The sequence below is a fragment of the Mesorhizobium sp. WSM4832 genome (assembly GCF_055811115.1).
The window spans coordinates 1-55,740 of record NZ_JBVVQH010000026.1 but is presented as its reverse complement, the minus strand read 5'-3'; the positions used below and the strand labels follow the sequence as shown (position 1 = coordinate 55,740).

49 protein-coding genes and 9 pseudogenes are annotated in these 55,740 nt (G+C 59.1%); 27 read left to right on the top strand and 31 right to left on the bottom strand.

Annotated features, from left to right (window positions below; all coding sequences use genetic code 11):
* Window positions 1-908: 908 nt before the first annotated feature.
* Together AC0L2L_RS29060 and AC0L2L_RS29055 are read left to right on the top strand one after the other, a co-directional pair.
* Window positions 909-1,049 (top strand): hypothetical protein, encoded by a 141-nt coding sequence (locus AC0L2L_RS29060; protein WP_473583306.1) that lies wholly within the window; start codon window positions 909-911, stop codon window positions 1,047-1,049.
* Window positions 1,050-1,999: 950 nt separating this feature from the next.
* Window positions 2,000-3,061: pseudogene (locus AC0L2L_RS29055) on the top strand (IS3 family transposase); the annotation flags it as partial.
* Window positions 3,062-3,678: 617 nt separating this feature from the next.
* Here AC0L2L_RS29055 and AC0L2L_RS29050 read toward each other — a convergent pair.
* Entirely contained in the window at window positions 3,679-3,897 is a 219-nt protein-coding gene (locus AC0L2L_RS29050; protein WP_027168652.1) for a hypothetical protein, read from the bottom strand.
* A 39-nt stretch (window positions 3,898-3,936) separates the two neighbouring features.
* Window positions 3,937-4,374 (bottom strand): annotated as a pseudogene (locus AC0L2L_RS29045) (IS1 family transposase); the annotation flags it as partial.
* Here AC0L2L_RS29045 and AC0L2L_RS29040 point away from each other — a divergent pair.
* Window positions 4,373-4,561: pseudogene (locus AC0L2L_RS29040) on the top strand (IS1 family transposase); the annotation flags it as partial. The pseudogenes AC0L2L_RS29045 and AC0L2L_RS29040 sit on opposite strands and share 2 nt — an antisense overlap.
* A 41-nt stretch (window positions 4,562-4,602) precedes the next feature.
* Window positions 4,603-4,866 carry an ATP-binding protein gene (locus tag AC0L2L_RS29035; RefSeq protein WP_473583348.1) on the top strand — a complete coding sequence of 88 codons (264 nt, stop codon included), beginning with the start codon at window positions 4,603-4,605 and terminating at the stop codon, window positions 4,864-4,866.
* A gap of 445 nt (window positions 4,867-5,311) precedes the next feature.
* On the opposite strand, the gene AC0L2L_RS29030 is transcribed toward AC0L2L_RS29035, so the two are convergent.
* Together AC0L2L_RS29030 and AC0L2L_RS29025 are read right to left on the bottom strand one after the other, a co-directional pair.
* Entirely contained in the window at window positions 5,312-5,506 is a 195-nt protein-coding gene (locus AC0L2L_RS29030; protein ID WP_027168653.1) for a hypothetical protein, read from the bottom strand.
* Window positions 5,507-6,382: 876 nt separating this feature from the next.
* Window positions 6,383-6,475: a hypothetical protein gene (locus tag AC0L2L_RS29025; RefSeq protein ID WP_473583347.1), complete on the bottom strand. Its 93-nt coding sequence runs from the start codon at window positions 6,473-6,475 to the stop codon at window positions 6,383-6,385.
* A gap of 254 nt (window positions 6,476-6,729) precedes the next feature.
* Here AC0L2L_RS29025 and AC0L2L_RS29020 point away from each other — a divergent pair, with 254 nt between their 5' ends.
* The 6 genes from AC0L2L_RS29020 to AC0L2L_RS28995 all read left to right on the top strand — a co-directional run bounded on the left by AC0L2L_RS29020 (window position 6,730) and on the right by AC0L2L_RS28995 (window position 11,962).
* On the top strand, window positions 6,730-6,918 hold the full coding sequence (locus AC0L2L_RS29020; RefSeq protein ID WP_473583305.1) for a DUF3606 domain-containing protein: 189 nt from the start codon (window positions 6,730-6,732) through the stop codon (window positions 6,916-6,918).
* A 1,962-nt stretch (window positions 6,919-8,880) separates the two neighbouring features.
* Window positions 8,881-9,033 carry a hypothetical protein gene (locus AC0L2L_RS29015; RefSeq protein WP_473583304.1) on the top strand — a complete coding sequence of 51 codons (153 nt, stop codon included), beginning with the start codon at window positions 8,881-8,883 and terminating at the stop codon, window positions 9,031-9,033.
* Between the two features lie 116 nt (window positions 9,034-9,149).
* Window positions 9,150-9,449, top strand: a complete 300-nt coding sequence (locus AC0L2L_RS29010) for a DUF1236 domain-containing protein (RefSeq protein ID WP_473583303.1) — start codon at window positions 9,150-9,152, stop codon at window positions 9,447-9,449.
* Window positions 9,450-9,515: 66 nt separating this feature from the next.
* Window positions 9,516-9,872 (top strand): hypothetical protein, encoded by a 357-nt coding sequence (locus tag AC0L2L_RS29005; RefSeq protein WP_473583302.1) that lies wholly within the window; start codon window positions 9,516-9,518, stop codon window positions 9,870-9,872.
* A 1,258-nt stretch (window positions 9,873-11,130) separates the two neighbouring features.
* Entirely contained in the window at window positions 11,131-11,289 is a 159-nt protein-coding gene (locus AC0L2L_RS29000) for a hypothetical protein (protein WP_473583301.1), read from the top strand.
* Window positions 11,290-11,824: 535 nt separating this feature from the next.
* Window positions 11,825-11,962 carry a DUF3606 domain-containing protein gene (locus AC0L2L_RS28995; RefSeq protein ID WP_473583300.1) on the top strand — a complete coding sequence of 46 codons (138 nt, stop codon included), beginning with the start codon at window positions 11,825-11,827 and terminating at the stop codon, window positions 11,960-11,962.
* Between the two features lie 1,216 nt (window positions 11,963-13,178).
* On the opposite strand, the gene AC0L2L_RS28990 is transcribed toward AC0L2L_RS28995, so the two are convergent.
* Window positions 13,179-13,628, bottom strand: a complete 450-nt coding sequence (locus tag AC0L2L_RS28990) for a GFA family protein (RefSeq protein ID WP_473583299.1) — start codon at window positions 13,626-13,628, stop codon at window positions 13,179-13,181.
* Window positions 13,629-14,333: 705 nt separating this feature from the next.
* Between AC0L2L_RS28990 and AC0L2L_RS28985 the strand changes: the two genes are divergently transcribed.
* A complete protein-coding gene (locus tag AC0L2L_RS28985) occupies window positions 14,334-14,552 on the top strand; it encodes a hypothetical protein (protein WP_473583298.1) in 219 nt (72 codons plus the stop codon).
* 1,084 nt (window positions 14,553-15,636) lie between these two features.
* Complete coding sequence (locus AC0L2L_RS28980; protein ID WP_473583297.1) at window positions 15,637-16,011, top strand: response regulator; 375 nt, start codon at window positions 15,637-15,639, stop codon at window positions 16,009-16,011.
* A gap of 44 nt (window positions 16,012-16,055) precedes the next feature.
* Here AC0L2L_RS28980 and AC0L2L_RS28975 read toward each other — a convergent pair.
* The 5 genes and pseudogenes from AC0L2L_RS28975 to AC0L2L_RS28955 all read right to left on the bottom strand — a co-directional run.
* Window positions 16,056-16,157, bottom strand: a pseudogene (locus AC0L2L_RS28975) (diguanylate cyclase domain-containing protein); the annotation flags it as partial.
* A 242-nt stretch (window positions 16,158-16,399) separates the two neighbouring features.
* A complete protein-coding gene (locus AC0L2L_RS28970; protein ID WP_473583296.1) occupies window positions 16,400-16,909 on the bottom strand; it encodes a ferritin-like domain-containing protein in 510 nt (169 codons plus the stop codon).
* Window positions 16,910-16,983: 74 nt separating this feature from the next.
* Window positions 16,984-17,823, bottom strand: coding sequence for a hypothetical protein (locus AC0L2L_RS28965; RefSeq protein ID WP_473583295.1), 840 nt, complete (start codon window positions 17,821-17,823; stop codon window positions 16,984-16,986).
* The gene (locus AC0L2L_RS28960; RefSeq protein WP_473583294.1) at window positions 17,820-18,212 is read right to left on the bottom strand and encodes a phage holin family protein; all 393 of its coding nucleotides are present in this window, start codon (window positions 18,210-18,212) and stop codon (window positions 17,820-17,822) included. Before AC0L2L_RS28960 ends, AC0L2L_RS28965 begins: the two co-directional genes overlap by 4 nt.
* Window positions 18,209-18,823 carry a hypothetical protein gene (locus tag AC0L2L_RS28955; protein ID WP_473583293.1) on the bottom strand — a complete coding sequence of 205 codons (615 nt, stop codon included), beginning with the start codon at window positions 18,821-18,823 and terminating at the stop codon, window positions 18,209-18,211. The genes AC0L2L_RS28960 and AC0L2L_RS28955 overlap by 4 nt, the downstream gene beginning before the upstream one ends.
* A gap of 459 nt (window positions 18,824-19,282) precedes the next feature.
* On the opposite strand from AC0L2L_RS28955, the gene AC0L2L_RS28950 reads away from it, so the two are divergent.
* Window positions 19,283-19,816 carry a DUF4142 domain-containing protein gene (locus tag AC0L2L_RS28950; RefSeq protein WP_473583346.1) on the top strand — a complete coding sequence of 178 codons (534 nt, stop codon included), beginning with the start codon at window positions 19,283-19,285 and terminating at the stop codon, window positions 19,814-19,816.
* Window positions 19,817-20,277: 461 nt separating this feature from the next.
* On the opposite strand, the gene AC0L2L_RS28945 is transcribed toward AC0L2L_RS28950, so the two are convergent.
* The 4 genes from AC0L2L_RS28945 to AC0L2L_RS28930 all read right to left on the bottom strand — a co-directional run bounded on the left by AC0L2L_RS28945 (window position 20,278) and on the right by AC0L2L_RS28930 (window position 25,452).
* Window positions 20,278-21,105: an SIR2 family NAD-dependent protein deacylase gene (locus AC0L2L_RS28945; protein WP_473583292.1), complete on the bottom strand. Its 828-nt coding sequence runs from the start codon at window positions 21,103-21,105 to the stop codon at window positions 20,278-20,280.
* Window positions 21,106-22,434: 1,329 nt separating this feature from the next.
* Window positions 22,435-22,635 carry a hypothetical protein gene (locus AC0L2L_RS28940; RefSeq protein ID WP_473583291.1) on the bottom strand — a complete coding sequence of 67 codons (201 nt, stop codon included), beginning with the start codon at window positions 22,633-22,635 and terminating at the stop codon, window positions 22,435-22,437.
* 328 nt (window positions 22,636-22,963) lie between these two features.
* Complete coding sequence (locus AC0L2L_RS28935; protein ID WP_245273727.1) at window positions 22,964-23,992, bottom strand: sensor histidine kinase; 1,029 nt, start codon at window positions 23,990-23,992, stop codon at window positions 22,964-22,966.
* Window positions 23,993-24,012: 20 nt separating this feature from the next.
* Window positions 24,013-25,452: a DUF7125 family protein gene (locus AC0L2L_RS28930; protein WP_027170078.1), complete on the bottom strand. Its 1,440-nt coding sequence runs from the start codon at window positions 25,450-25,452 to the stop codon at window positions 24,013-24,015.
* Window positions 25,453-25,713: 261 nt separating this feature from the next.
* Between AC0L2L_RS28930 and AC0L2L_RS28925 the strand changes: the two genes are divergently transcribed.
* Complete coding sequence (locus tag AC0L2L_RS28925; RefSeq protein WP_473583290.1) at window positions 25,714-27,660, top strand: hybrid sensor histidine kinase/response regulator; 1,947 nt, start codon at window positions 25,714-25,716, stop codon at window positions 27,658-27,660.
* 280 nt (window positions 27,661-27,940) lie between these two features.
* On the opposite strand, the gene AC0L2L_RS28920 is transcribed toward AC0L2L_RS28925, so the two are convergent.
* The 6 genes and pseudogenes from AC0L2L_RS28920 to AC0L2L_RS28895 all read right to left on the bottom strand — a co-directional run bounded on the left by AC0L2L_RS28920 (window position 27,941) and on the right by AC0L2L_RS28895 (window position 32,201).
* Complete coding sequence (locus AC0L2L_RS28920; RefSeq protein ID WP_036260054.1) at window positions 27,941-28,144, bottom strand: hypothetical protein; 204 nt, start codon at window positions 28,142-28,144, stop codon at window positions 27,941-27,943.
* A 12-nt stretch (window positions 28,145-28,156) separates the two neighbouring features.
* Window positions 28,157-28,360, bottom strand: a complete 204-nt coding sequence (locus AC0L2L_RS28915) for a hypothetical protein (RefSeq protein ID WP_027170079.1) — start codon at window positions 28,358-28,360, stop codon at window positions 28,157-28,159.
* Window positions 28,361-28,739: 379 nt separating this feature from the next.
* Window positions 28,740-28,932 (bottom strand): annotated as a pseudogene (locus tag AC0L2L_RS28910) (glycosyltransferase family 4 protein); the annotation flags it as partial.
* A gap of 205 nt (window positions 28,933-29,137) precedes the next feature.
* The gene (locus AC0L2L_RS28905) at window positions 29,138-30,532 is read right to left on the bottom strand and encodes a Do family serine endopeptidase (RefSeq protein WP_473583289.1); all 1,395 of its coding nucleotides are present in this window, start codon (window positions 30,530-30,532) and stop codon (window positions 29,138-29,140) included.
* Between the two features lie 444 nt (window positions 30,533-30,976).
* Complete coding sequence (locus AC0L2L_RS28900; protein WP_473583288.1) at window positions 30,977-31,300, bottom strand: hypothetical protein; 324 nt, start codon at window positions 31,298-31,300, stop codon at window positions 30,977-30,979.
* Window positions 31,301-31,907: 607 nt separating this feature from the next.
* On the bottom strand, window positions 31,908-32,201 hold the full coding sequence (locus tag AC0L2L_RS28895; RefSeq protein WP_473583287.1) for a hypothetical protein: 294 nt from the start codon (window positions 32,199-32,201) through the stop codon (window positions 31,908-31,910).
* Between the two features lie 132 nt (window positions 32,202-32,333).
* Between AC0L2L_RS28895 and AC0L2L_RS28890 the strand changes: the two genes are divergently transcribed.
* Complete coding sequence (locus AC0L2L_RS28890) at window positions 32,334-32,525, top strand: DUF3606 domain-containing protein (RefSeq protein WP_027170157.1); 192 nt, start codon at window positions 32,334-32,336, stop codon at window positions 32,523-32,525.
* Window positions 32,526-32,539: 14 nt separating this feature from the next.
* Here the strand turns inward: AC0L2L_RS28890 and ligD are convergent, their stop codons facing one another.
* Window positions 32,540-34,309, bottom strand: coding sequence for a DNA ligase D (ligD, locus tag AC0L2L_RS28885; RefSeq protein ID WP_473583286.1), 1,770 nt, complete (start codon window positions 34,307-34,309; stop codon window positions 32,540-32,542).
* 1,089 nt (window positions 34,310-35,398) lie between these two features.
* Here ligD and AC0L2L_RS28880 point away from each other — a divergent pair.
* The 5 genes and pseudogenes from AC0L2L_RS28880 to AC0L2L_RS28860 all read left to right on the top strand — a co-directional run bounded on the left by AC0L2L_RS28880 (window position 35,399) and on the right by AC0L2L_RS28860 (window position 39,446).
* The gene (locus AC0L2L_RS28880) at window positions 35,399-35,758 is read left to right on the top strand and encodes a hypothetical protein (RefSeq protein WP_473583285.1); all 360 of its coding nucleotides are present in this window, start codon (window positions 35,399-35,401) and stop codon (window positions 35,756-35,758) included.
* Between the two features lie 968 nt (window positions 35,759-36,726).
* Window positions 36,727-38,037 (top strand): NRAMP family divalent metal transporter, encoded by a 1,311-nt coding sequence (locus AC0L2L_RS28875; RefSeq protein WP_473583284.1) that lies wholly within the window; start codon window positions 36,727-36,729, stop codon window positions 38,035-38,037.
* A gap of 134 nt (window positions 38,038-38,171) precedes the next feature.
* Window positions 38,172-38,281 (top strand): annotated as a pseudogene (locus tag AC0L2L_RS28870) (DUF892 family protein); the annotation flags it as partial.
* Between the two features lie 21 nt (window positions 38,282-38,302).
* Window positions 38,303-38,488, top strand: a pseudogene (locus tag AC0L2L_RS28865) (hypothetical protein); the annotation flags it as partial.
* A 658-nt stretch (window positions 38,489-39,146) separates the two neighbouring features.
* The gene (locus tag AC0L2L_RS28860) at window positions 39,147-39,446 is read left to right on the top strand and encodes a DUF982 domain-containing protein (protein ID WP_027170164.1); all 300 of its coding nucleotides are present in this window, start codon (window positions 39,147-39,149) and stop codon (window positions 39,444-39,446) included.
* A gap of 62 nt (window positions 39,447-39,508) precedes the next feature.
* Here AC0L2L_RS28860 and AC0L2L_RS28855 read toward each other — a convergent pair whose 3' ends face one another.
* Window positions 39,509-40,228 carry a Crp/Fnr family transcriptional regulator gene (locus AC0L2L_RS28855; RefSeq protein WP_473583283.1) on the bottom strand — a complete coding sequence of 240 codons (720 nt, stop codon included), beginning with the start codon at window positions 40,226-40,228 and terminating at the stop codon, window positions 39,509-39,511.
* A 162-nt stretch (window positions 40,229-40,390) separates the two neighbouring features.
* Between AC0L2L_RS28855 and AC0L2L_RS28850 the strand changes: the two genes are divergently transcribed.
* Window positions 40,391-40,624 (top strand): DUF6894 family protein, encoded by a 234-nt coding sequence (locus AC0L2L_RS28850; RefSeq protein WP_473583282.1) that lies wholly within the window; start codon window positions 40,391-40,393, stop codon window positions 40,622-40,624.
* 302 nt (window positions 40,625-40,926) lie between these two features.
* Here the strand turns inward: AC0L2L_RS28850 and AC0L2L_RS28845 are convergent, their stop codons facing one another.
* From AC0L2L_RS28845 to AC0L2L_RS28835, 3 genes are all read right to left on the bottom strand, one after another.
* Complete coding sequence (locus tag AC0L2L_RS28845; RefSeq protein ID WP_473583281.1) at window positions 40,927-41,286, bottom strand: hypothetical protein; 360 nt, start codon at window positions 41,284-41,286, stop codon at window positions 40,927-40,929.
* A 1,642-nt stretch (window positions 41,287-42,928) separates the two neighbouring features.
* On the bottom strand, window positions 42,929-44,128 hold the full coding sequence (locus AC0L2L_RS28840) for an IS256 family transposase (RefSeq protein WP_473583280.1): 1,200 nt from the start codon (window positions 44,126-44,128) through the stop codon (window positions 42,929-42,931).
* A gap of 802 nt (window positions 44,129-44,930) precedes the next feature.
* A complete protein-coding gene (locus AC0L2L_RS28835) occupies window positions 44,931-45,134 on the bottom strand; it encodes a KTSC domain-containing protein (RefSeq protein ID WP_473583279.1) in 204 nt (67 codons plus the stop codon).
* 77 nt (window positions 45,135-45,211) lie between these two features.
* Here AC0L2L_RS28835 and AC0L2L_RS28830 point away from each other — a divergent pair, with 77 nt between their 5' ends.
* The 3 genes and pseudogenes from AC0L2L_RS28830 to AC0L2L_RS28820 form a co-directional block, all read left to right on the top strand.
* Window positions 45,212-45,421, top strand: a complete 210-nt coding sequence (locus AC0L2L_RS28830) for a hypothetical protein (RefSeq protein WP_473583278.1) — start codon at window positions 45,212-45,214, stop codon at window positions 45,419-45,421.
* Between the two features lie 99 nt (window positions 45,422-45,520).
* Complete coding sequence (locus AC0L2L_RS28825; RefSeq protein ID WP_473583277.1) at window positions 45,521-45,733, top strand: hypothetical protein; 213 nt, start codon at window positions 45,521-45,523, stop codon at window positions 45,731-45,733.
* Window positions 45,734-47,017: 1,284 nt separating this feature from the next.
* Window positions 47,018-47,222: pseudogene (locus AC0L2L_RS28820) on the top strand (MucR family transcriptional regulator); the annotation flags it as partial.
* A gap of 21 nt (window positions 47,223-47,243) precedes the next feature.
* Here the strand turns inward: AC0L2L_RS28820 and AC0L2L_RS28815 are convergent.
* On the bottom strand, window positions 47,244-47,609 hold the full coding sequence (locus tag AC0L2L_RS28815) for a YybH family protein (RefSeq protein WP_473583276.1): 366 nt from the start codon (window positions 47,607-47,609) through the stop codon (window positions 47,244-47,246).
* A 276-nt stretch (window positions 47,610-47,885) separates the two neighbouring features.
* Here AC0L2L_RS28815 and AC0L2L_RS28810 point away from each other — a divergent pair, with 276 nt between their 5' ends.
* Window positions 47,886-48,101, top strand: a complete 216-nt coding sequence (locus AC0L2L_RS28810; RefSeq protein WP_473583275.1) for a hypothetical protein — start codon at window positions 47,886-47,888, stop codon at window positions 48,099-48,101.
* 15 nt (window positions 48,102-48,116) lie between these two features.
* Here the strand turns inward: AC0L2L_RS28810 and ku are convergent, their stop codons facing one another.
* The 3 genes from ku to AC0L2L_RS28795 all read right to left on the bottom strand — a co-directional run bounded on the left by ku (window position 48,117) and on the right by AC0L2L_RS28795 (window position 49,766).
* A complete protein-coding gene (ku, locus tag AC0L2L_RS28805; RefSeq protein ID WP_473583274.1) occupies window positions 48,117-48,941 on the bottom strand; it encodes a non-homologous end joining protein Ku in 825 nt (274 codons plus the stop codon).
* Window positions 48,942-49,153: 212 nt separating this feature from the next.
* Complete coding sequence (locus AC0L2L_RS28800; RefSeq protein WP_473583273.1) at window positions 49,154-49,432, bottom strand: hypothetical protein; 279 nt, start codon at window positions 49,430-49,432, stop codon at window positions 49,154-49,156.
* 214 nt (window positions 49,433-49,646) lie between these two features.
* Complete coding sequence (locus AC0L2L_RS28795; RefSeq protein WP_473583345.1) at window positions 49,647-49,766, bottom strand: hypothetical protein; 120 nt, start codon at window positions 49,764-49,766, stop codon at window positions 49,647-49,649.
* A 2,867-nt stretch (window positions 49,767-52,633) separates the two neighbouring features.
* Between AC0L2L_RS28795 and AC0L2L_RS28790 the strand changes: the two genes are divergently transcribed.
* A complete protein-coding gene (locus AC0L2L_RS28790; RefSeq protein WP_473583272.1) occupies window positions 52,634-53,209 on the top strand; it encodes an EF-hand domain-containing protein in 576 nt (191 codons plus the stop codon).
* A gap of 57 nt (window positions 53,210-53,266) precedes the next feature.
* On the opposite strand, the gene AC0L2L_RS28785 is transcribed toward AC0L2L_RS28790, so the two are convergent.
* On the bottom strand, window positions 53,267-53,899 hold the full coding sequence (locus AC0L2L_RS28785) for a hypothetical protein (protein WP_473583344.1): 633 nt from the start codon (window positions 53,897-53,899) through the stop codon (window positions 53,267-53,269).
* Window positions 53,900-54,314: 415 nt separating this feature from the next.
* Here AC0L2L_RS28785 and xth point away from each other — a divergent pair, with 415 nt between their 5' ends.
* On the top strand, window positions 54,315-55,088 hold the full coding sequence (gene xth, locus AC0L2L_RS28780; protein ID WP_473583271.1) for an exodeoxyribonuclease III: 774 nt from the start codon (window positions 54,315-54,317) through the stop codon (window positions 55,086-55,088).
* Window positions 55,089-55,276: 188 nt separating this feature from the next.
* Here xth and AC0L2L_RS28775 read toward each other — a convergent pair.
* Window positions 55,277-55,687: pseudogene (locus tag AC0L2L_RS28775) on the bottom strand (plasmid partitioning protein RepB C-terminal domain-containing protein); the annotation flags it as partial.
* Between the last annotated feature and the right edge of the window lie 53 nt (window positions 55,688-55,740).

The window sequence follows — 55,740 nt, the reverse complement described above, 5'->3', positions numbered from 1 at the left end:
GAGCGCAGAGCTTCGCCTAGTTGGAGGTGGTCGCCAGCGAGCTATGGAACCAGCTTCCGCCTTCCGGATGAGAGCAAAGGCTCGGAAAATCTAAAATCATCTGCTGTACGAACGCATGGACCCAGGCGGCGCTCGGTTCACTGGCGCGCCAGAGGATTCAGGCATTGGTTCCCGGCCGATCAAAAAATTGCCAAAAAAGTTAACAAGCACCGGCAGCAAGCGGCTACTCGTCCATCTCCAGCGGCTCATGCTTAGGCTGGCGATGCCATACAAGCTGCCGAATATCTTTCATATCGACCGCCTGATGGCATATCGGGCAGATATAGCTGGTTACGCAATAGCGCGGTTTGGGCCTGTCCTGTTTGCCGGAAATCGACGTTCCAAGATCGGACAATTTTGTCATCAAGTTGAAACATTCAACTCAGCTAAAATGTTCCGAGAACCGAGCAGGAACCTGCACGGGTGCGGGACCTGGATTGAGCGCACCGCAACAACGAATCTGTTATCCAAGCGCCAGCTAATATGATATCTTTCATGACAGCCCGCGCGGTGACGATCTGCAAGTCCGCTCTAGTCCCCAGATCGCGCGGCGAGTGGGACCAGTCATCTTACGCCGGTGGCTGGTCCCTTCCTTTTGGCGAAGATGCCGTTATCGTTCGCCATATGCACTGGTTCTCCCCTCCCCTTCCCGTCGCCGTCAAGACCGATAAGCCCGCCAGACGTGCAACTTTTCAAATGTCGAGGGCGCGGCTGCCGAACTGCTGAAATGAGCAAGCGCGGTCCGCATTGGGAATGGGCAGTGCGCGTCTGCATGGCGTGTCTCGAAGATCAAGCGACCCTCTGGGAGGTCCAATGGCTGTTCCGCCTCGCGGCCGAGGAGGAAGGCCCATTGCGGGAGGGAGACTGAGATGAAGAGCCAAGACATTGTCATCGGCTTCTTCGTCTGGCCGATCTGGTACGCATGGAAGAGAGTGCAGGAAAGCAATCGCAACGTATCCGAAGGCGCTGGCGCTAGTCAAAACGATCCACTGCACGGACGAGGATGGTGACTCCGAAGCGATCGTTGGAAGCGTGAATATAGGACCTTGCTAGACTGGTATATTACCAGGATCCCGAGCGCGGCGTCAGGGAATACGCGCCGATGTGACGGGAGATTAACGCGAAATCATATAGCGACTGAGCCTCTTCCATTTGCCCGAGACGCCGCTATCGTAATCACTGCCCGTCGCCACCTGTGCCCTCCGTGGAGGTGGCGGGCTAGAGGGCTGGTGTTGGGTACATCAGCCCTCGTTTCTGTTGGCCGATCCAACAGTTGACGCCATAGGACGATGTTGCCGTCTGTGGCCTTCCAATGTTCGCCTATGAACAACTTCCGTGCGCCCTGGCAAATAGAACATCCAAATCTTCGAAAGCCTGCCATCCAACCCATCCCCGATTTAGACTTCAGTGCAAGCTGAATCGCGTATCAAGGCCGGCGCACGTTGTATCAAATCGGGAATTTATCAATGGCGCAGAATTTGCATGTTCACGGGATAGCTAAGGGGGCGGCCGCACCCTCTCCCCGGCTATGTCCCTACGACCATAGGGGCGCCCGCCGCTGCCGCGAATGGGGCGGCGGGCTATTACGTCGTTTCGCTTAGCTCTATGTTCCCTTCACGGTTCTTGGCCTAGTCGGTTTGCGGGATTGAGCCGCGCCTTCGAGAGCGGGGCCCAACCGCTTCTCATCTTCAATGGCGCGATCGACTGCCTCAATTTCCTCTTGGAGCGCCTTCAGCTGGCACCGTAGCTGGAGCCTTCGCTATCCCCGATCTGAAAGCCGCTAGCCCGCATAGCGTCGCGTGTATGGTGCACGTTACGGACCCCTTCGCGTCGAGTTGCGACCAGGATTCCCTGAACTCTCCAAGACGTTCAATGTGTCGTGACCTGCCACTGACCTGCCACGGGTAATTTCCTCCATCTGAGATTAGAGTCCGGCCTCGATTGAAGGACGGACTGATGAAGAGAAAAGCGGTTTACGGAAGAGCAGATCATCGCGGTTCTGCGTGAGCATGAGGCGGGAGCAACGGCGGGCGACCTGGCGCGCAAGCATGGGATCTCCGAGGCGACGCTGTATAACTGGAAGGCGAAATATGGCGGGATGGACGTCTCCGATGCCAGACGGCTGAAAGCCTCGGAAGACGAGAACGCAAAGCTGAAGAAGCTGCTCGCCGACCAGATGCTCGAAGCGTCGGCACTGCGCGAGCTTCTTTCAAAAAATGGTAGGGCCCGCCGCCAAGCGCGAAGCCGTCGCGCATCTGCAGGCCGTCTGGGCGTGTCGGAGCGTCGGGCCTGTTCCTTCGTCGGTGCCGATCGCAAGATGGTCCGCTATCGGTTCCGGCGTCCGCCGGAGACGGAGCTGCGCGCAAGGTTACGCGACCTCGCCAACGAGCGCCGCCGCTTCGCCTATCGATGCCTGTTCATTCTGCTCCAGCGAGAGGGCGAGCCATCAGGGGTCAATCGCATCTACCGGCTCTACCGCGAGGAGGGCCCGACGCTGCGCAAGCGCCGGGCACGGCGACGAGCGGTCGGCACGCGGGCGCCGATTCTGGTTGAGGCGAAGCCGAACGCGCGCTGGTCGCTGGACTTCGTCCATGACCAGTTCGCCTGCGGGCGGCGGTTCCGGGTGCTGAACATCGTCGATGACGGGACGCGCGAATGCCTTGCCGCGATCCCGGACACGTCGATCTCCGGTCGGCGCGTTGCTCGGGAACTGACTGACCTGATCGCCTGGCGCGGCAAGCCGGACATGATCGTTTCTGACCACGGCACCGAGTTCACCTCGAACGCCATCCTCGCCTGGTCGAAGGATCATCGCCACGAATGGCACTACATCGCCCCGGGCAACCCGATGCAAAATGGCTACGTCGAATCCTTCAACGGCCGAATGCGCGACGAGCTGTTGAACGAGAGCCTGTTCTTCGGCCTCGACCACGCCCGCAGTGCCATTGCCGAATGGAGGCTGGACTTCAACACCGCGAGGCCCCATTCCTCGCTCGGCTACCAGACCCCGGCGGCCTTCGCCGGAACCCTCGCCGCAACCGGCTCCGACGCTGCGCTCAATGAAGGCTTCGCGTCTCCGCCGGTTGCTCAAACCGCGCCATACGGCATAACAGAAACGGCCGAGGCTCTAATCGCCACTGGACGAAAGTTCAGTGGCAGGTCAGCCTCGCCCGCGGGTGGACCGATATCGGCCCTGGTCCTCGCTTCGACGACACCCCCTAGCCCCTGCCTCGTTCGTGGCGGAAAGTGGCACTGACCGCAAGTGTTAGTTGGGGAGAAGCTCTCCTCTTTTGCTGCCGGCACGGAAGTACCTTCGGGCCTTCTGTGCGAACGCTGAACGCGCGCGCGCAAATAATTTCGCGGTCATGGAACCATGATCAGGCTCACGCATTTTTAGATCGACGGGTCACCCCCCGTAGTCCCTCAAAACCCCTCGACCCGTCCGACGGAAAGCCGACCTGTAAAAAGGTCGGCTTTCTTTTTGGGGAGTGGACCATCAAGCAGGCACCCGGGCCGGCCTCACGGGCACCGAAAGGGCTAAACCAACGGAGAGGCATCAAGGTTTTCGCAAAGTCGAAAGCGAAAGCCCGCGTTCTGCGGCCAACTCTATGATCACCTGGTAGTGGGTCAGTTTGAAATTCAATCGAGCTTCTGGATGCGCCCTTTGTCGAGGCGGAACACGCCGTTGGCTCCGCCTTGGCGCTCGAAGTCGGTCTGTATTTCATCCCATGTGCTGAGATATCGGCCGCAATCGTCGCACTTAATCGGCGTCGACGGTTCTGCGTTCTTTGGAATCCTGAGGCGGATAGTGCCGCAATAGGGACACTCTAAAAGGTGGTCTAGATACTCGTCGGCCATGGTCACTTTCAGCCCAACCCCAACCGGAACTATATGGCATTATAGCACTACGCGCTTCTTATAGGGACCACGCACGGCCGAATTTTCGGCTTGCTTGGCTTCGATAAGCGCAACGATGTCCGCGATCTCCCAAAGCTTGTCTATTACGCCAGCGGCCATGGCGGGCGTGACGCGAAGCGTCTTATGGATTTCGCACGAAGTTGTAGTACATGAAGTGGAGCGTGACCGCATTGGCGTAGGCTTCGACCTTCTTTGAGAAGCCGTTCGTCAGGCGCATGTGCATCCGCATCGTAAGGTTCTGACGCTCGGCGAATGACGTGTTGACGTGCTGGGGATTGGGATTGCCTTCGATAGTCTCTTTCCGTGCGCCAGTGCATTCGACGGGGCTGTAGCGGCCCTTGGCGCTGTCCGGCGACGTGCCGTAAATCTTGACCAGCATGGCGTAATCACGTCGCCACCGAACGCGCCTTCAACCGCTGCACCGGAAGGCGCTGGCGACACGTGGACTTGGACGGCAATCGATGCCGACACCACGCTTGTAATGTCGTGGCTGGTCGGTGGTCGTGACAGCGATTACGCGATGGCTTTCATCGACGATCTTTCCCGCCGCCTCGCCAATCGCGTCCAGCTTACCAGCGACGGCCACAGGGCCTACCTTGAAGCGGGATCGAGATCGAGAGTATTCGCGGGTGGGTGGGGTAAAGAATCCCCTTTAACTTCCCGATCGTTGCGATCGTGGGTGAAAATGGCTCAGGGAAAAGCACAATCCTCCAGTGCGCCGCATCGACCCACCAACCACCAGCCAATGCGCGGCGTTCAGACGATTCCAAAAACAGCAAAGGATGGTTTGCTTCCGACTTCCTTCCTAAGACCATCTGGGAAGACGTGAGGGCGGGAGAGATCAAGTTTTCGCTTTGCGAGGGCGACCGCTCCCGGATCGGAACGGCCCGCCAGCCGGGTGATCGCTGACGTGGCAATCCAGAGCGTCCAGTTAGAAGCGTGAACTATATCGACCTTCGTCGCCTACAGCCGATTGTTGCACGAACTGGCTGTTCGAAATTGGCCAAGGACGCGACGATGGAAATGTCAGCCGCAGCTTTTGACAAGGTAAAACTGGCGAGACTCACGCCGACGAAAAGCGCATTGTCCCCGTCTTCCAAGACAAAGATCAAACCTACTCTGGCTACCATGCGGGCGCTGGACAGATCGCGGAATTTCTGCGGGTCGAACCGGAGCAACATAGTTTGCTTCTGATCGATGAAATCGAGACCTCACTTCACCCCGCGAGCGCAGCGCCGTCTGATCCGTGACCTCGCCGAGATGTGTCGCGAGCGCGACATGAACCTCAAGGCGGCATTCTGTGGCGCACCGTCTGAAAAATCAACGTTCGGAAACGTTAAGAGACGGTCGGTCCTTAGGCGATGTCCCCTCGGGTGATCCTTCGCTTCAGATCAACAATGTTGAGGAGGTCGACCAGATCGTCGGCATACTCCATGTCGAGGCCTACCGCTGGAGCGCCCCAGTCGTCGGCCGGCTGCCCGGTGAACACGTCGAAGACCGTCCAGGTCCCGTCAGGCTCCTTCCTAAGGTCGTACCGCTGCTGTGCCATAAGGTCTTAATTTAGGTCGCTTGGCAGCGCGCGCCTGCTCCTGCCGTTCAAGCTTTTCCAGCAGCCGAACGTGGATCGGTGGCAGAACTGGATCTACCTTCAGATATTGGCGGTAGTGTAAACGCCTTCGACTGGATTCCGAACGGATCAGCCCTCGGAAGGCTCGCTCTGATAATTGAGCCATAAGGATTTCCCTAACCTCTGGCACCAATCCGCGAGGAACGAAAGGGTTCCCTGAGGGGGATCGCAATGTTAGGGCGCGGCCGTCCTCTGGGAGTATTTTGCCATTTCGCTAGACCCGAGCGCTTGAAGTTTCTCGCCTTGGCTTCGTCTTCGTCGGCAAAAATGCTGATCTCGCGCCCTTCGTTGAGGCCTCGCATGTCGCGAGGTATGGTCGGGAACAAAGTTCAGCTTCGAGAGTTAATGGAGCCGTTTCAGCGGGCGATTAACCCAGATGCTTCTTGCGGTGAACGATGCGATCTCGTCAGCCGTTCTGGCTGGCAGGAGTGGGAATGCCGAAGTTTTCGGAGTGATCGACCTCACCAATAGAATTGAGGTCAGAATCGGCGCCACCAGCTTGGGAATGGCCATTCAGTTCGTCGCCAACGCCTCGGTGCTTGGATACGACGTTCGTAGGGCGATGGTCTTCTATGGTGAGCCGGGCACTCCGAGCTTGAGGGCGAGAGAGTGCGAACGGTTGTGGGCACAATTTGGCGGCGTTCTCCTTCAACGGTAGCCGTGCATTTTTAGCGGGCACGGAAAGCGATATGCTTCCCACAGCAGTGAGTCCCAATCCATCCCTCGACAAGTTTTTGAACTTGTTGGGCGCTAAATCCGCCTCACTCACTGGGCCCGCAACCGAAAAGCCCGTCGCAGCTAGCTGCCCGCCTTCACGAGATCGCAGTATTTGGCTGTCCAATCGAGCCCTCGGCGGGTGAAGATGCGCACGTCATCTTTGTCGCGGACGATTTGAGAGCGGTAGCCGTCGAATTTAACCTCGTGAATCCACCCGTCGCCCTCTGGTGTGGCTTGTCGACCAGTGTCGGCAGTAGCGGAGCAATGACGGATAACCGGACGCCGCCGGCACGCTTACGCATGGAACGTCCCAACAATGGGAATTTGATTCATTATGGCGTGATTGGTTCGGTTCCGTTAGGACCGCTAATGAGCCTTGGAACATTCCTGCTCTGTCCGCCTTTCTTTTGGCGAAGGAGGAATCCCAAATGGCTGACGACAAGAGCAAACGCGACTTTCGGGACCGTAATAGGGTTTCTGGCGACGAGGAATATGAGGTCGGATATTTAGCCAGCAAATTCGGGCTCTCTATCCCACAGGTCAGGGAACTTATCGAAATGCACGGTAACGACCGGGAGACGCTAGAGCGCGAGGCAAAAGCTCTTGGAGTCCGGTGACCTGTTGACAATCCCGATAGAAGATCTCAACGAGGCACTTTGCCTTATCAGAATGGGATCAAGGAAACTTGCCCGGCAGGCGTGCTACCGAGCGAAGCAGCGGTTTTAGGTCTGGACCGATCCACGAAGCCGAAGCGCTCGCCACAGTGGAGAAGCTCAACGAATAACCAAGCGGCCATTCGCCTCTACGGCTCGCTAGAGCCAAACGATGATCTGGTCAATCATGCTCTGGTCTGGCTCGCGCACGGCCATCTCTTGCAATAGCCGCTTGGCGTGTTCCGGCCATTGGCCTTCAGGCATGTTTGTGTCCATGACGGATTTCCTGACGGCTTCGCCGATGATGTCAAAGGCGAAGGCTGAAATTGTCCGTCATTATTGTCCATTGTCTAGATCCCCAACAGGCCGGGAGCTTTACGAATTCAAGCGCCCGCACCTGCAACCACGCCAGCGACGATAGCGACTCTTGCTCTCTTGGATCAACGGATTCGCGCGTGCAATTTCTCCAGAACGAAAGCGTGCCGGCCTATCCTGCTTATTCTGCGCACAGGCCTGCGGCTGGAGAGTGTCCGGGGCAGGCCCGTCTCGGAGCCGGAAGGGAACGCACTCCTATGGCGACCGGTGAGAGATGCCGAGTTAACCGTGCCGCCCGACGCGAACCGACTGGGCGGTCGATTGTTCCATCAGCTTCGCTTGAGGACCACCCCGCCTGTTCGGAGTTAAATCCGCATCGGAAAGGGCAGCATCAACGTCGGCGATGAGGTCGCAATCCGCCAAGGTGTGCAGGCGGGTCACGGAGGATCGGGTGAGCGTGTCGTTCCCGTCCTATGGACAACCCACTATGCGCAAGCCCTCAGGGAGTTTTGTACGAAACCGTACAGTTTTTTTGGTTGAAGGCTGCAGTGGTGCGGCGCATGTTTCTTGCCGCGCCGGCTCGTCCCTCAAATCCGGTGTATGGCCCGGTCTGCGGAATCCTGTGTCACAACTTGATTTAGACAGACCGGGCTGTCCAATTACCCGTCCGCCGGCTGCACTCCTCCGGATCAGGGCGTGGTTGGCAAACTGCAGATTCCTCTAAGGCAGCGTCCCGCTTGCATGTGAGGCAGTTCACCGAGAGGCCTGTGCCGGCCTGCAGCTTCTTGCCGAAGCGCCGGCAACGCTATCGTCGCGACGGTCGACAAAACTGACCTTGCTGGCACGCGAGAGCCGCCTGCAAGCAGCATCAGATCGTAGGGAGAGATTGCCGTATTCGATTAATGCTGCTGTCCTACCAGCGCGCCAACGCACGCTCTTCGCAATCCTGGCCTACGTCGCCATGGCAGCTTACTCGCCCGGCTTCCCCAAGCCGCTCACCTTGGAGGAGCACCTGCTTGCGTGGCCTTCAGGGTTGCGCGATGCTTTCCCCGCAAGGAGGGGGCGGCTATGACCAATGCGCAAATTCTGAGCCAGCAGGAATTTACCTATGAAGGGCGTGTAGGCGCTTTCCTTTTATCCGCGGACCGATCGCCACCGGGCTTGGTTATGCGTGGCTGATGAATGAACGCAATGCGATCACTACCGATCGATGCAGGACGCCGGCTACGGCGTTACCGCGGGCCAGAGCATGAAAGCCAACAGCGCTACGAAAACCACCAGGGCGATGGCAGTGCCCCACATCATCACACGTCGAGTGCCACGTTGCTCCTCGCGACGAGAGATATTATTGGGCATGGCCATATCCTTGTGATTTCCGCTCGACGAGCAACGCGTGCCTCGGGCGCAAGTTCCAGGGCCGCCGAGAAGCGAAACAGGCCTGCCCCGGGGTCCACTCGGGCAGGCCTCTTTCGGAGCAACGGAGCGAACTCCGATAGCGGCCGGTGAGAAAGTGCCGAACAACCATGCGGCGCGACCCAAACCGATTGGCCGGCCGATTGTTCCATTAGCAATTGCTTGCGAACCAACTCGGCTGTTCGGGGTTAAATCCGCATGGCAAAGGGCAGCATCAACACTGGCGACGAGGTCGCCATCACGGCGAATGTGCGCAGGCGGATCACAGAGGACCGGGTGAGCGTGTCGATCCCGTCTCTGGACTTTGGTCTGATGCTGACGCGCATTGGTCCCAATCGATCTTCCCAGTGAAACATCAAAGCCGGAACACCATTGCTTAGACGGGTCGCCGAGAACGCGCCCCCTATCGGCGGTTCTGCTGGTCTCGTGCCGGCGTTGGGCAAGGGGCATTGATGGAGAATATCGAAATGAAGACGATGATCACCAATTCTGTCGCCGGCCTGTTGCTCTTGTCGGGCGTTAGCGTCGCAATCGCGGACACGGTAGTTCTGGCACCTGAACAGGAAACGACCATCCGCGAATATGTGAAGAAGGAACCTCTTGCATCGATCAAGTTGCCGGGCGTCGAGTTGAAGGTCGGGAGCACGGTACCGGAAAAGGTCGAGCTCCATAAAGTACCCAACGTGAAGTATGAATATACGGTGATCGACAACCGGACCGTAGTCGTCGACCCCGAAACCCATACTATTGTCAAAGTGCTCGACTGACGGTCGCCTCGCGGCGGGAGCGCGATTCGGCGCCCCCGCCGCCTGCTCGGCCGGAGGGCGTACCCGATGATGCAATCGCCGGGCTTCAATTTTGCGAGCAATCGCCACCTATTTGTGCGGCGTCAAATTATGAAACTCTTCAAAACGGCCGGGAAATTCCGTGCCAGATATCGCACCACCCTCGAATTATCCATCAGCCGGTCAAATAGCGGTGGCGGCGACGAGTTCCAGGCTCGATCGCCCTTTGCCAAGCGGATGCGGCTGTTTGCCCGGCCTCGAAATCACTGCGGAGAAAACCGGTTGGTGATGTCTCGGAGGGCGCCCCGGGCGTCCAGATTCACGCTTGTGAGCATCATGAATGCCGCAAGGACGCCGGCTGAGTTTCGCCAGGCCAAAGCAGGTGCCGTACTGGTTCTGCTTTGAGCGTTGGGCCGAAGGAGAGAAGTTCCTGCGGTGGAGAACTGAAACGGTGACGCGTGACAGCATAGCCACTGATCTTGAAAGTGCAGCTGGTTAAATCGCGGAGATATTGCAGGCAGATCTTCAGATCATGCTCCGAAGGGCGCGCCGATCCTGAGGAATGTTGCGGGCGTTGCTCAATCCGAACGTTGAGGACGCACCGTCGGGTATTGCCGACAAGAGGGAGTTTCGAAGACCTTCTGCGAGGACAATCGTGTGTGACTGGCTCATGACGAACGCCTACATGCCCTGTGCCTTATGCGCCGGCCAGGAAAGCACAGTGGAGGGCAACGCATGATAAGAGCGCCGATTGTCGGACAGTCATGCTCCATGGCTTTCAGCTATTGTCCACTGCATACTGGCCGGCTGGTGCCGCGGCGAAGTTGCGCGGTTGCTGCGCCGGCTGGTCGCAGCCGACAAGCTTGGCGAGACTGATCTGGCGATTGCCAGGGCAATTATCCGAACCAGGAACACTATTCTAGCCGCTGTGACGAGCAGCCGTGCCAGACGAAATGGCCACGGAGTTATCGTCGAATCACGTAAAATTTAACCAATCGTTGACCGCGCTGTCCTATTCTGAGACAGCGCGGTCACAGGGTCCCCAATACCTTGGCCACGCAGGCGGCTTCGGCATTCAGTACCCCTACCGCACTGTCGGAGCCGCCACCTTCCCGTTATATTTACCATCAAAGGTTGAATCAACGGTTACCACGGGTGTTTTCCAGTACGCTCTCGGGGATCACTACCCTCACATTGAATTGCCGAAAACCTGGAAGGCGCAACCCACCATGCCGGTCGACCGGCACGAGAAGGCGACGGCCATCTTAGCCCCCTGCGGTGATGGTGGCACATCTGCGGCGGGCTATCGGACTTCCGCCCCGAGTTGAACGACCGAAACGGAACAGGCCCGCCCGGGGGCCTTAACCAGGCAGGCCTGTCTCTCGGAGCAAATGGAGCGAACTCCGATAGCGGCCGGTGAGAGATGCCGAGCAACCGTGCCGCGCGACCTAAACCGATTGGTTGGTCGATTGTTCCATTAGCAATTGCTTGAGAACCAACTCGGCTGTTCGGGGTTAAATCCGCTTCGCAAAGGGCCAGCATCAACATTGGCGACGAGGTCGCCGTCACAGCGAAAGTGCGCAGGCGGGTCACAGAGGACCGGGTGAGCGTGTCGATCCCGTCATACGGCCAGCCGCACTCTATCGTCGATCGGACGTCAATAATGACGCACGGCCAGGAGATCGAGCTTAGAGGCGATGTCAGCCGCGTCGGTGAGAGCAAGGTGACGATCAACCCAGGCGCCCCGGTAACCGTAAACGCCGATGTCGTTCGGCTGGTGCGCCACCGACGCAAGACACCACTCGTGGATAGGCCGACATGACCAAGCTCTCCGACCATGGGGCATCAGGATGTTGTCGCTGTGGGGGCGTTCGTTCCGAAGTAACCGGCGAACTGGCCCAGCCGATTGCCTGTCACTGCTCGAGTGTGCGCGGACCAGCGGCAATTTTGCTGCGATGGCGGCCTGCAAGACGGGAGATCTGAAGATGCAGGCCAAGGAGACCTTGAGATGGTACCAGTCATATCAAAACGAGCAGCGTGGTTTCTGCTCCCGCTGCGACGGCAATCTGTTCTGGAGAGCCGCGCCAAGCGTTGAGACCTTTGTCGCGGCTGACACCCTACCCGCCGACCGGTCTTGGTCTTAGGCAGCACATCTTTGTCGGCTCGAAATCAGACTTTTACGACCTGACCGACGGATTGCCTCAGAAGGAAGATGGCTGACAAAGCTTGCCATCGGTCGGAAGTTTGTCCTCGAGTGAGGCCTGTTGATATTAACCGCTCTTTTCCCCGCGCCGGTTTCCGCGCTGAAACAAAGAGGTCGGCCGTGCGTTGCGGACCTACAAGCCAGGAGGAATGAAATGGCAGATGACAGGAGCAAGCGCCACTTCCGCGACCGTGACCGGGTGTCGACGGATGAGGAGTACGAGCTGGAGTATTTCGCCCAGACTCCCTTCACCGCGCCGCCGACGCTCGTCCATCGCGATACCGAGGCGTGATTGATGCACTGCAGGTTACGATCCTCGCGGCTGGCGCCGTGGCACTCGTGACAGAAGATCACATTGATCAGATTCCAGTGCAACCTCAAGCCGTCTTCGGCATCATCCTCGCCGGGCTGCTGCGCCGGCTTCGAACACGCCGGCGCCAATCAGCGCCCAGTCGTGGCCGTCGCCGGTGCCAAACAGGCGCCAAGGCACTCTCGAGCCGGTGACGAAGCTCTCCGATCTCGGGCCGCCCTTCATCGGCAAGCCGCACCCGGGGCCGGCGCGCTGTCCGAAAAGCCAACCTATCGGTGCCAAGTGTGCGGGCACATGGTCGAGAAAGCGGACCTGGGCCAGGTGATGTGGCAATGCACGACCCGCTACAGCAGGACGATTGAGACGAAACAGGCCCGCCCGGGCTCAGGCGGGCCTGTTTCAGAGCACCGGCACTCCGATTGCGGCGTCTTGGGAGGGAAAGCAGGAAGCCGCTCCCCCCGAACTGCCTCGTGCCCACGTTGTTCCGACAAAAAAGCCCGTCGACATGGACGAGGGGCTCCTAAATCCAGAGATCGTTGTTGGCTACGCAATGGCCCCGCGACGATGGCCGAAAGCTTTGCCTTGCGAACAAGTACAGTTTCTCGTCAATCTTCTTCATGGGTACCCCCCGGTTGGTCCTCAAACGCTGCAAATTGGCCAGTGCCATCGTTGGTTGTTAAGCATCACCCGTTTCCATGTTTCAGTTTGAAATTTGCGGCGCTGTATTAATTGCGAGATGTCCACGACAAGCTCTTTGGCACGGGCGACGTCGTTTTCGTTGTGAGCTTTAGCGCATGGGCGAGGACCGCCGCACTTATGAGGAGGTCGTCGCCGTTTGCAATCGCCAAACTAGGAAGGTTCAAGCGATCCACTCACGTCGCGCGCCTTGGGGTGGGGGCAACAGCACCCATCTTCTCGCATGGTAGATTGCGACAAAGGTACCCCCAGGAGATGCTCTCAATTTTCCGCAGCCCGAAGAACCACCCGCCGGATCAGCGGAAAAAAGCCCGCCGACTGAAGTCGACGGGCCCTGTCTGCGCCCCTGGTTTCCAGATGGTCCGCCGTGTCCAGGCAACCCTCCGCAAAGACCTTGTAGGACTAAACCCCGACGCCGCGCTGTAACCCTGGGGCAACACTGGCGTTAGATGTGTCATTGATGGCCGCGTTGGCTGCGAAGTGGCTCGTCAGATCTGGGCGGTTATCTCCGCTGGTCCGGAAAACCTATCTTCAGGTCTCGCTCACGGCTATAGCGGTCAACACGCGGTAAATTGTCGGCAAATTGCATCCACGGCAGCTTCATCGACCAGAATGCGTGGACTTGGGGTTCAAACCGTTCAGGATGGTCCATAAAACCAATGGTAAGCCAGCATTCGTCGAGCAGACCCTCATCAGAATAGCTGATCGACGAACCGCAATCCTGGCAGAATGTGCGCGTGACGCCTGGTGTTTTACTGAACGTCTTGGGTGTCCCTCGGGTGAACACAATTTGGTCTAATCGATAGCCAATCCAGACAGTTAGCGGGCTTCCAATCGCTTTGCGGCAATCATCATCATGATCATAATTGATCCAGAAAGGCTCGCCTCGCGCTTCCAGCGCGATCTTTCCGCAGAAGCACGAACCAGGCTCTATTCGAGATTGGTCGGACATTTGTCTCCTCCGGTCAGGCTACCAAGGTATAAACCCAGTCGCGAAGCTACGGACGGCTTATGCGTCGTTTCCAACCGAGACTTTCATTCTCAAACAGAGTCTGATTCAGCCTCCGAATGAACCACTGATCGACTCTGAATGGGGCGCGCACGCAGGCAAGGAAGTCTTAAAATAACCAGAAGCGGTGCAGTCGGCCCTCTAATGGCCCGGCTTTGATTTCGCTACGATGCCAGCGGCTAAACTCTCGGCTTGTAGAACATCCGTGACGTCGCCGACGCTGACCTCGGCGCTGGGGTGAGCCTTCGCCAGTTCCTCTGCCTTAGACTTTACGTCAAACGACGATTGCCGCTTTTTTGCCGCTGCTATCGTGTCTGCAATGTCGACTGCTAGAGTGAGTGATGGCACTGGAGTTCTCCCGAATGCCCCAGCCTCTGCCCCAAATATGGCAGACGTTCGGCAACTTGTCCGAGGATCGTGATCAATTGGGATCGTCATGCTGCACCGAAGCAGCCTGCTGCGACCTAAGACCACCCAACGGGCGATCTCGGAAATGATTGCGTTGGACTCCAACGGCTCCGCAATCCGCGCCTTGTCATCCACCGACCCTGAGGCCGATGGATCGATTTTTTAGTTGACTCCGAACAGACGAAATTCCTATCGAAAATTCGAGGGGCAGTGGTTCTCAAACCTTGGGGTTATGGGTCAATGCCAATAGTGCGCATCGCCGGGAATGGCGGAGTGTTTCAACCTGATGAGCTATCGGCTCTCCAGAACGTCTTCGATCAAATCTGCGCCCAATACGGGATCGTCCGCCAAAGCGATAAAGCCGAGGCAGTGGCCGAAGTCGTGATCACGTATTACCAAAGCGGGCTGCGCGGCGAGGAACTGCTTCGCACCGTCGCGCTAAGGACGGCCGCGCCCTAACGTTCGGACCCATTAAGGGAACCCTTTCGTCCTTCGCAGGTTGTCGCGCGAGGGTTAGGGATCCTTATGGCTCATGAATCAAGTCGAGCCTTCCGAGAGCTGATCCGTTCGGAAGCAATCGAAAACGTTTACAGCACCACGAGTACCTGAAGGTAGACCCAGTTCTGCCACCGAACCACGTTCAGCTGCTGGAAGAGCTTGAACGGCGGGAGCAGGTGCGCGCCGCCGAGCAGACCACAGTAATTCTCTATGGACCAACAGCGCTTCGATCTAAGGCAAGACCCTGACGGGACCTGGACGGTCCTCGAGATGGCCACCGGGAAGCCTGCCGACGCATGGGGTCGACCGGCAGGAGCGCTCGACAGAGCGTATGCATACGATCTGGTGGACCTCTGAACGTTCTCGACATGAAAGGGCGGGCTCATTCAACCTCCAGCTTTGTATGATTCCGGCTCTTGCTTTTCCAACAGAGTGCACCAAAGAATGTGATGTGAAGTTCTGTCTCTTTGGGAGGAAGGGATGGATATTCAGCCGCCTCCACGGCCTGAGTAACCCGCTAATGAGCTGGTTTATGAAGCCATCAAGGGCTGTCAAGCCGGTGAGATAATTTCCGTGAAGGCGACCATTACAATGGTGCGCGAACGCGGCCCTCATCTTCGTGAGACTGACTGCCAGCTGGTCGAAATAATTGTTGATGTGGCCACCAAGTGGGGGCTGTTCATCGCCTTTGAGGTTCGAGAAGCGTAATGCCCCACCATTGGTTCAACTCTCCGGTTTTATGTGAAGACCGACCGCCGGGACTCGCCTCGGCGTCACCGGTGTTGACGCCGCAGCAGCGGAGCTCCTGAAGTGGCCCACGTGGCCTCAAGTGGCGGCTGGCGGCCGAGGCACGTCTGTCTGCGCTGGATGGCAAAATGCTGACCGACCCCTTTAGGCTGCTGTTCGCGGCTACGGCCGAGGAGAAGGAGATGCTGCTGCCCTGTTAACAAATGTTATACGGTTCGGAACATTCGGAGCCTGCGACCGTTCCGCGGTCGGGGAACTCACTTTACGAAGTAGGCTTCCGATGCCGTCGGGCTCTGTCATGATCGTGGAGGATGAGAGCATCCTCCTTTTAGACATCGAAAACTCCCTGCGCGAGGCCGAGTTCGAGGTGATCGCCTTTTATAGTGGCGTCGAAGCCATTGCGGCCTTTGATCGCGACCCGGCGCGCATTGCGGCTCTGTTGACGGACATCAGGCTTGGAGACGGCCCAACCGGGTGGGACGTGGCCCGGCACTTGAGGGGTGCCAATCCCACTTTGCCGGTCATTTACATGAGCGGCGATGGTGCGGAGGACTGGCCCTCACTCGGGGTGCCAAATAGCCTCATGATAACCAAGCCGTTCGTGATGCCACAGATCATTACCGGGCTGGCAACTCTCCTCAATCAACAAGGGGTGGAACAGCTTTCTGATTGAGCAAAGCCCGTCCTATGCCAGCCTTGAGGACTGCGTCTTATCTCGTCCGCATTCACCGCAGGCAGGAGCACCCAGAACTCTTCGCCGCCGTAGCGGGCAACTTGATCGCGATCTCGCCCGACGTTTTCCTGGATGACGCTGGCGACACCAGACTCCGGTCATCCTTCTCGACCAAGCCAAGCAGACCGTCGAGATCCTCTAGCCATACCCGAACACCTTCACCTCCTTCCCGCTTTTGCACCCGCAGCTTCGGTGCCGGGATCAAAGCAGACGGCCGCTCGCTGGAGCAATTCGAGGAAAGCAGTGAGCAGTTTTCGTCTTAACTTGCGTGAAAATAATGCGGTTCGCCGCGCGCGTGAAACGGTGAACCGCGCCGGTAATCGCCACGTCAGCGCTTAGCCCTGTCGCTGTCGGCATCCGCCCGCTTCAGGAATGTCTGGGCGACCTGCGGCAGATTGCTCTTCAGCCACTCGGCCATGGCCTGCTCTTCGCGCAGGTTCTGTTCGCACGCGCGGGCAATCTCGGCCTCGCCGGCGGCATTGGCGGCAACGATGAGGATCGTGTAGGAAGCGATTTCCATATGCTCGAACGTGTAGCTCGCCAAAGAGCCTTTCATGACCTCGTCGCCGGCGAACACGCCGCTGATCGACTGCGCCGTAGCGATCAGCTTGCCGCCTGCGTCCTTCAGCATGGACGATCCTTCACCTAGGCCATCCAGGCAGGTCTTCAGCCGCCTGCCCTGCTCTTTCGTTTCTTCCAGATGGCTGCGAATTCGCTCGCGGAGTTCCGGGTAATTATCTATCCGGCTCAATTGGCCCGATAGCATCGTCTCGGCCTGTTCCTCCATTGCGTGAGCGTCCCTCAACCATTGGATAAGCCATTCGCGCGATTCAGCCATTTTAATCTCTCATTGGTCTGACGTCGCCCGAACCAAGGGCGGCGCGCATTGTTCCCTGACGGGTTGAAAAGCGACTACGATTTCCGGGACGACCACGGGTCGGAATCGGAGAGCTTCTCGCGCACCGATTCGTCGGTCTTGTCGGCCGCGGCTTTGACGACGCCGCTGACTTTGTCAGCCAGGGTGCCCTCGCTCGGCGCCTGCCGTGCGGCTTCGTCGGTTGCCGTCTGGTAGGCTTCGACAGCGACTTGCTTTGCAGTGTCGAGGCCTTCTTTCAAAGTGTCTTCGGCACTGTCGCTAAGTCTCTCGCGATAGCCGCCCAATCGCTCATCCTCCACCTCAGTGTGGGGCAACATGGCGCCGATCGCGGCTCCGACGGCGAGGCCGATAGCGGCTGCGGCGAGAGGCTGGTCTTGGAGCAGACTATGCGCCGACCGGCTGGCGCTCGTCGCCGTATTGGCGGCAGCTGCCGCCGAGCTCGCCAGTGTGTCGGCCGCGCTGCTTGCCGTGTTCGACACCGTCGCGGCTGCTTCGCTTGCCATTCCCGACACAGTCCCGGCCGCTCCGCTGGCCGCATCCGAGGAACCCATTCCAACGCCGAATGCTCCATGATCGAGGCCAGGACCGCGCCGCGTCACACCATCGGTACCAACAGGGCTAGCGGAAGCGCCGCTGCCCAACATCAACCAGGCCAGGCCCGTGCCGATCACCGTCAGCGGCAGGGGATTGTCCCGCACCTGGGCCTTCAGGTTGTGAAGCATGTCGGAGCCCACGCCGCCTCTGAAAAGCCCCGTGAACTCGTCAAAGAGCTGCCCCGGGGTCATCTTGTCGCGAATGGAGTCGGCGGTCGCCAACACCCTGGCGCGCGTGGCTTCGGCCTTGCGTTCGAGCTCGGTTGCGGATTTCTCGGTCATCTCGCTTGTTCCTTGATCACGTTCACGTCACGCTTGAGCTGTTCTTGTGTGCGGTCCGGCGCGAGCTCGGAAGGCGCCATGCTCGCCATGCCGGTCCGCAACAGAATCACGCCCAGCATGGCAACGACCACTCCGACGAGTAAAGCGGACCACCCGGCGCCCAGACCAAGGCGCGCCAGGGCGATGACGAGCGCCTGCAACAAAACCAGCAGCGCTGCGAGTAGGCATATCGCGCCGCCGAGCACTTCAACGGCGCCCGCGCCAGCCTTGGTCGCGTTCTCCGAGATCTCCGCTCTTAAGAGCCTCGCCTCCGTTTGCACGAGCGTGCTCACCTGCTGCGCCAGATCGGCGACCAGTGTGCCAAGGCTTGGATTATCTTGAGTACTCATTTCTTCAGCTCCGCTGCCTTCCCCGGTATGCCGCCGTCGGAGCCCCAGTTGGTTGGAGCTTTATCCCGACGCGCGCTCACTCCCATGCCGGTTTGGCGCGAATCTTCGCGCGTGGCAGCGTCCTGCGTGGGGCGGCGCGTGCCGGGTGGCGACGCCTTTATGAAGCGGCCAAGCGCCAATCCCGCCAGAACCGAACCGGCAAGAAGCGCTCCAGGATTCTGGCGGCCAAAGGACTGAATGTCTTCAAGCACCTGTCCGAATGGCTTCTCCTTCAACGAAGAGGACAGCCGTTCCAGCCCGCTAGCAGCCTCCTCCATGAATTTCGAGGCCGCCCTCTGGTCGCTGTCGGCCAAGTGATCGCTCGCGGCGCGCAGGGCGCCGCCGAGCGCGGACAGGCTCGATCCGATATCGCGCTGCGTCTGCTCAGCCTTTTCGGCGACGGCCTGCTCGGCTTCGGCCGCATACCCTCCGGCCCTGCGGGCGACCTCGTCGCGGGTATCGTGGAGCGCTTGGCCGGCGCTTTGGGTTTCTTGCTGGATCCGGTCAGAAACCTCGTCCTTTGGCTTGGCAAAGTCGGTGGGCTCGCGGCCCCGATCGTTCTCGCGCTGCATGCTGCCTCCTAGTGAAAACCGAGAAAGGAAAGCACCGCGAGCACAACGACGATCAGACCGATGAGATAGATGACACTGTTCATGGCGTAACCTCCTCGATGCGAGTCCGAACGTCGCGCCGGCGCCTATGTTCCCTTGTACGAGCAGCTTTTTAGCGAGTTCTCATTTGCCCTTGGGCAGCGCGCTCAAAGAGGCAAGCTCCGGCGCCCGCAATTATCCCGATAGGGACGGCGATATCGGCTCATCGACGATGTGGGAACAGTGCCGACGCCAGCATCAGGAAGGATTCCGCAGAGGTGGACTGCAGCTGCCAAGGGTGGCTCGTCTCGGTTTCGTATAGATCATGACCCGTCTGAGCCAACGTCGCGCCGAGGAATGCCCACCAGGCGCACGGATTCGACTCGAGACCGGGAACAAACAGGGACGGCTTCGGTTGGGAAACCACAAGGAGACAAGTCAATGAAAAAATTTGCCCTAGTGATCGCCACGGTTGTGCTTGCATCGCCGGCCTTTGCCCAATCTACCTCGACCACGGAAAAAACCGGCGTGAATTCGGTTCTCGGCGTTGCGCCATCGACGCCGGACTTCGTCACCGAAGCAGCCACCGGCGACATGTTCGAGATCGAGTCCAGCAAGCTGGCGCTTGAACGGTCCGACGATGCGACGAAGGCCTTTGCCAAGCAGATGGTCGCCGACCACGAGAAGACCACAGCCGATTTGAAAGGCTTCGTGACGAGCGGAAAGGTAAAGGCCACGCTTCCGACCGCCATGACCGACAAGCAGCAGTCGATCCTGAACGATTTGAAGGCATTGCAGGGCAACGACTTTATCAAGCAGTACCATTCCGATCAGGTCGATGCCCACAAGAATGCAGTCGATCTCTTCAAGCGCTACAGCGAGGGTGGCGAACAGGCCGACTTGAAGGCCTGGGCGGCGGCGACTCTTCCGCATCTGCAGCACCACCTGGACATGGCGAACGGGCTTAACAAATAAGCCTGCTTGGGCATGGCGATGGGAAAAATTCGGGTAGGGGCTTGGGTTGCCGATTGCCGCGAAGCCTGCCTGCACGGGCGGACCCCGCTTATCGGCCTGGCCAGTCCTCACGCAAGACATTGTAGAGAAGTAGCCCCGCCCCAAAGGACACAATCGCGCCTAAGATGTCATGGCCAGTCAGCCCTGAAAAATAAACTAACGCCAATGCCAGCACGGCCACGACTCCCGGTGTGCAGAACTTCTCCAACAACCGTAAGCGAGCTCTGATGTTCCTACAGCTTAAGGATCGGTGCTGGCCGCCTGATTCCTGCTGCCCGTTCCAGGCAAGCGACGGCGAGACTGAGAGAGTTGCAGAATAGGCCGGGCTGCTGGCCGCGTCTTGGACGCAGACGGTCAGCGACTCCTCCACGTCGCCAGCAGCCATTTCGTCGACCGCTTGGATCCGCGATCACCCGGCAATATTAGCCGGTTTGGCCGCTGACAAGAGAGGCCAACCGAGTGAGAAAGCTTACGAGGTCGTTTTCGGGATCCTCATCGTCGCCGGCCAAAACCGTGATTCCCCAGCGACCCAGAACTGCCTCTTCGACAGGGTCACGTCTCGCCATAAAAATGAACGACGGGGGCCGGTCCGCCTCGTAACCTGATCGATTCCACGTCTGCCAGAGCCGATGCAGCAGCAGTCTGATGTTCAGATCCGAGAGGCTGTAGCCGACGAACAGAACCGTGCTGCCCAATGCGTCTGAGCGAAACCGAACATCGAGTGGCGAGTCGAATGACAGTCTATCAAGATAATCCGTTTCTGTCAGAACGAGAGAGGAATCGTCATCGAAATCGCCATGGAACTTCACGATACAGGCAACGTCCCGGCGAGCCTTCGAAACGTCTCGAGCATTTGCTACTTTCACGTACTCTCGACCGTGTATCTCAAAAGCGACCTCCAGGTTTCGATCGTAGTTGGTAGTGTAGACCACAGGAAAATCCAGCGCGACGATCAGACGGTGCAATTCGGATTTTCGGATCTTATCTCGCGTTATCGTCCAGTGTCTGTCCATCCAACTGCGCAGCGGCCCGATGCTGCCATGTTTGATACGATAGTACTCGGCCAAGGTCTGGAAACGCCCTCGCTGGTTTACGAGGTCCCCTGCCAGGCCTAGTTCGCTCGCCATTCGCTGAATCAGCTTCTCCCACGAGGGGAGCCCCACGCTCATTGAAACGCCAGCCCCGACGAAAAGCACGGCATTGCGCTCTCGGATGGCGTTCGCGAGCGGAATGAGAGGATCGCTGTTCATCAGCCAAGGAACCCAAGCACACAAACGCCCCAGTTCCCGTGCTCTGGCCAGTGGGAACGGCTACCTACGAGAGGACTTCGGGAAAGCTCCGCCGATATGATCGTCACGGGCTGTCGCGCGCAAGAGATCGACACGCCATCCTTTCCCAGTGCGAAGATGATTCGAATCACGCCATGAAAAACTATCGAATGTGACCGCTTCGGCAGCTTGGTTATTCACGACTTCGCTAGCAGCCTGCCTCACGTCTCCTTTGCTCCGGTCATGAGAGTTCCCCAACCGGGAGGGCTCACCTTTGTTCCTGCGATAGGCCGCCGGTGAATGTCGTCGAACCCGTTTTGTGAGCCGGCCGCAGACGCCGCCCTGGCGGTATGGTGCGTGTATGTACTATTTAGACGCAGCTATGATTCTGACTAATCGCGGTGGCAAGCAAAGGGTACAATGGCGAACGATTGAGGACGTCCAAGGTTCTCGCCAGACATATGTCACTTGGTTCGATTTCAGCCGGACTATCTGTTGCGCCATCCAACCCTCTGCCGTTCTCCTGTGCCTGCCCTTTAAGCCACGGGCACAGCATTGCCACGCAGGAGAGTCCGTCAAAGGCGAGGACGGGGCGGTGAGTTAGGAAATCCGCGTACTCTCGTATAGGCGCCCAATCAACAGCCGCAGGTGGCGGCCGGCCAGCATGTGCTGCACCCGTTCTCAGCGTCCACTAGCCGCCTCTGACGTTGAAGGGCATGCTTCCAATATTTCGGTCTACATGCTCGGCTTCGCGCAACGCTTAGGCGGCACTGCCGCTGAGCGGCGGATAAAACGGACGAACGATGAGCCCAAGGGTTTTCCAAGCCCGGGTCCCAATCGGCCTATTCCGGCAACATCGAAATTTGCGATCGAGAAGGCGGCATTACTCCATCACTGGCTGCATCCAAAGCAGGACATAGCGCAATACCGATGCATTCCCAGAGCCCGTTGTCGTCGATGACGCGCCATTCGGCGTGAGGAAAATACGCTGCGCCATGGACGCGATCGAATTCCTGAAGGAATGGCCGTTCGAAAGGCGCGGTAGCCTGCATAGCCCTGCCAGCGAGCTTGCTGCCCAGCCTATGATGGCCGTGGGTCGACCGAAGCAGCGAGGAAGGCATTCGTGACCTAGGCTATCCAGACCGGCGTTTGCGTCGACCGGCCTTATCTAGAACTCTACGTGGTCGAGGCCGGAGGGCCCAGTCATAAGTGAGGGGGTGTAGTGGCCAGGAAGAGCCCGCACTGTAAGACAAACAGGTCAGCCAGTAAGGTGGTTGAGCGTCCCGGGCGGAACTCGACTCGTCCGGCACTTCACTTATCCTTGAAGGACTTGGCGACCTCGTCGATCTTGCGCCAGTCGCTGCCATGACGCCGCACTAGCTCTCTTGCCTGGTTCTCCGAAACATCATGGGTTTCAACGACGTGCTTAACCTCGGCGTCCTCACCCTTCAGCGGTCGACTGCGGGGCTTCCTGGCAGGCCTGTTGCCGCCACTCTCTCGCACTCTCGTCATAGGTGAAAATCCTCCGCCAGCAGGATTAACTATCGACCAACCAGAAGGTTTCATCAGTGATTGCGATCCATCGGAGCGGCAGAAGCTGGCGAGCGGCCGCGTCGCATCCTGTGCAATCACCGCGGTCGTGGGAAGTGTCGCTAAAGAACCTATCTTACTAGAAGAACGTCCGCTGATCGTCCGTGATCAACAAACGCCAAGCGCTTCTTTTTCGCTCTCCGCGCCACAATCTAAGCGACCGCCACCGTCCCACCGACGTTCCGACATACGAAACCGCCACTGGCAAAACCGATTGAAGCCGATGCGGCACGCTGCCGTGTTGTTGCGGCTACTCTGTAAATCCAGGAGCGAGACGGGAAAGTAGACCGCTGATCGAGAAACGCAGGCCGTCCTGCGCGAAGACAAGATCAGGGGCCTCTCCAAACAGGCTGGTCAACGCGGCGCGCACATACCGTGTGCCGTACCCTACGCGGGAAGGCTCGACGACCGGCGGCCCCCCCGATTCCGTCCAACTTAGCGTGAGCGTTCGTTCCGAGTTCGACGCGATCTTCCAGTCCAAATGAAGCGTACCTTCCGCCTGAGACAAACTGCCATATTTGATGGCATTCGTCGCAAGCTCGTGAAGGCACAGGGCGAGGGTTGTGCCGGCCTCGCGCGAAAGCAGTATGTCTGGACCTTCAATGGTGATGCCGCTTCGTCCTGCGGAGTTGTAGGGCGCGAGAATCGAGTTCGCAACGTCCAGTAGAGGCACTGTCTCGCCGCCCGCAGCAAAGACTGCGGAATGAACATTCGACAGGGCTTTCAATCGTCCCTTGAAGTCTTCTGCAAGGCCATCTGCCGAGGTTGCGCTGCGACGCGTCATATCAAAGATCGACACGACGGTCGCCAGGATGTTTTTGACCCGATGATTGAGCTCATGACGCAGCTCCGCCTCCCGTTCAAGGTGATCTCGCACGTCACGCTGGCGAGCTCTGGTGAGGAGTGCGGACTGGATGCCGCTTATCAGTTCCAGTGTCGCCACAGGACGTTGATAGAAAATCTGGCGTGAACGTGGCCAGGCAGCACTCAGGGCTGTCTGGATGCGCGATTGTGATGCGCGTCGGTCAAGCAGGACGACGATGGGAATTTCCGACCAGTTCGGCTGCTGTTGAAGGAATCTACCTACTGCGGCGACCGCCGCTGCATCGAGCGCTTCGTGGGTGACGACAAGCACTCCCGGAGATTCGGCAAGCAGGTCTTCCAGATCTGCGTGGTTAGCAGCTTTGGCCCGAACACCGCGCTCTTGCAGCAGGGAAGCCGTATAAGAGGCATCCTTGCGGTACGGCGCCAAAATGAGCACCCAATCGAGTGTTCCCAAGCCGTTATGCCCGGCGTCACTCACGACTCTGGCAGCGGATTATAGGCAACGACCGAAACGCCGGTGCTTGCAATGAACAGCTCCCGAACATCGAGGTCGTGCGGGCCGTGACGCTTCTTGACGACCGTTATGTTGCGTCTCAGCCGGCCTTCATGTTCGGCCATGCGAAGGAGAAGCACGGTGTCGCCGAGAAAGCTAACGTCGACATCGATCCCGACATTCTGCCCGAGCAATCCATGTTGTGCGACGATGAGCATGGTCAGCACGTCCGCACGCGCGAGATGCTTCAACAGGGACTGAATGTCGAGCACCGCTTTTTCGCGGTGGGGAAGCGAATTGAGATAGCCGGTGAAACTGTCAATGACCACAACGCGCGTGTTGTTTCGGCTCACCACTTGCTGCACGATCTGCCCGAATTCGCCCGGCGAGACCTCGTTCGGGCTGAAATCGTGGATCACAAGTTGACCGTCCTTGTAGAACTGCCGCAGGTCCATTCCCAAGCCCTCGGACCGGCGAAAGAACGTCTCCAGCCGCTCCTCGAATAGGAAAAGGGCAACGCTCTCGCCTCGCTGAAGAGCAGCGGTGGCGTAAAGCGACGACATCGTTGACTTGCCAGTCCCGGACTGGCCAATAACGAGCGTTATCGTTCCTGATTCCTGACCTCCGCCGAACATCTCGTCGAGGGCGTCGACCCCGGATTTGATCAGTTGCGGTTTGGCAACTTCGGCGACCAGGCCCGGGACGATTCTCGGAAACACGACCACGCCTTCGCCCTCCCGAATGGCCATGTCATGGTAGCCGTCGGCATAGGGCACGCCCCGCATTTTGCTGACTTCGATACGCCGCCGCACGGCGCCATAGTCCTCAAGAGACTTATCAAGGCGGATCACGCCATGGGCAATACCCTCGATCTCTTCTCCGTTGTGATCGCCGCCGCTGGTTTGAGTATCGAGAAGCATCGCGACAATGCCTCTCTTGGCAAGGAATGCCTTGAAGCCAATCAGTTCGCGCCGAAACCTCGGTGTGTCGCCGGTGATCAGCCGGATTTCAAGAAGGGAGTCGTAAACGAGCCGGTTTGGTTTGTGTTCTTCGATGGCCTGTTCGATCGCCTTGCGCGTCTCATCCAATCGAAGATCGGCGGTCTGGAAAATGCTCTGATCAGCCGTTCCGCTCAGGGTGTCGGAAGCCGAGAGTTCTTCGACACGAATTCCGTCGAGGGTCCAGCCATGTGAAGTCGCGATCGCTTGGAGCTCGGAAGCGGTTTGCGAAAGACTGACATAGATGCAGCGTTCTCCGGCAGCCACCCCGGCGCGAAGAAACTGCAAAGCCGTGGTTGTTTTGCCAGCCCCGGGGTCGCCTTGGACGATATAAAAGTTTGAAGCGGGCAGTCCGCCGCGAAGGATTTCATCCAGGCCCGCGATACCGGAACTTACAAGGGGCTGCTTCTTTCGTTCTGCCATGGATGTGTCGTATCCAAGAGATGGGGACCCCTGTCCAAGATGACGGACAGCGGAGAGGCTGTTGACAAAGGCTTCAAGTTGCTTCTGTAACCGCAACGCTTGGGCGAGACAAGCAATCCGCTCGAAATCCGCACGTGTGAGCCTGGGCAGGTGTGAGAGCACGAGTTACGAAGCCCGCGCGATTACAGCTCTTAAGCCTTTCTGGAACCAAAGGCCCGTAAGGTCATTTCATTTAGCTACTCCAACCTGTCGGACGGGGGAATGGTTCAAAGTACCATCGATACGGACGACGTGGATCGTTATCGAATCCTCGTCGAAGCGGTCACCGACTACGCGATCTACATGCTGGATCCGGGGGGCATCGTGACAAGCTGGAACGCAGGCGCCGAGCGGTTCAAAGGCTATTCCTCCAGCGAGATCATCGGACAACATTTTTCACGCTTTTATACGGATGATGATCGGGTTATTGGTCTGCCTGCGCGTGCTCTGGAAATATCAGCACGCGATGGCAAGTTTGAGAGCGAAGGTTGGCAGGTCCGCCGCGATGGGACGCGGTTCTGGGCTCATGTAGTCATTGATCCGATCCGCGGCCCTGAGGGCCATTTGACCGGTTTTGCCAAAGTTACCCGCGATCTTACCGAGCGGAAGAAGGCCGAGGAGGAGCTCCGCAAAAGCCAGGAGCAGTTTCAACGTCTCGTTCAAGGCGTGACGGACTATGCGATCTATATGCTTGACCCTGAAGGAGTAGTAGCGAGCTGGAATTCCGGCGCTGAGCGCATCAAGGGTTATTCGGCAGACGAAATAATCGGCCACCACTTTTCGCAGTTCTATACCCCGGAAGATCGCGGCCAAGGTAGCCCGCAAACGGCGCTGGAAACGGCCGCTCGCGAAGGGCGAGTCGAACGGGAGGGTTGGCGCGTACGCAAGGACGGCACTCGCTTCTGGTCGCACGTAGTGATTGACGCAATTCGCGACGAGGACGGCACGCTCCTGGGCTTTGCCAAGATCACGCGCGACATCACCGAGCGTAAGAAAGCTCAAGAATCGTTGGATCAGGCGCGCGAGGCGCTTGTTCACTCGCAGAAGATGGACGCGGTCGGCAAGCTGACGGGCGGCGTCGCGCATGACTTCAACAATCTGCTTATGGCCGTCCTGGGCAGTCTCGAGTTGCTTCGCAAACGGCTGCCTGACGATCCCCAGATGTTGCGCCTCCTCGATAATGCCGTGCTCGGCGCTCAACGGGGCGCGTCGTTGACCCAGCGCATGCTGGCTTTTGCCCGGCGCCAGCAACTCGATCCGAAACCTATCGATCTAGTCGGCCTGGTAATGGGAATGCAGGAGTTGTTGGAGCAATCGCTTGGTTCTCGGGCTCTCATAGAGACCAAGTTTCCGCTTTCGCTCGACCAAGTGATGGCAGATGAGAGCCAGATTGAATTGGCATTGCTTAATCTGTGCGTCAACGCAAGGGACGCGATGCCTCAGGGCGGGACGATTTTGATCTCCGCTTGGGAAGAACACGTCAGCCAAAGCCACGAAGCTGGCTTGGTGCCAGGCCACTATGTGTGCCTTTCAATAGCCGACAGCGGCGAGGGAATGGACGAAGAAACGCTAGCTCGTGCGACAGAGCCGTTTTTCACCACAAAAGGCATAGGCAAGGGAACAGGGCTTGGTCTGTCGATGGTCCATGGCATGATGGAACAGATAGGCGGACGCCTTGTCCTCAAGAGCCGCAAGGAAGCGGGGACGACTGCGGAACTATGGCTACCGGTGTCGACAATGGCATTGGGGCTCGAGCGCGAGCAGGTCGTCCTCGGTCACGAGCCTGTCGAGCCGACTTCCCTGCATATTCTGGCGGTGGATGACGATGCGCTGGTGCTCTTGAACACCGCTGCGATGCTCGAGGAACTCGGGCATTCCGTTGCAGAGGCGCATTCGGCGGCCGCAGCGCTTGACCTGATGCAGGAACAGCCATTCGACCTCGTCATTACCGACCATGCAATGCCGAAGATGACGGGCCTACAGCTGTTCGATGCGATTAAGGAGAAGTGGCCGAATGTTCCCGTCATAATCGCGACAGGCTACGCTGAACTGCCGGGCGCTCGAGAGATGAAGATTCTCAACAAGCCATTCACAGAATACGAGTTGGCAAGTGCGATAGCCTCTTCAACCAGCGCTGTTCAGGAACCGGCCGCCTCGCAACAGACTTGATCCCCGACGGCGCTGCATGACGTTGCAGCAGCGCTGCGAGAGCCGCCGAGCAGCACGGCGGCGGTGAGTACAAGCAGGGGCTTCAATGAGCTTCCTTCGGTCGTCCGCGAGTTGCGGCCACGTGCGTTGCCACTCAATCGGCTCAGCATGCTCCGAAATGACTGCTTTGGGGAGCCGCCTTCCTCGCACAGCAGGTCGCGCCCGGATGGCGGCAGCCATGCATGAGCGGGAACGCTGGCCAGTCGGGCCACAAGGTCGTGACGAGTGATGCCAGCTGGCTTCACAGGCCGAGCATTTGAGTGCTGCCGGCGGGTCGGGCAGCTTCAGCGAATAGTTCCGCGGCCGCTTGAACCTTATCGGCCGCTTTCTCGACCTTGTCGAAGCGCTTCAGCACGCGATCATGAAGCATCTGCAGCCGGGCGTCATGGTAAAGCAGGCTGCGCAGGTGTCCGTCAGAGTTCAGTGGCTCGAACAGCATTGTCATGGCGGCAAACCCCTAACGCGTCGAGACGATCTTCAGCATCCGCCGTTTGGCAGCTTTCGCTCGCGCTTGCCCGGCTCGTATCCGGCTACACAGCGCAAGGCTGATGGCAAGCCCGTGATTTTCGTTGAGCATGGTTTCTGCCTGCTCGAGCGAGGTTTCGGCTCGCTTGGCGCGTTGTCTGGCGACCGCCATTTCCAAGTTTAGAAGTTCAACCATTCCTCGGCATCCTCGATTGTCGTCCCTTCCATTAGCAAACCGTCATTTTCTGCTTTGGTTCCGACTGGGAGAAGGAATGCATGGACCTTTGCGCCCGACCCACGGCTCGAAGTCTACGTCGCCGCGGCAGAAGCGGCGCTAGCGGACCTGCGTGGGTTATCTCGATCGGCGGAATCAGGAGAGACCTTCCGTGCGGCGAGGTGTGGGTTGGTCGTCATTACATCGATCTGGAGGAAATTACACGATCATCCCGTCGACCTTCTGCCCAGGATGGCGCGCTCCAATCGAGCGCGGCAAGAGACCCCGAGTGCAAGGGGCCAGCCATAAAACATAAGGTGCAGCGTCGTCACGTGGAAAGGATACGGCTCTCGGCGTTCAGGTTCAGGCATAGTGCAATATCGCAGCACGGCACCAGTTCGGCCGAAGTGCTTGAATCGCCGCTGGCAAACAACGTCACCTCTGATCCTGTCGAACCAGCTCTTCGGTCAGATAGGAAACTATACGCTGGGGGGTCTCACCATAAAACCTGGCGGTACCGACTCAATCAGAGGTGGGATCTGGGCTACCTTCATCTGCGGGACACCTGAAAGCGAAAATCAGCCCTCAAGCCAACCGGCGACGTCACAATCCTCCTTCACCTTCATGTCGTCACCGCCAACCTTCTGATCGCTAATTTGTTCCGGGAACAATCGCTCCGTGGCGATGCCGCCGGCACGAGGATGGAGATACACCTGTGTCGTAACACCCCAGCAAAACAGGATTGCCAGCCGCAGCCGCTCAAGAGGATGAGACAGCCACGAAAAGCGATTGTCCCTGGCGCTCGATGCGGAACAGGATCGGCTTGTTCTGCCGACGGGATTTCGCCCACTCGTCTCGGACGTCAGAAGGCTGGGTAACTGTCAGGTTATTTGCCGAGACGATCACATCGCCGGGCTTGAGACCGCTCTCAGCGGCAAGACTGTTGGGCGCGACCTCCTGGACAAACACGCCGGTGGTACCCGGCTGGAGACCGAGTTGCTGGCGCGCTTCGTCCGGGATGGGGCTGAGTGCCAGTCCGAGGCGCTGGTCCCCCGGCCCTTGGCTCGGAACGGCACCGGTCTGTACCTCCTCGTCCTTGCGTTGACCGACGGTGAGGGACAAATCCTGTTGCGTGCCGCCTCGGCTCGTGGTCAGCGTCGCTGTTGATCCCGGCTTTTGGTTCGCTGCCGCCAACGTCAGGTCATGGACCCCCTGAATGTCCTTGCCGTTGTACCGGGTGATGACGTCACCGGGCTGGATCCCCGCCTTCTGGGCCGGGCTGCCGGCCTCGACCGAGGCAACCAGCGCTCCCTTGGTGCCGGCTATTCCGAGCGCCTCGGCGATCGAGGGCGTGACCTCCTGAAGCCGCACTCCGATATAACCACGCTCGATCCGGCCAGTGCTGATCAGTTGATCGACGATACTGCGAGCAGTGCGGGAGGGCACGGCGAAGCCGATCCCTATGCTGCCGCCCGACGGCGAGACGATGGCGGTGTTGACCCCGATCACCTCGCCACGCGCATTAAACAGGGGGCCACCGGAGTTGCCTCTGTTGATCGAAGCGTCTGTCTGCAGGAAATCGTCGTAAGGACCGGCCTGAATGTCGCGCGAGCGGGCGGAAAGAACACCGACGGTAACGGTTCCCCCGAGCCCGAAAGGACTGCCGATCGCGATGGTCCAGGCACCCGGCTGCATTGCGTCAGAGTCACCCCAGCCAGTGGTCGTCATGCTGGGCCGGGGATCCACTTTCAAGACCGCGATGTCGGTTGCTTGGTCCCGGCCAATAAGCCGAGCCGGTGCCGTCGCCTTGTCGGAGAACACGACGTGAATCTCGGTGGCGCCAGCGACGACATGGTTGTTGGTGACGATATAGCCGTCGGGCCTGATGACGAAACCGGAGCCCAGCGCTTCTCGCACCTGCGGCTGCACCGGTCCGTGGCTGCCGAAGGGATCGAGAAAGTCGTTTACGCCCGTTTGGTCCTGAATGATCTGTCTGGTCGTGATGGCGACCACCGCCGGCAGCTTTTGGCGGACGATAGCGCTGAAGTCGTTTGGGATTTCCTGTGCTGAAACCGGAGCAAAGCCGCCGGCCGAGAGCGTCAAAACTCCTGCGAGGAGGCCAATGCACAGCCGCTTCCTGGAAATGTAAGACATGATTGGCTCTCCTGCCCGACTGCCCTGGCGCTGCTGCGCGCCTTTGTTCAGACGCCAGAACTGACATTCACGCGGATTGTTTCACCGGTTCGAAAAAATGTTGATGCTGGGCTGAACCGTGAGGATGCGGCCTTGTTGGCGCCATTGAAATTTGGTCGAAACTCTCCAAAATTTCAGGTGGCACAGCGGCTTGGGTTCTAGCGATCTATCCAGACAACCTGGAATTGGCGCTGTCGTTATTTGAGGCCATGCGCGATCAGACTGACGAGGAAGCTACGGCGGCCGCCCGCCAGCCCTGATGGTGAGCGAGGCCAATGAATTTCGCCCAGACGTGTGCAGCGGTTCTGGGACGGCGACATGCGTCAAACAAGGACGACCTAAAGGGCGTCGCCTGAAACCGGTTCAGCGCGACGCGCTTTAGGCGCCCAGGCAGCTACATGCGAGCTATTTCGTCTTGCAGTTCTCATCAGCTTGGGCCGCGGCTGTCTTGCCGCCTTGCTGTTGTGCTTCAACGTCCTGCTGTGAGGTCGCCAGATTCTTGTTGCCAGCTCCTGCCTGGGAAGCCAGAGGCATGGTGCTTCCGTCCTTCTGAGCTGCCTTCTTGTCGACCTGCGGAGCCGGAGGCTGAAGCGGCGCGCGAGTGCCATCCTTCGATATTCCGGCAGTTCGGGTCTGGTCAGTGCCAGCCGAATTGCTGGGACAGGCTGCAAGTGCCGGCCCGGCGAGCACCGAGCACGTGGCCACCAAAATCAACACTAGTCTTTTCATGAGTACTCATCCTTCTTTTGGAAGTGCCATGACGGATAACCCTGCAGCGGTTCCCATTGTTCCGAACGGGAACCGACCACGGATTTGCTGAAGAGTGTCCGCGCCAGCACCGGACATTTCTGTCGCGCCGGATCTCTGATAGTGACAGCCGGGCTGGGCACAACGATGGGCGGCACAAGCGGGATTGGCGCTGCGGTCGAAACGGCATCAACGCAGGTCTTGGGACAGGTACCCGTCTCAGCCAATCCAACTAACCCCTTTAACCCGAGCAATCTGCGAGGGTCAGCACGGTCGCAGATAGGTCTGGTGCACAGCTGGTTCGGATAAAAAGCCGCGGCGTGGACGTGCTCAGCAGCCAAGACGCTTGAGACCGCGACCTGCGACAGCTCCGTCTGCTGATCGGCTCGTTAGTACATCACGCAGGAACGAAAGCGCGAACTGCCCGCGAGGCGGTATGACACTCTGCTAGCCTCCGGCCAGCCAGAAAGCGTGTCATCACCAACGACAGCCTTTTGCTGATTTTGGCAGATCGCAACCACACTGGCTCCCTCGCGTAGCCCTGCGGAATGGGACCAAAGGCAGAATCATCGAGCCAACTGATGTGGACTCAGCGCCCCAGCGGTAGTTTGGAAGCAGACACCAGCTCTTCCTCGTCTGTAATCCCCGCCTGATAGTTTGCTATGACGCGAGACGCGAGCGCTTCATGTCGCTCAGGCGATTGGCCGTCGATTTTCAACTTCTCGAAGACGCGCCCCAACAAGGCGACCTCGGAAGCATCAAAGACACCAGCTTCCTTGGCTTTTTGATAAATCGGCATGCGACCTAACTTCAATGCAACGGTGAAAAAACCAATCACACTCGGAGATGTTATGCAAACCAAAAGCCCGACCACTGCAAACATGAAAGCCAGCCGAGATACGCCCGAGTTCCCACCAAGGATTGCGCTCCAAGCGGATCTCCTTGACCGGGTGAATGGAGGGGCCAGGGAACATACAAGGTCGGGCGTTGTTCTCTCTGATCAGGAGAAATCCTAATGGCAGACGACAAGAGCAAGCGTGGTTCTCGAGATCGCGACCGTGTGTCAGCCGATGAGGATCATGAGGTTCGCTATTTCGCGAAGCAGCATCGTATCACGCCAGAGCAGGTTCGCGAGCTAATCAGAGAACACGGCAACGATCGGAAGACACTCGAACGCGAGGCAAGAAAGCGGGCGGATACCGGCTGATGGCTTCGAACGCCCTACGCCGCTTTTCGACGAACAGCTTTGAACGGGTGCGCGAGCGTGAAAACGTCCGGGCGGATGCCTGCCTCGACCTGCTTCCAGGTGACTGGACGGGCAATAGGAAAGCCGCGACGCGCTCGGGGGGAAAAAGCCCCGACGGCGGTGTTGCCTCGCCCGTTGCGCAGGTAGTCAAGGAAGACACGGCCCTTTCGGGCCGCCGGGTCAGCCGATAGCAGGTATCGATCAGGATCGACATCAACGAGGCATTGCGCAAGCGATCTGGCCAGTTGACGTGCTCTGTCATGGGTGAGCTTGGAGGCGAGCGGCGCCATCAGGTGGATGCCTTTGCCGCCAGTGACCTTCGGCCAACTCTCCAACCCAGCCGCTTCCAAAATCCCGCGTAGCGACAAGGCGGCCTCGACCACCTCGCCCCATGCAATGCCGTCGCCCGGGTCTAGGTCGAGTATGAGGCGGTCGGCGTGTTCGATATCGTCAATAGTTGCGTTCCATGGATGAAGCTCGACGGCATCCATATCGAGCAAGCCAAGCAGACCATCGAGATCATCTATCCATACCCGAACACCTTCGCCGCCCTCCCGCTTCTGAACCCGTAGCTGGTGCACAGAAGCCGGTATCGGAGGCAATGGTCCCTTGTGATAGAAGGTGGCGCCGAAGGCATGGCGGACCAGCTTTAGAGGCCGTCGACCTAGATGGATGAGAGCCTGATCGGCGACCCGCCGCCAGTAGCTCGCCAGCTCTTCCTTGGAAGGCGCGACAGCGTCGGGCAAAAGCTGCAAGATGTTCTCGCGAGGGACGCCGTGTTGGGCTTCCGACTGCCGCTTTGAGGGCGACGGAGGTTTGGCCGGTATCGCTTGAAGATCCTCGCGCAATCCCTTGAACACCGCCTCACGCAAGATGCCGCGGTCCGTCACACCACTAAACTGCACCTCGGCCACGATCTCTGGCTTAACCCATGTCGCCTTGGGCTTCTTGATCGGGTCCGACAGCGGTGACTTGGCGATGATCAGCGGGTCAAGCCGCTCCCTGACGCGTCGCGCCGCGTCCAGCGTGTAGCCGCTTTGCGCCTTCCCGGCATAGAGCAGCCGGTCGTCTTCCCGCCTGCCGATGTACAGCGAGGCGATACGGCGGGGTTGTGCGCCGAGCTTTTCGACGAAGGCGACAATGGGAAACGTGTCGCTCTTGATGCATTTGACCTTGAGCCAGCTGGTCTGGACGCCGGAGCGGTAAGGCGAATCCGCCCGCTTGGAGACGATGCCCTCCAGGCCCATCCGGCAGGCATGGTCGATCACATCTTTGCCTCTTACCTCCAGATGCTCGGCATAGGTCAGCGTGGGTGCGGTGTCCTTCAGCAGGTTCTGTAGGGCGGTTTTCCGCTTAATTAGCGGCTGCTGTCGAAGATCGCGGCCGTTGAGGTGCAGAAGGTCGAACGCGAAGAACATGAGCTTGTGCGAGTTCGGATTCCCTAGCTCCCGCTCAAGGGCTTGATAGTCCGGCAGACCACTCTTGCCGAGGACGACGGTTTCGCCATCGAGAATGGCTGATTTCACCGGCAAGTTCGCCGCCGCCTGAACAATCCGTTTATACCGGTGTGACCAGTCGTAGCCCCGCCGTGTGAATGCTCGCGCCTTTCCACCCTCAACCACCAGCTGGGTCCTGTAGCCGTCGTATTTGATTTCGTGCAGCCAATCGGCGTCCACGGGAGCCTTGTCGACTAATGTGGGCGATTGGAACTCGATGAAGGCGAGTTGGCCGTCCATTTTACGCATGCACTCAAGACTCCCTAAACCGGGACTCAAACCATGCAGAGGGAAACGGTTCCGAGAACTTTAGGAAAATCGAATATGATAGACCACGGGGCTTCATAGCCTCCTTACGCTAGGGGAAAACGCAGAGGAGCAGCGAGTGGAGGCGACACCTTACAAGGGCGGACCACTGCGGGTGCATGGGGGCGCCCGGTTTGTCTTGGTGGCGGAGTAGCATTCGGCTCTTGCTTTTAGCGAGCCGGCGCTACGCGGCGTCGGCTGTTGGGCTACTTGGGGTATTCGGCCGACGCAGCGGAAGAATGTGCGATTTGCTTCCCCCTTAGCAACTCCGACCGGAGTCCGATCTGGCTGCGCATCAGTCCCAAGGCCGAAACGAACGAACACGCCGCGATTGCATTGAATCCCCACTGGCAATCATGTGTCCTTTCATCGCCAGTTTTTTGCAGACAGACACCCACCGCTATCTGCGATGCGGCGGGGGTTGCTTTGTGCGCGGAGTACCTGATGCAGATCGGCGAAATCATCGCAAACCTTTCGCCGCCCTTCTGGTGATATGCGTGATCGCAGTCGTGTTCTTCGCCGGCGCAAAACCGCTATGGCCGGTTCGCAAGGCAGGATGGTGATACCGCTGCCACCGGACCGACGCATCCCCGTTTGCCCGAAAGGGTCGACAGCAGAATAGTGCAACCGAGGCGGCAAGCGGACTGATAGCTGCAGATGCTTTATCAAGCTTCGGTCCGCAGACATTTGTCTCTCCCGAGGATGTGCGTTCGGTTCTGACGAGCTGTTCTAGCTTCCCGGGGCTTCGTCGCCCAAGCGCTCGGAGATTCGAACGCTTGAAGGTTCTTCGCTTTGGCTTAGGCTTCATCGGCATGAGGGATGATCGAGTGGGATGCTGCCCTCGCGATCCCTCTTTTTTGAGGCTTTCGAATGTTCCAGCGCGCGATCCGAGGCAACCGGCTGCACCTCAATAGACTCCCAGAAGCTTCCCTCGGGCCATCTGTCTGGCATCCTATCCCCGTCGCGCCAGACCGCAGGGTTTTTCCCAGGCGACGACGAAGGAACCACGTGCCATTTTCAGCGTTATGGACAATGGTGCTCGGTGATCACATCAGCATGGCGCAACGTCATGTCCAGAGTGGCGAACTGCAGGTCGCACTGCAGCGTGGCCGGTTAGCCCGATTGAGAGCCCGACATCTGCCCACGGCGGATGCGTTGAAGTTCCTGCGTTTGTTGGAAGAGATCCACGTGTTGCAGCGCCAGCGTCTGTCGCAACTGTTGTTGCAATCGCCTAATTCACAAGCGGCCGCAGAGACGCAAGTCGCACAGCGCTTGAATGACTTGATTTTGGTTCCTGATCCTATCTTCCGGCTTGCGTTGGAACTCCAGGAAGGCCTTGACGACATCGAGCGGTCGTCCAATGGCAAACCTGTTAAGCCCACGCTTCACTAGCTCCTACTCGTCCCGCCAAATCCCTCGCCGCTCGCACTGGATTTCCACCAGCCGTCGGAAGCGGATCGTGTGGGCCTGTTCACCAGTCGTGTCGGCCGGCAGCGGGCGAGACAAATCGCGAGGGGCCGGGAACAAGTTCAAGCGCATCCTATTTCGCAGTAATCAGGACTGCGTGAAAAATGGCCCAAGGTCGGCGTGACAACGAAGCTCTCGCCAGGTTTGCTGCGACGCTAGTTTCCAATAAGGCGCTGAGGCGGCAGTAGCCTGGCCGCTTTTCCGAGCGCCTGAGGGCGCCGCGGGATGGCTGTCCCAAAGACAATAAAACCTTTGAAAGCCCTGCTTAGGCCAATGGTAAGAGAGGCTGGCACTAAGACTTCGGTCCAAGCCTCGCGGGACCGCGGGCCCATCCCCGGAACTTAAAGCAACTTGCTCCCGTTGACCCAAGGCGAACGTGTCGCCGTCAAGATAAAACGCGGTCTCCGCCGAAGGTGGCCAGGCGTCTTCTACTCACAGGAGAGACGACATGAACAACATCATCTGGCTCGTAGGAGCAATCGTCATCATCCTCGCCATACTTGGCTTCCTCGGCATTCGGTGACGCAGAAACGAGTGATGACCATCGGCCCCGCCTTGGCCACGGCGGGGTCGTGACGCGCGACCCGCGCTAGATTTAGCGCCGGCCACTTCGTTGCCGGTCTGACGCGAAATCCTGGACCTTTAGGTCTATGTGGCTCGAACTCGGGCTGGTTAAACAAACATAAACAAATGTGGATGAGAGGCGCCATCGCGGGTGCGAGCGTGATGATTACCGTGGAACCTCCTGTTTCCCCATTATCACATGCGCTCGTTAGTAATTGCTCATTTAATGCGGGACAGCCTTCCAGGCACTGCCGTCTATCTCGCGCCGATTTTCTCCCATGCCCCGATAGCGTGGCTTTCGCGAGCGAGCGGACAGGGAACAGCGTGCGATGACCGAAGTCGGTTCGCAGATCGAGCGGGAACAAAGCAACACGCTGGCAAAGGGTCCTTTCCAACGATTCCTTCGCATAATTGGGCCGGGCTTCATCACCGGCGCTTCCGACGACGACCCGTCCGGCATCGGAACTTACAGCCAGGCGGGCGCCCAACTCGGTTTGAATGTCGGCTGGATCATGCTGTTCACCTTCCCGCTGATGGCGGCGATTCAGGAGATTGCCGCTCGCATCGGTCGCACCACGGGCAAGGGCATCTCCGGCAATCTCAGCCGCCACTATCCGGCCCCGCTGCTTTATCTTGTCGTGATGTTTCTGTTCGTCGCCAACGTGATCAACATCGGCGCCGATCTCAGCGCAATGGCGGATGCGTTGAAACTGCTCATTGGCGGGCCAAGCCCGGTCTACGTCATCGCGTTCGCAATCACCTGTATCGGCGCGATCGTCTTCCTCAACTACACCTGTTACGTGAAAGTGCTCAAATGGACCACTTTGAGCCTGTTCGCCTACGTCATTGCCATGTTCGCGGCAAATGTGCCCTGGGCCGATGCGGCGAAAGGATTGTTCATTCCCCACATCGAATGGAGCGGCGCCTTCTTCACCACGCTGCTCGCAATCCTTGGCACGACCATTTCGCCCTATCTGTTCTTCTGGCAGGCCTCTCAGGAGGTTGAAGAGGAGGAGCTCAAGCCAACAGCCAGGCCGCTGCGCTGGGCTCCTTGGCAAGCTGCAGGGGCTTTCCAGCGCATACGCGCCGACACACTGGCTGGAATGGCCTTTTCGAACCTGATCGCTCTGGCGATCATCCTCACCACGGCCGCGACGCTTCACAAGGCTGGCGTGACGGAGATCGCTTCGTCCACCGACGCGGCAAAGGCACTGGAACCCCTGGCCGGAAAGTTCGCCTTCCTCATCTTCTCGGCGGGGATCATCGGCACCGGACTCCTGGCAGTGCCGGTACTGGCAGGTTCGGCGGCTTTCGCCGTCGGCGAAGCGATGCGCTGGCCGGTCGGGCTGCAGCGACAGCCGAAGCGGGCAGCGGCATTTTACTCGACACTTGCCGCTGCGGCCGCCCTGGGGACCGGCATCACACTTCCCCCGATCGACCCGATCGAGGCGCTTTACTGGAGCGCCGTGATCAACGGCATCTGCGCGGTCCCAATCATGATCGTCATGATGCTAATGGCTTCGCGCAAGGATATCATGGGGGAATTTCCGGTCCAAGGCTGGCTGCGCAGCCTCGGCTGGCTATCGACGTTGGTAATGGCGGCCTCGTCGCTCGGCCTCGCTGCACAGTGGTTTTGGTAAAGGACCGCCTTAGCGCGGAGGTCAGTACCCTTTTCATTGCCATAATTGAGTGTTTCCGGCTGCCCGTCGCAAAAATCCTTTCGGAAACAAGTAGTGGCTCTCTCTGTTGGTGCCCCTTCTTCGAGGCCGCCTTTGTCATCCTTACCGAGGAAGGCGCCGAGATCATGGAAGAGTACAAGGCTCGCCCTCGCTCGATGCCGGACTGCTGGCGGCCGCCCAGGCGGCAAAGCATTATGAGATTTCGCCCTAGGGGACGCATCGCGGCCAGACCGAGGAACATGCCGCGCGCCTGGAAGAAGTGTTCGATGTGATCGACAAGAACCCGGTAGGCAAGACCTGCCAGGCGATCATGGGCGGGCCGGGTGGGACAAGAGCTCGACTGCCGTTTCGTTGGCCAGGGCGTGAAGCCGGAGAAATCAGCCCTGTTCTCTTTGCCACCAGGTCCGGCTGACGCGGCCCGCTGAGCACAAGCCGGTGCTGGCGTGATGGTTCCCTTACGGCGCGCTGCCCGCGCGCCGGCTGCACGGTGTCTGATTTCCTGGCCGTGCCGGAGTTTGTTCTGCTGGTAGCCATGGCGCGCTTCTTTCACAGGACAGCGCACGCCAGCGGAAAGGTTGGACCCGCGTGTCGCACTCCACCGGGCGTCCGAACATACATCAAAGTTAAATGCGGCCGCCCGGCTGCGATGCTAACCCTTCAACTTTGGGGGGACTCTTCAGGAGGAGTCCCATGGACGTTCGAACTCTCATAGGCAGCCTCTCGGCCGCATTGCCGCGCAGGCCTGCCGCCGCGCCACCGATCCCTGTCAGGGTGATCCGCGCTTCGCTCGCCGAGGTGCCGCTCAGGCCACGTCCGCGTCCGCCGCATCGGCCGGCGCCGCCGGCCCGGCCCGCGAGCAATATGTAGCCTCAGACTTGCAGCCCGGACCGGCCGGCCGGATGCAACCGACCGGCACAATCATCGTTTACGGCGATCTCGAACCTTGTGGTGCACCATGAAATCCTTGCGTATCAACAGCCCGCTTCTTGTCCTTGCCGCCCTGATCACCGCCGCGCCTTTTTTCGGTCTTGCCTGGCGCACGCGCGAATGGTTCGGATGGTGAAAGACCAATGAGCCGTTTTTTGCCGCTCACAATCCGTTTCGTCGGCGGCGGCACCATGGTGGTCACCACGATCGCCGATGCCAAAAATGCGCTTGCCGGGACCTGGAAGAACAAGGAAGCGCCGGCCTATCTCGACGCGGTCCGACTGGTGGATGAAGCGATCGCGGGCACTTGCCGACCGGCGATCGCCTTCGCCACCTTCAAGAAGGCCGCCGCGCAGCAGGGCCTGCTAAGGCCTGCCGGGCCAAGTGCCGCCCTCACGATGTTCGACCAACTGTGGTCGCGCTCCAAGATGCCGCCGAGCTAGGCGCGCGCCAAGCCGACCTGTCTTGGTTGACTTATCTTGGCCGAGCTATCTTCTTGGCCGATCTATCTCGGTTCGCGCGCCATGCTGAGATAGGTCGGATCAAACTCGGCGATGGCGACCAGCCGTTCCCAGTCCAGAATTGTGATTGTGTGGTTTGTCCAGCCGACGACGTTCATGCGGCGCAGCGTGCCGATCACCCGGTTCATGTGAACCACGGAAAGGCCGAGCACATCGGCGAGTTGGGCCTGCGACAGCGGCAAATGGAAGCTCATGTCGCGAGTCTTCTTGACCACCTGCAGCCTGACGAACAGCTCACAGATCAGATGCGCCAGATGGGACGTCTTGGAGCGGCGGCCCATGGCCACGATCCACTCGCGATGGATGGCGCCGTCGACGAGCGTGTCCAGCCACAAAAGCCGGGTGAGATGCGGCGCCTGTTCGGTAATCGTCTTAAGCTTGCTATGCTCGGCCGCGGCCACATGGCAGGGCGACAGGGCGACGATGCCGTGGTCCATGGTTTTGAGCAGGAAGGCATGCAAGTCGACGAAATCGCCCGCGACCTGCAGGGAGGTGAACTGGCGCCCGCCGTCCTCCAGTACTTTATAACGGGCGGCAAGCCCGTCGATGATCAGTGTGCTGTAGGTCGGCCGGGTTCCCTCCGAAACGATGTCCTCGCCAACGCCCACATATTTCTCGGTCGATAAGGTGGTGGTGAGAAGGGCCTTCTCCTCGTCCGAAAGGGCGTCATGCTGGCCGAGGTTGAGATAAAGCGATTCCAGCATCCGGCGTCCTCCATTCGCAATCGCTAACGCAGCAGACCGGGCCTGGTTGCAGGTGTGGCAAACGGCAAGGCAGCGCATGGCCGATTCTCTCCAAGGATCAGCGTCTTGGAACCATGATTGCGCTGGTGAATTGACCCAGGAAATGCCGGGACCGACGTGCCGATGGAACGCTTCTATTTCGACCTCTACAATAGCGAGAACAGCCAGGAGGACAGGGAGGGGCAGCTTTTTCCGAATCGCGAACGCGCCGGAATGGAGGCGTTGCGCATCCTATACGACGTCGCTCGCGACGAGATGCCGGGTGGCAGGCATCTGTCAATCACGGTGAAGGTGCTGGACGAAAGGCGCGACCAGATCTTCGAAGCGTCGCTGACATTGAATTCTGCCTGGAGTTGAGGCCGCCTCGCTGTTAGCTCCAGCCGCCCGGAGGCGAACATGTTCGTGGATTTCGACGCCAGCAAGATCGACACCCGCGCAGCAAGGATCTTCGTCCGCCGCGCTGGCAACGGGCCTGGTCTGCTTTTGCTGCACGGTTTTCCGGAGACCCCATGTGATGTGGCGCGACGTGGCGCCCAGCCTGGCTCGGAGCGGCGGACCCCGTCGACAAGTGCAGAATCGGCATTTAGAAGAACTCGGCAATCGGCTTGCATGGAAGCCGCTGCACAGCAGGGCAGCGGCTTCTATTATGCGCTCAGCACTTACTTATGGAACCAGCGATCCCGATCATGCGCGGTGGCCTCGTTTAGGGTGAGGCCCAATAACAGACCCAACCCGGCGCCGATCATGAACGCCGTTGAAACCATCCCAGGATTTTCTCGGACGGCACCCGAAACTGATTGAGCTCCGGTCCGGAGCGCCTGAGCAGTCTTGCCCGCGCGGTCGGCAGCGCTTTCATACCAGTCTTCTGCCACCTCGGCTGCCTCTTCGGCGCGCTCGGCTAGTGTCTGGTTAATCTTGTTGATCTCGCGCTTTAACTGCGCGACTTGCTTTTCAAGCGCTTCTTGAGCCTCGCTTTGGGTTCTCTTTGGCGTTGAGGATTCGTCGCTCGTGTCGGGCATCGGTTTTCTCCTTCCGCGTCGATCGCTCAACGACCCTAATAGGAAGAAAGTTCCGGCAATGACAAAAGCCTGCCACCATTGGCAGCGGGACGGTCGCCACGATCAATGTTCTACCAGCTCTAAGCACCAATCGGTCGGTTCTAATAGGCCGATGGGATGAACCACGGACTGGAGCCATACCCCAACCTCGGCGTCGCCGCATTGCGGAGGCATCCGAGGTTTGCGCAACTGTGCCAGTCGATTTGCAATCCAGCTTCGGCTTGCTTGCCTTGATGTGGCTTGCGGAACATCCACCTGCAGCCTCCATAACGGTCGGCTTCCTGCTCATTCGGACGGTGCTGGACCTGCGACTATAGCGGAAACTACGGGCCTGTTCGAGGATGCAGGTTTATCGGATATTGCAGTCGCGGGTCTGAGTACGCTCTTGCTGTTTTGTCCCGCGCAGGCACGCGATGGGCGGGCCATCTTGGAACTGCGGCCCCGGCAACTACTTGCTTGGCGCAAGAATAGCGCGGTGCGAGCAAAAGCCGTTGCGCAGCGGAGTCGAGGGGCCAAAGGGACAATTGGTGGCAGCCATAGCCGGTAGCGTCGCCAATTGACCTTGGCTGGGTTCGGTTTGATTGCCACCTCGGCCCACCCGCACCTAATGCTTTAGGCAATCCGTAGCGAGGCAGCTTTGCTCTGGATCAAAATTCCACAGGACGAGATTGGTGGGTTGACGGCTCTTAAATTGAGCCCGACGCGACATGAGGGTACCGCGCCGGGCTCGCTGCGCAAGACGGTCCGCTAGACCGGTCTAACGCGGGAATAACACTCCAGGTAGAAATTGGTTCCCCTGTTGGTTGCAGAGAGCGGTGTCCGTGAAATCTCTGGTGCAGTTACCCACCCCAGTGGGAAGAGGGACCGCGAGAGCGGTTGTTGAGCGCTCGGCAGTGTCATGGGTGTTCGGCACCGCGGCGGTGGCGAGTTCTCAAGTTGAGCTTTTGCACGTCGATCCTTTTGCAGGTGGCGCGATCTTCGCACCGGGGGAGCTAGCGCAGCTGTTGAGCATCACCGGGAACGGCGGCAGCGAGTGCTGAAAGGCGCGGCAATCATGAGCGGAATTACAAACTCCGAAAACAGTTTCGTCATTCGGAACCAAAACAGCAGCGGAAATGAACCCAAACTGCCCGTCGAAGCGCGTGTGCCTGAACGGTTTGTGCTCTACGTGCCAACCGGGGCATCGCCTACCAAGCAGTCCTGCGGTGGCGCAGGAACGACCGGCTTGGGGGTCAAATTCATAGGGACGCTGCCCAAGCCGCGTCTCCATTATAAGCTCGCCCTACGCCAGGCCGCATGACCGGCATCATGGCCGCCCTTTTTTGCAGAACTTGACGCACACAACCACACTCTCCTAAGCCTCCGGCCAGTCAGAAAGCCTCACGACAAGCGACCAATCTGGATTTACCTATTAGTGGGGCCGTGAGCGAGCCACATCACTTGGCCAGATCGCAACCGCACTGGCTCGGTCGCGTAGCCCTGCGGAATGGCACCAAAGGCAGAATCATTGAGCCAACTGATGTGGACCTCAGCGGATCGTGTCCCGCTGCGTGGTGTAGCTGGCGGCATTGGTCGCCGTGCTCTCCGGCATGGGCCGGGATGATCAGCGCGCCACGGCTGGCAGGCTGATGAGCGGATCATCGCTCATTTGGCTGATGGTTTCCAGCGTCATATATCTGGCCCGCTGCACTGCCCATTCATCGTTCTGTTCGAGCAGGATTGCGCCGACGAGGCGCACGATGGCGTCGTCATTTGGGAAGATTCCGACGACCTCGGTGCGCCGCTTGATCTCGCCGTTGAGACGCTCGATCGAATTCGTCGAGTGGAGCTTGGCGCGATGTTCCTTCGGGAAGGTCATGTAGGCCAGCACGTCGGGCTCGGCGTCGTCCATGATTGTCGCCAGCTTCGGCACCTTCGGCCGGATCTGGTCGGCGACGGCGCGCCATTGAAGGCTCGCGGTCTCGGGGGTCTCCTGGGCGAAAGCGGTGGCGATGAAGGCTGAGACGACCCTGCGGCCGCTCTTGCCGGCATGGGCCAGTACGTTCCTCATGAAGTGGACGCGGCAGCGTTGCCATGTTGCCGACAGCACCTTGGTGACGGCGGCCTTGAGGCCTTCGTGCGCATCGGAGACGACGAGCTTGACGCCGCGCAGGCCACGACGGGTCAGCTTGCGCAGGAACTCGGTCCAGATCGGCTCGGCCTCCGAGGTGCCAATCTCCATGCCCAGTACCTCGCGCCGGCCGTCCGTGTTGACGCCGACGGCGATGATGACGGCGACCGAGACGATGCGGCCACCGCGACGGACCTTCAAGTAAGTGGCGTCGATCCACAGATATGGCCAGTCGCCCTCGATGGGTCTTTCAAGGAACGCTTTGACCTTGCCGTCGATCTCCTCGCACAGCCGCGAGACCTGGCTCTTGGAGATGCCGCTCATGCCCATCGCCTTGACCAGGTCGTTGACCGAACGTGTCGAGATGCCCTGGACGTAGGCCTCCTGGATGACGGCGGTCAGCGCCTTCTCGGCCATGCGGCGCGGCTCGAGGAAGCCCGGGAAGTAGGAGCCCTTCCTGAGCTTGGGAATGCGCAGTTCGACGGTACCAGCGCGCGTCTCCCAGTCGCGCTCGCGATAGCCGTTGCGCTGGGCCGTGCGCAACGGATTCTTCTCGCCATAGGCGGCACCGGTGGCGGCGCCAACCTCCAGCTCCATCAGCCGCTCGGCGGCAAAGCCAATCATCTCGCGCAAGAGATCGGAATCTGGAGTCTTCTCCACGAGCGCGCGCAGGTTCATCATGTCGTCGGTCATCGATGGTTCCTTCGAATCAGGTTGGTGTCAGCAACCCGACCTTACCGGCGAACTGTCGATGACCACCGCAAAGCCGCTCGCTCGCTACAGCGCTTTCGAGGGCGCGCTCGCGAACGGCTTCACTACCGCCGAGCTACACCACCTGTGGGGACGCGACCACTCAGCGCCCCAGCGGTAGTTTGGAAGCAGACACCAGCTCTTCCTCGTCTGTAATCCCCGCCTGATAGTTTGCTATGACGCGAGACGCGAGCGCTTCATGTCGCTCAGGCGATTGGCCGTCGATTTTCAACTTCTCGAAGACGCGCCCCAACAAGGCGACCTCGGAAGCATCGAAGACACCAGCTTACTTGGCTTTTTGATAAATCGGCATGCGACCCAACCTTCAATGCAACGGTTAAAAAACCAATCACACTCGGAGATGTTATGCAAAGCCAAAAGCCCGACCACTGCAAACATGAAAGCCAGCCGATTTCCCACCAAGGATTGCGCTCCAAGCGAGCGGCGAGGCGGCGCGCCTGGCAAAGATAGCTGGGATGTGTGGCCGCAGGAGTGCCAGTAAACGCGTGGCTGATCAGGATGGCGATCTATGGACCAGCGCCAATCGATGAACCCGAGACCCCTTGCCAACCAATCATTTGCACAGTGGAGAACTCATCATACGACCTGCTTTCTGGTCTCACGTCCCCATTCACGTTTGCGGCGCGCAATTAAACGGGAGCAGCCGATTTGTCTGGCGCCTACAGATCCGGAAAATGCGGCACGTGCGGCTGGTGATCTGGCACGATATGCTTGAGTTGGACGCCTATTCTGGAATGCGTCGATAGGGAAAGTGATTCCGAATATGGTCGTTGAAATAGCGGCCCTTGACGAACGCTGACCGGAAGGCTGCATACGTCTTCGGAGGCACCCCCTCAAAATCGTACCGTTTGCCGCTAGCCATGAACCAGACGGAGAGAATCCTGCTTTCCGGATTGTATTCTGTTTTCCTGATCGAGGAGGATGGCATGCCCGCACCCGCTGGTTTGCAAATAGAAAACAATCGAGCCGTATTCTTTGTTTCAGGGAGCGGACAATAATGCCTTCATGAAGGCTATTGTTACTTACGATTCGGCGGCCGGCACCTTCACGCTCGTCAAAGACCGATGGCGAGGGACATTCCCGATCGCCGACTTGCCGAAATGGCTGAATTTCTACCGCCAGCAGCAGGACCGGTATCCCGCGCACGCCGCCTCCTATGCGCCAGACGTGGAGGCGCTTGAAGCACTCACCGCAGAACTTCGCGCGCGGCGGTAGCCCGCTGCACGGCATGGGTCGGCCGCCGCACCGGAGCCGCCTTTAGGCGCGACCGCCCGAGGCGTTGGAACAAAGCCCAGCAGCGTCTGGTTGGGAAGAATGAAGACCTACAGAGTTGAACAGATGGCGGGGGACCTGCCGGTTTCACGCCGCACCCTCACGGCCGACAGCCCTTGGGATGCAGGCAAGGAAGTTCGTGCCCGCCGAGAGGAACGGCTCTGGGTGCGCGTAACCGATGAGCGGAGCCGGGCCGTATACAAATATGCCGTCAAATTTGCTGCACGAGCAGACCCTGAGCAAGCCGCCTGTTGATAGTAACGACGTACTCACCGTAGCAAGACATCTTAGTTGAAGGCGTCAACGCGCCTAGCCTCAGTGCGCGTCATTGAAGACGCCCTGCCCAAAACTGGCGGCCGACGCTCTCATCTATCCCGTCCCAAACCGCAGTATGCATCGGCCGCTGGATCTTCTGCCGGAGGGCAGCCATGAAACGCATGCCGTCGTCGGCGTCCCGCCGATCGACGCGCCGGCCAATGTCGGCGCCGAGGCGGCACAGTTTATTACGGACAAACGCCGAATCTTTTCGAGGCATATGCGAGTGCGGCAGTGCCAAGCAGTCTGGTTTCCTCCCTTGTCAGGGCTATTTCGTAGCGCTGCTTTTTTGCGTAAATATCATCTGCAGCCATGGCGATTATAACCTCTCCCATCTTGATCGACTGGAACACTGTCGGTCCGCAGCGGCCCGCAAATATGTACTCGACGCGCCTCCTTCGGCTCGGCTGCGTATCTATCAGCACCCTTTACCCCGGTTGTATGCCCGCAAAGGGTTCAAAATAGGAAAGATGCCAACATCAGGGAAAGATCACTGCCGTGAGCACGGCCAAGCCGACACAGACCGGGACAGCCACCAGCAAGCAAACTTCGACGATTATGGTTTCTCGGTCACTGAACATAGAAAGGCAATGCATTTCTATGGTTTAGGTTCCCCATGGCAGCCGGCTTCGCAATTGCCGTGACACGAGATTCTGGCCGGACTAGCTGGCAGCCGGTAAAGCCGAGGGCAACCCCGGCCTGAATATCGATGGCCATCCTAAGAGATTCGCCCGACTGACAGCGAAGGAAGCCTTTCCCATCTTACTCACTGAGGATGGTCGGTCGAGGTTCTTTGCGCTGCTGAACGGCCGGCGCTCCGAGAGCCGGGTCAATACGCAACTAGCGCCCGTAGTTGAACCCGGCGATTTTCGTCATCCTCGACGGGTCCACAAAAAGCGAGCGGGCCTGCGAACTGGTGCGCCTCGCAGCGCAGGGATGCGGTTGCCGCCGCCATACTCACTGGATCTCAACACGATCGCAATGACTTTCTCGAAGCTCAAGACGCTGCTGCGCAAAGGTGACCTTCGAGGCGCTCTGCCATGCGCTCGGCGACATCTGCGACCCGTCCCCACGCCGTGCCGAACTTCTTCAACGCTGCTGCATATGAGGCCGATTAATCGCGCCACGCATAGTGTGCATGAGTTGTCTTGTCTGAAGGTCGATCTCAGGGGTGTGGCCGCTCCGGAAATCGCAGGAGGCCAGTCGCTATCGCCTCGGGGATGAAAAAAGTTCAAGTCGCTGAAGCGGCACCTGATGACCACCATATCTCACACCGGAGGAATATCGTGAGAAGTGGGGCCTCCCGCGCGATTGTCCGATGGTGGCTCCCAACTACGCCGCTCAGAGATCGGAGCTGGCTGAGGCGAGCGGGCTCGGGTGGAAGGCCCGGCGAAGCCAGCAAAATGCCAAGAAGCGTTCGTTACGATGAGTCTAGCGGTTTGCGTCCGTCTTAGTCGGTGCTGTTGAGGCTGCACATCCGTATCAGCCACGACCCGTCGGCCTGCCGTTCGAAGATGTCGACGGACGTGCCGTTGCCGACGTCCAATCCTTCCGAATAGCTGGCCAGGCACCAGGCGAGATCGCCTGATCTCCCAGCATGGACCACCGTCATTTTCTTCTGAGCCGCCTCGCCGTGACCCTGCGTCCAAGCCGCGTGGAGAGCCCCGATGGCATCGCGCCCAACTGCGGGCGTTGCATAGGGTGAATGTACTTCAGCATCGGTCGTAAACATGGCGCCGCAAGCTCCAGCGTCGCCGGCAGAATAGGCTGCGGCATAGGTGTTCCAAAAGTTCTGCAATTCACTTTGGATGGACATCGGCAGCCCCTTCGTCCTCATGCGCTTCAGTCACATTAGCAGTAGCGCATGTTATGTTGCCAGTCGCTTATTCGTCCCGCTAGATCACCCGCTTCTTTCATCGGATTTCCATGAGCCGCCGAAAGCGGATCGTGTGGGCCTGTTCACCAGCTTCCCGGTCAAGCGGGTCTTGACCTTGTGTTCTCTTCTTGTTCACTTCTGACAACATGCAGACGATCGTGTTCGCGACCCGGCGAAGGACCGCGGATGCGGTCGCAAGCTCCAGCTGGCGAGCCGATGCGGTGGCTCCACGATCGACAGCCCGTCATTCTGGACCGCGCCTGTTATGACCTCATGGCTAGCACGCCGGCCGGCGAGGTGAAGGGGTTGCTCTCGCATGACCTGGACGGGAAACTCCAATTCAACCGGGTCGGCCGAGAAGTGAACGCAGCAGCCATCAACAAGCTGCCCAACGACCACTCCCGGCTCGTCGGACCGATCAACCGGTTGTGAGCGGCAAGATTGCCACTAAGCCGATTTGCGAGCCGGCTTAGCTTTGGAACCCGCTTTGATCCCCTCTTTTTCCAGGCTCTTCTTCAATATCGAGGCCAGGTCGACGACATTCTCTTTGGGCTTCGGCGCCGATTTAGGCGGCTTCGTACCCTTGCGTTTGGCCTCGATCATGGCGATCAACGCATCCTCGTAGGTGTCGTTAAACTTGGAGGGGTCGAACTTGGTCACTTTCTTGTCGATCAGCAGGCCGGCAATTTCCAGCAGGTCCTGGTCATATTTCGGGGATTTCAAATCACCGAAGACGCTCGCTTCCGAGATCATCTCGTTGTGCGTCCGCAACTCGGTCAACAGCATTCCTTTGCCGAACGGTTGGATGACGACTTCGCGGCCGCGCTGGTACAGAACCACGCAAGATCGAGCGGCCACCCGCTGCTTGGCCATCGCTTCACGAAGAACGTTGAATGCCTCGACAGAAGCCCCGTCAGCGGGAACGACATAGTAGGGCTTTTCCAGATAGCGGGTGTCGATGTCGTCGATCGGGACGAAGCTTTCGACCTCCAGCGTGTGCTGCGACGTGAGCTTCAGCTTCTTGATCTCGTCTGGCTCGATCTCGATGAAATCACCCTTCTCCGCCTCGTAGCCTTTGATCTGGTCTTCCGTAGGCACGACATCGCCAGTTCCCTCGTCGATGTAGGCGCTTTTGACGGGCAATCCATCCTGCCGGTTCAGGATTTTGAAATGAACCTTGCCGGCCTCAGAAGTCGCGCCCACCAATTTAACGCCACAGGCGACCGAACCAACTTTCAGGAAACCCTTCCAAACTGCGCGCGGCGCGGCCATGTGTCATCTCGTTCTATCCAATCCGATCAAGAGGAACACCTGATGGCAACGGGAGTTCCAAACAGCTGTCCGGAGATTCCAACGGAACCGATACGGCCATGCTCAATCCTCTCTGAAATCCTGCAGCGAGGCATGGCGCAGGTCTTCCTCTCCACGTAGGTGCTTCACACGGCCGATTAGCCCCGGCTCCACGCAGACAGTCGCCGGCGGCTTCATGCCCTTGGGCGGCCGCCCTGGGCCTCCTTGACGCGCTTCCATAGCCGCTCTCGCATTTCCCGGTTGACGCTGATGAACGCAATGCCGACAAAGTGCCCGGTTCGGCGATCGGCCATCAGAGCAAAGGCCGGCTTGCCTGGCTTGCGCTCGACGCCAAGCAGGTCGAATTCATCGATGATGTAGCACTTGGCCTTCAGCCAATTGGTCGAAGGTCCCGAGCGATATTTGCTGTCTTTCCGCTTCGAGACGACGCCCTCGAGCCCGGCGTGCTCCACCAGACCGCGGCGCCGGCGCCTGGCAGCGCTTCGCTGAACTGGATTCGCTCCCCGGCCGGGATCATCGCCTGTAGCACTTCGCGCCGGTCCTCCAGCGGCATATCTCGTAAGTCGTTGCCGTTGAGGCGACGAAATAGAGGTCGTGCTGGCGCCGCGTGATGGCTTTACGCAACTCGCCGAAATCTGAAACTCCGGCATGATTGAGGACGATTATTTAGCCATCGATAATCGCGCTTTGAACGCGAAGTCCTTTTGCGGCCTCGACCAAGTCGCGATTTTTGGAGGTCCAGTCGAGCCCACGACGAGTGAAGTTGCGAACTTCAGCGTCGTCAATGACGATCTGAGAGCGGTAGCCGTCGAACTTACCTCATGAATCCAGCCATCGCCCTCAGGAGGCTTGTCGACCAAGGTCGGCATCAGCGGCTCGATGAACTCCAGCTGGACCCCGCCAGCATGCTCGCGCATGGAACGCCCCAACAATGCGAATTTGATTCATTATCGCACCGTCGTTCGCCTTCGTTAGTAATTTCTAAAAAAACAAAGGCGGAACATTCGAACCGAGAGGCTGTTCCTTTGCAGGAGGAAACGGCCATGACCGAGCGCCCGAATGATCCAACCCAACGATCGCAAGCCCATACTGAGTGACGACGCCTGCGAGGTCGCCCACTTAGCCCGAAAGTTCCACCTCACAATGCCTGAAGCGAGAATGCTTCTGCGCCAGCACCGCAACAATCACGCCCGACTGGAGAGGGAGGCTGGAAGGCTGGCCTATCAGCCACGATGACCAAGATCTCCGATCTCGAGCCGCCGATCGTCGGCAGAACGCATCCGGAGCGCAGCGAGGCGCCGGGCTCACCAACCCACGGATGCTAGGTCTGACGGCGGATGGTCAAGAAAGCGGACCTGCGGCAGCTAATGTGGCATGAGCAGCCAAGACACGAGCATTAAATCTGGACGACCGAAACAAAGCCGGCCAGCCCGATTTATCACTCGTTCACGATATTAGCGCAGCCTGATATACGGTCATGCTATGCAGCGTACATGCCCAACGAGCCCTGGCGCCGATCCCCCTCAGCGCTGGGGCTTTTCAGTTCGCCTCACGCCGCGCCTTTCGACCCATGCCTGCTAGGGGATTCAGTCTCAATTGAGTGGTTTCTAATGTGCCTTTAAGTTGTGCAACGCGGGGATTGGTTGCCACCTAGCCCGCAAATGGCCGGCGTGGCCCCCAAGCCCCAAAGAGAGCCCCGGACCTGCGTCGGCCATTTTCCTACGGCTGGGTAGATCGAATAAGCAGCCGCGCCTCCCGCAACAGCGAGGTCCAGTTGCCATGGCCCAAGAGGCTTACTAGCTCGCGGGCCTGTTCGACGGTTATGCCTGTTTCGTTCACAAGGCGCAGAACGACCGGGCCGTCCATCGAGTATGGCCGGTTCCCCTCTGACATCGTTGGCGGTCCTCTCCGATGGCTACGCTACCACAGAAAACGACCTGGGTAGAGCGCCATTCCCTCTACCGCAGGGCCGCGCTTTGCCCGATGATCCGGTCAATCATGCTCTAGTCTGGCTCACGTCCAGCCATCTCTTCCAATGGCCGCTTGGCGTGTTCGGGCCATTGATCTTCAGGCATGTTTGTTTCGATGACGGATTTCCTGAAGGCTTCGCGAACGATGTCGAAGGCGAATATGCGACGCCATGGCCGGTTCCCACGAGATAGCCCCGATACGGGACGGGAGCTTTCGCGAACTCTCCAGCACCAGCTGCCCATAGCATCTAGGCCGGTGACGCTAGGGATTATATGACCGCTGAAATCGACCGATCAACCCACTGTATGAAATCGTACGGATTCGTGAACGCCCCTGTCAGAACGATATTCTCGGGATTCCGGTCACCATGGAAAGACGGTAACGCTGGTGACGCGCTATGTCCCGCCGAAGTGGAGACGCAGCTCATCGACAAAGCCACCTAAAAAAAGCCCGCCACCGAAGCAGCGGGCGAGCGATGGTCTGAGGCTCGTCCCCACCAAGACGAGCGCAGGCATCGTACAACGGAAGGCAGTGCTCGCGCGCCAACATTTGTTTATAGCGTCCAGGTCAGGCCGAACTGGCGCGCCCGGTGAGAGCTAAGCCACAGGAACCTTGGCCTAGGGGCACACTGCTAACTCTTAGGAAGGCGCGTTCTCTTCAATACTCCCGTCAGTGGACACAAACAGGCTGTTGAAAACGGCCGATAGGCTAATACGCCCACACCGAATGTGCCAGAGATAGGTCAGGGCCTAACGCAACGCAGTTTGCTGACTTTATGGCCTCTCGCGCTCAAGCGGCCGTCGACACCCCGCCCCCCATCGGTTCGACGGTCGCCGCTCGCTCGTCCATCCCGACTGATCTATACGAAAAGCCCGTCGACCGGAGCCGACGGGCAGGTGCTGGAGTAGCCTGGGTGCGCAAAGTGGCAACGTGCGCCGCAGGCGATCTGGTAACAGGCACAGCCGCGCATTGTTCCTCGAAAGTATGGTGCTTGCCCATCAGTCGCACGGTTGCTGAGACGAAGGTCTTATCGGCTAACTCATAGGGTCTTTTACCGAAACGAGGCGTCCATTTTCGGATGCTGGCGAATGATTGTCCTTGTCATCGCCAGTTCATGGAGGCCCGTCATGCACCTCGATGGTGGCGGCATCTATCGGCCCAGCCAACTCCATCTACCGAACCGCCTAAGTCCACCGCGCTCGCACAGCCTTAGCCCATCCGACGAGGCGCCGCCGCCACGCAGTCGCAGTTCTGACGGGGCGACAATGCGCTCTGGGTCTCGCTCGAAGGCCGCTATGGCATCTTCGGCTCGGTAGGCGGTGATCACCTCAACCCTCTTCGCGAAGAGAGTGCTCGACTTCCAAGGGGTTTAGGCTCCCATCCTCAGCAATCACGACGGCACCTGGCACGAATTTCAGTCAGCTCGGTTCAAGAGACGATGGGTCGGATCAACTAAGATCTCAGACAGGCCACCGCGACATTCGCCCGTCAATGGCCGGTGGCGACCGAAAGCGAAATCAAAGTGCTGAAAGGACGTAGCGGTCCCGCCCAGGACCTGACGGCCACCGGCGCGAGTCGCGACGCTTTGTGTAACTTGACCCGAGCCTCATCGCGGAACAATCGGATCAGGCTCCAGTTTGGCGCCGGGGTTCCAGGCAAACAACGGACCGATGGAGCATGCCATGAAATTTCCACTTAGCACGACGGCTGCGGCCGCCGCCTTCATATTTGTGACCTTCCCTGCGCTCGCCCAGACAAGTGGGACACCGACGCCCACGACACCGGCGACCGAACAGCCCGCCGGCCAGTTGCCGGTTACGAACGGACAGGCGGGTGGCCCGACACGTGAAATGATCCGCCAGATGGTCGAGCAGGCGGTCCGGGAGAGGATGCAACAGGATCGCGGTTCTGACGAAGGCTACCGTCAAGAGGATCGCAACGACGAAGCTGGCCGCGACGAGGATGCTGAGCGTCCCGACCAAGCCAACCGTCACGGCGACCGTTGGCAAAATCAGGCTGACTGGGGCAGAGGGCACAGAATGGCTGGACACCGAGGCCATCACATGATGCACAGCGCCGGGATGCGCCTGATGCTTGGATTGCTGGACACGGACGGCGATGGATCTCTGTCCGAGAACGAGGTTCAGGACGCGGTCGGCAGGATATTCTCTGCCATCGATGGAAATGGGGACGGCAAAATCGACCTGGAGGAAATCCAGTCCTTGATGCATGGTTCTAGCGGTGAAGACATGCCGTAATTGTCCATCCGAATAGGAACTCTTCAATGGTGGTCCTACGGGTGCCGCGACAGCGGCTCAACGCAGCAGTCCGTCGCTGTCGAACTCTTCCCAACCGCGCAGTTTGGCATTGGAATTCGTGCCGCTGTTCCTTGAATCTGGTGCCACGCGACCGCTCTTTCTGGCGCGCTTCAAGGCAGCCCTTCCGGCGGCGCGTCTGCGGTTCTCGGCGGCCGTGGCTGCGTCTTCCTCGCGCCAGACGGTGACCAGATCACGGTCGAGCACATCTTCGATGTGGCGCGGATCGAAGACGTGAAAGGTGATCTTCCGCGTGCGGCGGCGAAGCTTGACCGTTCTGGTCCCGGCGCTTTGCAATCGTCCGTCGTTGAGCCAGCGATGCCGCTCACCCTGCGAGATCGTCAGGATGTCCTCGACCTCGCGGGGGATCACAGGCAGGTCTTCGATGTCATGCATGGCTTTGGACACGATCGCGGAAGCCGCCTGAACGTCGGCGTCCGAGCCCTCCGGCAGGCGCAGGCTGAGCACCCGGGATTCGATGTGGAGCAGTTTTCTCAGTTCCGGCGGCAGACGGGAGCGCATCTCGAGGAAAATGCCCCTCGCCCGTACCGACGATCCTAGCGTCGCCGCCGGAGTCAGCGGCCACTGCGCAATCAGCTTTGCGGTTGGGTCGATCTTTCGGCGGGCAGGCATACTGTTGAACATGTCTCCGATCGAGTTCGCTAACACGAAGAATCCGGACATTGTACGCGCCTGGCCCATTGAGACTATTCACCCCGCAGTTTGCGCGGTTGGAAGGCACTGAGTCCTCGGGCAGCTATTTGGCGTCGGGTTCAATGCCCACTGTGTCGCCGTCGCCATGCACCAAGTCGCGATCTCAATCGTTCGTCTTTTCAGGCGTTTTGGCGGCCGCTTCCTGCTTTTTTCGATCTGTCTTTGTGTCCATTCTCCGTGGATTTTGAATTGTCGTCGCGCGGCCATGCAAGCCTCCTTGGGTTGGGCTAGCATATCTTTAAGCGGCGATCCGACGGTCAGTTCCAGAAGATGTTGAACCCACCGCCGCGCTCTGCGTTGCAAGCTCAGGCGAATTCAGGCAGGGATATAAGGAGTGACCCGGATCGCGACCTTCAATGTCAATGGGGTCAACGGCCGCCTGCCGGTGCTCCTGAAGTGGCTTGGCGAAACCAGCTATGACGTGGTCTGCCTTCAGGAGCTGAAAACCTCCGACCACAAATTTCCGATCGAGGCCATCCGAGACGCCGGCTATGGCGCCGTCTGGCACGGCCAGAAATCCTACAACGGCGTAGCGATACTGGCACGCGGGAGGGATCCGGTCGAGCGCCGCCGCGGCCTGCCTGGCGATCCCGACGACACGCACAGCCGGTATATCGAGGCCGAGATCGACAAATTGGTCGTCGGCTGCGTCTACCTGCCCAATGGCAATCCGGCGCCAGGTCCCAAGTTCGACTACAAGCTCCGCTGGTTCGAACGTCTCATCACCTACAGCAGACCGCTGCTAGGCGAGCGGGCAGTCTTGTGTGGTGACTACAATGTCGTCCCGACCGAGATGGACGCCGTCGTCCCTGTGCGCTGGCTGGACGATGCCGTCTTCTTCCCGGAGAGCAGAAAGACCTACGCGCGCATGCTGAGCCTAGGTTGGGTGGACGCGATGCGTCGGATTCACCGGGACAAGGGCATCTACACCTATTGGAATTTCTCCTATCGCGGAGGCTACGACCGAAGCTCCGGCCTGCGCATGGATCATCTGCTTGTAAGTCCGCTACTTTCGGAGACCGTTCGGGCTGCAGGTGTTGATGTCGAGACTCGAGGTTGGGAAAAGCCCAGCGATCACGCGCCCGCCTGGATTGACGTAGGCGGCTAAAACCTAAGAGCGCGGGTCTGCCGCTCCGCAATCGCATTCACTGCGCGGTCGTCGGCCGTTGTCTTGGGGCGCGTCAGCCGCGCACAGGCGCACAAAATAAGAGGCGCGTGGTTTAGATCCTTGGAGAAAGCGGAGTGTTTCAGAGGATGAGCAGCGAGCGGGCGGCGTCTTGCCGAAGAGGCGACTACTCAAAAGACAAAATGCTTAGACTTAGGTTCGGTGTGCGGATGGCCTGTCAGAGCGTCCCGGTTCATTGGAATATCTAGGATCGTCTGGAACTTTGCGAGCTGCTCCGGAAAATTCTGCGCAAGGTATCTAACCATCCGTGCGTTCTCCATCAGCCTGTCCACATAGGACCGTGCTGCCATTAGCTCGAGCGTCCAAATGCCGCGAAGGCTGGCGCAGTAGAGGAATTCTTCATTCAGCGCGTCAAACTCCGCTTCCATGACAGTCAGCTGATCTTCTGTAACGCCGACAAACTTCTTCCTCGGCCTGGAAGGATCCGTCAACTGCGACACACAAGTTAGTGTGCTGAGCAACTGCGCATAGTGGAAGTTCGCCCGGTTCAGGGCGATCATTGCGTATTCCGACGAAGCCGGCCATCGATTCCGATTTGAAGCCGGCCAGTCATTCCGATTTCATTCCGGCCGGT

Coding starts and splice junctions, on each gene's coding strand:
- ku (WP_473583274.1), bottom strand. CDS start 48,941: ATGGCCGCGCCGCGCGCAGTTTGGAAGGGTTTCCTGAAAGTTGGTTCG.
- AC0L2L_RS28960 (WP_473583294.1), bottom strand. CDS start 18,212: ATGAGTACTCAAGATAATCCAAGCCTTGGCACACTGGTCGCCGATCTG.
- AC0L2L_RS28855 (WP_473583283.1), bottom strand. CDS start 40,228: ATGCTGGAATCGCTTTATCTCAACCTCGGCCAGCATGACGCCCTTTCG.
- AC0L2L_RS28900 (WP_473583288.1), bottom strand. CDS start 31,300: ATGAAAAGACTAGTGTTGATTTTGGTGGCCACGTGCTCGGTGCTCGCC.
- AC0L2L_RS29050 (WP_027168652.1), bottom strand. CDS start 3,897: ATGGCCGACGAGTATCTAGACCACCTTTTAGAGTGTCCCTATTGCGGC.
- AC0L2L_RS28940 (WP_473583291.1), bottom strand. CDS start 22,635: ATGACGAGAGTGCGAGAGAGTGGCGGCAACAGGCCTGCCAGGAAGCCC.
- AC0L2L_RS28895 (WP_473583287.1), bottom strand. CDS start 32,201: ATGTTTGCAGTGGTCGGGCTTTTGGTTTGCATAACATCTCCGAGTGTG.
- AC0L2L_RS28905 (WP_473583289.1), bottom strand. CDS start 30,532: ATGTCTTACATTTCCAGGAAGCGGCTGTGCATTGGCCTCCTCGCAGGA.
- AC0L2L_RS29030 (WP_027168653.1), bottom strand. CDS start 5,506: ATGGCACAGCAGCGGTACGACCTTAGGAAGGAGCCTGACGGGACCTGG.
- AC0L2L_RS28810 (WP_473583275.1), top strand. CDS start 47,886: ATGCGGTGGCTCCACGATCGACAGCCCGTCATTCTGGACCGCGCCTGT.
- AC0L2L_RS28955 (WP_473583293.1), bottom strand. CDS start 18,823: ATGCAGCGCGAGAACGATCGGGGCCGCGAGCCCACCGACTTTGCCAAG.
- AC0L2L_RS28840 (WP_473583280.1), bottom strand. CDS start 44,128: ATGACCGACGACATGATGAACCTGCGCGCGCTCGTGGAGAAGACTCCA.
- AC0L2L_RS28920 (WP_036260054.1), bottom strand. CDS start 28,144: ATGACAATGCTGTTCGAGCCACTGAACTCTGACGGACACCTGCGCAGC.
- AC0L2L_RS28985 (WP_473583298.1), top strand. CDS start 14,334: ATGCCAATAGTGCGCATCGCCGGGAATGGCGGAGTGTTTCAACCTGAT.
- AC0L2L_RS29060 (WP_473583306.1), top strand. CDS start 909: ATGAAGAGCCAAGACATTGTCATCGGCTTCTTCGTCTGGCCGATCTGG.
- AC0L2L_RS28930 (WP_027170078.1), bottom strand. CDS start 25,452: ATGGCAGAACGAAAGAAGCAGCCCCTTGTAAGTTCCGGTATCGCGGGC.
- AC0L2L_RS28950 (WP_473583346.1), top strand. CDS start 19,283: ATGAAAAAATTTGCCCTAGTGATCGCCACGGTTGTGCTTGCATCGCCG.
- AC0L2L_RS28880 (WP_473583285.1), top strand. CDS start 35,399: ATGGTGCTCGGTGATCACATCAGCATGGCGCAACGTCATGTCCAGAGT.
- AC0L2L_RS29005 (WP_473583302.1), top strand. CDS start 9,516: ATGATGCAATCGCCGGGCTTCAATTTTGCGAGCAATCGCCACCTATTT.
- AC0L2L_RS28785 (WP_473583344.1), bottom strand. CDS start 53,899: ATGCCTGCCCGCCGAAAGATCGACCCAACCGCAAAGCTGATTGCGCAG.
- AC0L2L_RS28830 (WP_473583278.1), top strand. CDS start 45,212: ATGAAGGCTATTGTTACTTACGATTCGGCGGCCGGCACCTTCACGCTC.
- AC0L2L_RS28970 (WP_473583296.1), bottom strand. CDS start 16,909: ATGGCTGAATCGCGCGAATGGCTTATCCAATGGTTGAGGGACGCTCAC.
- AC0L2L_RS28945 (WP_473583292.1), bottom strand. CDS start 21,105: ATGAACAGCGATCCTCTCATTCCGCTCGCGAACGCCATCCGAGAGCGC.
- AC0L2L_RS29020 (WP_473583305.1), top strand. CDS start 6,730: ATGGCTGACGACAAGAGCAAACGCGACTTTCGGGACCGTAATAGGGTT.
- AC0L2L_RS28845 (WP_473583281.1), bottom strand. CDS start 41,286: ATGCCCGACACGAGCGACGAATCCTCAACGCCAAAGAGAACCCAAAGC.
- AC0L2L_RS28980 (WP_473583297.1), top strand. CDS start 15,637: ATGATCGTGGAGGATGAGAGCATCCTCCTTTTAGACATCGAAAACTCC.
- AC0L2L_RS28790 (WP_473583272.1), top strand. CDS start 52,634: ATGAAATTTCCACTTAGCACGACGGCTGCGGCCGCCGCCTTCATATTT.
- AC0L2L_RS29010 (WP_473583303.1), top strand. CDS start 9,150: ATGAAGACGATGATCACCAATTCTGTCGCCGGCCTGTTGCTCTTGTCG.
- AC0L2L_RS28825 (WP_473583277.1), top strand. CDS start 45,521: ATGAAGACCTACAGAGTTGAACAGATGGCGGGGGACCTGCCGGTTTCA.
- AC0L2L_RS28860 (WP_027170164.1), top strand. CDS start 39,147: ATGAGCCGTTTTTTGCCGCTCACAATCCGTTTCGTCGGCGGCGGCACC.
- AC0L2L_RS28890 (WP_027170157.1), top strand. CDS start 32,334: ATGGCAGACGACAAGAGCAAGCGTGGTTCTCGAGATCGCGACCGTGTG.
- AC0L2L_RS28815 (WP_473583276.1), bottom strand. CDS start 47,609: ATGTCCATCCAAAGTGAATTGCAGAACTTTTGGAACACCTATGCCGCA.
- AC0L2L_RS28835 (WP_473583279.1), bottom strand. CDS start 45,134: ATGCCATCCTCCTCGATCAGGAAAACAGAATACAATCCGGAAAGCAGG.
- AC0L2L_RS28925 (WP_473583290.1), top strand. CDS start 25,714: ATGGTTCAAAGTACCATCGATACGGACGACGTGGATCGTTATCGAATC.
- AC0L2L_RS28965 (WP_473583295.1), bottom strand. CDS start 17,823: ATGACCGAGAAATCCGCAACCGAGCTCGAACGCAAGGCCGAAGCCACG.
- AC0L2L_RS28875 (WP_473583284.1), top strand. CDS start 36,727: ATGACCGAAGTCGGTTCGCAGATCGAGCGGGAACAAAGCAACACGCTG.
- AC0L2L_RS28990 (WP_473583299.1), bottom strand. CDS start 13,628: ATGTCCGACCAATCTCGAATAGAGCCTGGTTCGTGCTTCTGCGGAAAG.
- AC0L2L_RS29000 (WP_473583301.1), top strand. CDS start 11,131: ATGACGCACGGCCAGGAGATCGAGCTTAGAGGCGATGTCAGCCGCGTC.
- ligD (WP_473583286.1), bottom strand. CDS start 34,309: ATGCGTAAAATGGACGGCCAACTCGCCTTCATCGAGTTCCAATCGCCC.
- AC0L2L_RS28915 (WP_027170079.1), bottom strand. CDS start 28,360: ATGGTTGAACTTCTAAACTTGGAAATGGCGGTCGCCAGACAACGCGCC.
- AC0L2L_RS28995 (WP_473583300.1), top strand. CDS start 11,825: ATGGCAGATGACAGGAGCAAGCGCCACTTCCGCGACCGTGACCGGGTG.
- AC0L2L_RS29015 (WP_473583304.1), top strand. CDS start 8,881: ATGGCAAAGGGCAGCATCAACACTGGCGACGAGGTCGCCATCACGGCG.
- AC0L2L_RS28850 (WP_473583282.1), top strand. CDS start 40,391: ATGGAACGCTTCTATTTCGACCTCTACAATAGCGAGAACAGCCAGGAG.